This is a genomic window from Streptomyces sp. NPDC058864 (assembly GCF_042742985.1).
Taxonomy (GTDB): domain Bacteria; phylum Actinomycetota; class Actinomycetes; order Streptomycetales; family Streptomycetaceae; genus Actinacidiphila.
On record NZ_JBHYMQ010000057.1, the window covers coordinates 1 to 56,313 of the forward strand.

The following is a 56,313-nucleotide window of genomic DNA, read 5'->3' on the forward strand; positions in this document are numbered from 1 at the left end:
CCTCGGCGTCGACCAGTTCGCCCTGTACGACATGCAGGACGCCAGGGAGTCCGTGATCGACGTCTACGGCTCCACCGTCATCCCCGCGCTCCGCGGCTGAGGGCGAGCACCGCGCCCATGCCGGCCCCCACGCCGCCCGCCCAGATCACGCACCCCGACGGCCGCGTCGAGCTCCGCCTCGACGCGGCCGTGCCGCACGGCCCGTACGCCAACGGGGACCTGCTGCCGATCCCCATCGCCAAGCGGCACTGGACCACCTACAACTTCACCGCGCTGTGGATCGGGATGGCGCACAACATTCCCTCCTGGACCCTCGCCTCGGGTCTGGTCGCCCTCGGCATGGACTGGAAGCAGGCGGTGTTCACCATCGCCCTCGCCAACGTCATCGTGCTGGTCCCGATGCTGCTCACCGGCCACGCCGGTCCCAAGTACGGCATCCCCTTCCCGGTGCTGGCGCGTTCCTCGTTCGGGGTGCGCGGCGCCAACCTCCCGGCGATGCTGCGCGCCGCCGTGGCCTGCGCCTGGTTCGGCATCCAGACCTGGATCGGCGGTCAGGGCATCTTCGTCCTGCTCGGCAAGATCTGGGGCGGCTGGGCGGGCGCCGCGCACGTGGCGGGTTACCCGTGGACGCTGTGGGTCTGCTTCCTCGCCTTCTGGGCGCTGGAACTCGCCATCATCTACCGCGGCATGGAGACCCTGCGCCGCTTCGAGAACTGGGCCGCGCCCTTCGTCCTCGTCGGGGCCGTCGTCCTGCTGGTCTGGATGACGAACAAGGCGGGCGGCCTCGGCCACCTGCTGGACCAGCCCTCGGAACTGGGCTGGGGCGGGGACTTCTGGAAGGTCTTCTTCCCGGCCCTCATGGGCATGATCGGCTTCTGGTCGACGCTCTCGCTCAACATCCCCGACTTCACCCGCTTCGGGGCCGGGCAGCGCGCCCAGGTCTGGGGCCAGACGCTCGGCCTGCCGACCACGATGACCTTCTTCGCCGTCCTGTCGGTGCTCGTCACCTCCGGCTCCCAGGCGGTGTACGGCAAGGCCATCTGGGACCCGGTCGAACTGGCCGGGAAGACCGACAACGTCCTCGGCCTGCTGTACGCCCTGGTCACGGTGCTGGTGGCCACCCTCAGCGTCAACATCGCGGCCAACGTGGTCTCTCCGGCGTACGACCTGTCCAACCTCGCGCCCCGGCACGTCGACTTCCGTACCGGCGCGCTGATCACCGGCGTCGTCGGGGTGCTGATCTTCCCGTGGAAACTGACCTCCACCCCCGAGCTGTACATCTTCACCTGGCTGGGCGTGGTCGGCGGTGTCCTCGGCACCGTGGCCGGGGTCCTCATCGCCGACTACTGGGTCGTCCGGCGCACGCACTTGGCGCTGCCCGAGCTGTACGAGGCGGGCGCCGGACGCTACTGGTACCGCCGGGGCTGGAACTGGCGGGCGGTGCTCGCCCTCCTCGTGGGCGGCCTGCTGGCGGTCGGCGGCTCCTACTCCACCGTGGACGCCGAGGGCCGCGAGCAGGGCCCGTTCCCCGTCGACGGCCTGATCCCGTTGCTGAAGCCGCTCGCGGACTACGGCTGGGCGGTCGGCCTGGCGACCTCGTTCCTGCTGTACACCGCCCTGATGCGGAAGGCGGCACCCGGCGCGCGGGCGGCGTGAACCCGCCAAAGCCACGGCGGGTGCGCGGCGCCGCGGCCGATCTGGTCTGATGGAGGAGTGATCGATGACGCACTCTTCAAGGCGGTCGAGGACACGGTGCGTGCGGCCGCCGAGGCGGAGGTCGTGCCGCGCTGGCGACAGCTGGGCGCCGCCGACATCAGCCACAAGACCGGACCGGGGGACCTGGTCACCGTCGCCGACCGCGAGGCGGAACTGCGGCTCGCCGAGGAACTGCCGGCGCTGCTGCCGGGTTCCGTCGTGGTGGGGGAGGAGGCCGTGCACGCCGACCCGGGCATACTGCGCCGCATCGGCGGCGACGACCCCGTGTGGATCGTCGACCCCGTCGACGGAACCGCCAACTTCGTCGCCGGCAGGCCCGAGTTCGCCACCCTCGTCGCCCTCGCGCGCGGCGGCGAGGTCCACGCCTGCTGGACGTACGTCCCACGCCTCGCCCTGATGGCCACCGCCCGCCGCGGCGGGGGCGCCCGGCTCAACGGCGAGCCGATCCGCACCGCCCGCGACTCCGGCGGGGCCGCGCTCAAGGTCGCCACCTCGCAGTTCGCCTTCCTCGACGAACAGGAGCGGCGCCGGTTCGAGGGGCTCGGCACCGACGGCGTAGAGGCCCGGCAGTGCACCTGCGCCGGGCTGGACTACCTGGAGGTCGCCCGGGGCGCCATCGACGCCGTCGCCTTCACCTGGGAATCGCCCTGGGACCACGCGGCCGGCGTGCTGCTCGTCGCCGAGGCCGGCGGCGCCAGCGTCACCGCCGAGGGCGTGCCCTTCCGGATCGGCGGCGGCAACGCCTTCCCCTTCTCCGTGGCGCGTGACGAGGCGACCGCGCGACGGGTCGTCGGCCTCATGGCAGGTGACCGATGAGCAGGACACACGTCACGGACGTCATCGTCGTCGGCGCCGGGCCCAACGGCCTGACCGCCGCGGTCGAACTCGCCCGCGCCGGCCACTCGGTGGAGATCTTCGAGGCCGCCGACCACGTCGGCGGCGGCGCCCGCACCGAGGAACTGACCCTGCCGGGCTTCCGCCACGACCCCTGCTCCGCCGTCCACCCGTTTGGCGCCGGCTCGCCCGCGTTCAACGCGATGCCGCTCGGCGAGCACGGACTGCACTGGCTCCACCCCGAGCTGCCGCTCGCGCACCCCTTCGACGACGGCACCGCCGCGGTACTGGACCGCACCGTCGGTGCGACCGCCGCCTCGCTCGGACCGCGCGACGCGGGCACCTACCGCCGGCTACTGGCTCCGTACGTCGGCCGCTGGCCGACCCTCGCCCACGACTTCCTGCGCCCCCAGTGGCGGGGACTGCCGCGCGACCCGCTGCGCTTCGCCGGCTTCGGACTGACCGGGCTCCCGCCGGTGGCCGTGCTCGCCCGGCTGTTCCGCGAGGAGAAGGCACGCGGACTGCTGGCCGGTCTCGCCGCCCACGCCATCGCGCCGCTGACCAGCCCGCTCACCGGCGCGACGGCGCTGCTGTTCGCCGTCGCCGGCCACGAGGTCGGCTGGCCGGTCCCGCGCGGCGGCTCCCAGTCGATCGCCGACGCCCTCGCCTCCTACCTGCGGATGCTCGGCGGCACCGTCCACACCGGCGTCATGGTCCGCAAGCTCGACGAGCTGCCGCCGGCGCGCGCGTACGTCTTCGACACCTCGCCGACCGCGCTGGCGCGCATCGCCGGGCTCGGCGACGCGTACCGGCACTACCGCTACGGACCGGCGGTCTGGAAGATCGACTACGCCCTGGACGGCCCTGTGCCCTGGACCGCCACCGAGGCCCGGCGGGCCGGCACCGTGCACATCGGGCCCACCTTCGGTGAGATCGGCGACGCCCTGAACCGGGCGGTGCGCGGCCGGCCGCCGCAGACCCCGTTCCTCATCACCGCCCAGCCCTCCGTCGTCGACCCGGGGCGGGCACCCGAGGGCAAGCACGTCTTCTGGGCGTACGGGCACGTGCCCAACGGCTGGCGCGGCGACGCCACCGAGGCCGTCGACCGGCAGATCGAGCGCTTCGCCCCCGGCTTCCGGGACCTCGTCCTCGCCCGGGCGGTCAGCGGACCGGCCGAACTCGCCGCCCGCAACGCCAACTACGTCGGCGGCGACATCGGCAGCGGGGCCTTCGCCGGCCTGCAGATGGCCTTCCGCCCCAAGCCGAAGTGGAACCCCTACAGCACCTCGCGCCCCGGGGTCTTCATCTGCTCCTCCGCCAGCCCGCCCGGCCCCGGTGTCCACGGCATGTCCGGCCACCACGCGGCCCGTGCCGTGCGCCGCCACCTGGAGGGGGCCGCCCGCCGGTAGCGCCCGCCCCGTCGCCGCGGCCGGCGGGGCAGCGACTAGCATCGACGGCATGGAGCAGCGCGTATTGGGCAGGACGGGCCGCAAGGTGTCCGTCGTGGGTCTCGGCACCTGGCAGCTGGGCGCCGACTGGGGCGAGGTCCGCGAGGAGGACGCACTCGCGGTCCTGGACGCGGCCGTGGCGGAGGGCGTGACCCTCTTCGACACGGCGGACGTCTACGGCGACGGGCGCAGCGAGCAGCTGATCGGGCGCTACCTGCGGGAGCGCCCGGACGCCGGGATCTTCGTCGCCACGAAGATGGGCCGCCGGGTCGCCCAGGTCCCCGAGAACTACGTCCTGGACAACTTCCGCGCCTGGAACGACCGTTCCCGCGCCAACCTGGGCGTCGACACCCTCGACCTCGTGCAGCTGCACTGCCCGCCGACCGCCGTCTACTCCTCGGACGCCGTCTTCGACGCCCTCGACACCCTCGTCGAGGAGCAGCGCATCGCGGCCTACGCCGTCAGCGTCGAGACCTGCGAGGAGGCGCTGACCGCGATCGCCCGCCCCGGCGTCGCGAGCGTACAGATCATCCTCAACGCCTTCCGGCTCAAGCCCCTGGAGCAGGTGCTGCCGGCCGCTGTCGAGGCAGGGGTGGGCATCATCGCCCGCGTACCGCTCGCCTCCGGCCTGCTGTCCGGCCGCTACACCAAGGACACGGTCTTCCCGGCCGACGACCACCGCACCTACAACCGGCACGGCGAGTCCTTCGACCAGGGCGAGACCTTCTCCGGCGTCGACTACGCGACCGGCCTGGAGGCCGCCGCCGAGTTCACCGCCCTCTCCCCGGAGGGCGCGACCCCGGCCCAGACGGCCCTGCGCTGGATCATCCAGCAGCCCGGCGTCACCACCGTGATCCCCGGCGCCCGCAACGTCGAGCAGGCCCGCGCCAACGCCGACGCCGCCGCGCTGCCGGCGCTGCCGCAGAGCACGCTGGACGCCGTGCGGGACCTGTACGACCGGAGCATCCGCGCCCAGGTCCACCACCGCTGGTAGCCGCAGCGCCGTCGTGAGCCGTGCCCCCGGACGATCTCGTCCGGGGGCACGCGCGTCACCCCGCGGCGGCCTCCCGGGCGATCTTGTCCAGGAGCGCGGGCAGCGAACTCCCGATCGGCTCGCGCACCAGCTCGTCCGCGATCCCGTCGTACGGCGTCGGCTCGGCGTTGACGATCACCAGCCGCGCGCCGTGCTCCGCCGCCATCCCGGCGAGCGACGCGGCCGGCTGCACCTGCAGGCTGGTGCCGACCGCGACGAAGACCGTGCACCCCTTGGCGATGGCCATCGCGTTGCCCAGCACCACCGGGTCGAGCCGCTGCCCGAACATGACGGTCGCCGACTTCAGGATCCCGCCGCACTTCCCGCACGCCGGGTCCGGCTCGCCCGCCCGGACCCGCGCCAGCGCGTCGTCCATGGGCGCCCGGTCGTGGCACCGCGTGCACACCACGGTCCGGGCCGTTCCGTGCAGCTCCAGCACCTTGCGTTCGGGCAGCCCCGCCATCTGGTGCAGACCGTCGACGTTCTGCGTGATCACGCGCACCGGCACGCCCGACCGCTCCAGCCGGACGATCGCGTCGTGCGCCTCGTTGGGCCGCGCCTCCAGCGTCGGGCTCTCCATGCGCATCAGCCACGACCGGCGGCGCACGTCGGGATCGGCCATGTAGTGCTCGTACGTCACGAGCTTCTCGGCCTCCGGATCGCGCCGCCACAGCCCGTTCGGGCCGCGGTAGTCCGGGATGCCGGAATCGGTGGAGATCCCCGCGCCGCTGAGGATCGCGACAAGCGGCTTCTTCGCGCTCATGCCGCGAGGTTACGCAGACCGGGCCGCCCCCGGCCATCGGGTTTCCCGCGGGTCAGCCCAGTGCCGCGCGTACGTCCGCGACCAGGGCCGAGGCCTCCTCCACCGCCGCCACCGGGTCGCCGAGGACGGACAGCACCGCCTCGGCGCGGGCCCGGAAGCCGGGCGGGGTGTCCGGGAGGGCGTCCGCGGCGGCGAGGGCCCCCTTCTCGTTCAGGCACCACACGCGGTGGTGGGCGTGGAGCGACTGCGCCAGCACCCCGACCGCCCGCGACAGGCACAACGCGGCGTGCAGGACGTCCCCGGCACCCGCGGACTTGCGGGCGTTGACCACGAGGAAGTCCGCCTCCCAGGAGGCCCCGACGAGCGCCTCGCGCAGCGGTTCCGGGTAGACCAGCATGCTCTCGCGCAGCGCCGTCAGCTCGCCCGCCGGATCGGCCAGGACCCGGCCGAGGGCGACCTCGCCGGCGTACACCGGGGACCAGAAGCCGAGCGGATGGCCGGCCTGGACGCCCACCTCGTAGCGGCCGGCGCGGCAGCCGTCCCACACCAGCCGCACACGGTCCAGGTCCCGCAGGATCCAGTCGATCTGCAGGCCGTCCACGCGCAGCCACGCCCCGCCGTTCACCCACGGACCCCACCCGCCGGGGCCGGCGATCTCCACCGGGCCGCCCGTGGCCTCGGCGGCCAGTGCGGCGAGCGCCTCCAGGTCCGGTTCGCCGCGGTAGTACACGCCGAGGTCCCAGTCGGAGTCGGGGCGGTGCGTACCGCGTGCCCTGCTGCCGCCGAGCATCACCCCCACCACCCCGGGGACCCGGGCGAGCGAGTGCGCCATGGACGAGACAGGGGGTACGTGTTCGGGCTCGTAGGGCACCGTGCGAGTGTAGGAGCACCCCCGGCGCGAGGAGTACCGAATTGTTCACGACCCGGCCCACCCTCCAGGGCACCTTCGGCATGGCCTCCTCCACGCACTGGCTCGCCTCCCAGTCGGCGATGGCCGTGCTGGAGGCCGGCGGCAACGCCTACGACGCGGCGGTGGCCGCCGGGTTCGTCCTGCACGTGGTGGAACCGCACCTCAACGGACCCGCGGGCGAGGTGCCGATCATCGTCGCGCCCGCCGGCGGCCCCGTCCGCGTGCTCTGCGGCCAGGGGCCCGCCCCGGCCGGAGCGAGCGTCGACCACTACCGTGCGCTGGGCCTGGAGTTCGTCCCCGGCACCGGTCCGCTCGCCGCCGCCGTGCCCGGAGCCTTCGACGCGTGGATGGTGCTGCTGCGCGACCACGGCACCAAGACGCTCGCGGACGTGCTCTCCTACGCCATCGGCTATGCCGAGGACGGCCACCCCGCGGTGGAGGCGGTCGGCGCCACGGTCGGCTCCGTCCAGGCGCTGTTCGAGACGGAGTGGACGACCTCGGCCGAGCTGTACCTCGCCGGAGGGCGTCCGCCCCGTCCGGGCGCCCTGCTGCGCAACCACGCTCTCGCCGCCACCTGGCGGCGGTTGCTGCGGGAGGCCGAGGCCGCCGGCAGCGGCCGGGAGGCCCAGATCGAGGCGGCCCGCCGGGTGTGGCGCGAGGGCTTCATCGGCGAGGCGCTGGCCGCCTTCGCCGCCCGTCCCGCGATGGACACCACGGGCGAGCGCCACGCCTCCACCCTGACCGGGGACGACCTCGTCGCGTACGAGGCCCGCCACGAGGACCCGGTGACCTTCGACTGGAACGGCTGGACGGTCTGCAAGGCGGGCCCGTGGAGCCAGGGCCCGGCCTTCCTGCAGCAACTCGCCCTGCTGCCGCCGGATCCCGCCGACCTGGAGTACGGCACCGCAGACTACGTGCACACCCTGGTCGAGGGCACCAAGCTCGCGATGGCCGACCGTGAGGCCTGGTACGGCGACGCGGAGGACGACGTCCCCCTCGCCGAACTGCTGTCGCCCGCCTACAACGACGCGCGGCGCGCCCTGGTCGACCCGGCCAAGGCCTCCCACGAGCTGCGCCCCGGCAGCCCGGGTGGCCGCGCACCTCGGCTGCCGCGTTTCCCGCTCCACGACCCGGCCGCGGCACCGGACTTCGACGCCATGGGCGTCGGGGAGCCGACCGTCGCGCACAACGGCGCGACCCGGGGCGACACCTGCCACGTCGACGTCGTCGACCGCTGGGGCAACATGGTCGCCGCCACCCCCAGCGGCGGCTGGCTGCAGTCCAACCCGGTGGTCCCCGGGCTCGGCTTCCCGCTCGGCACCCGGCTGCAGATGACCTGGCTGGAGCCGGGGCTGCCGAACTCCCTCACCCCGGGCCGCCGTCCGCGCACCACGCTCACCCCCTCGCTCGCGCTGCGTGACGGCGTGCCGGTGATGGCCTTCGGCACCCCCGGCGGCGACCAGCAGGACCAGTGGTCGCTGCACTTCTTCCTGGGCGTCGCCCTGCGCGCCCCCGTCCGGGGCGGCCTCGACCTCCAGGGCGCCGTCGACGCGCCCAACTGGCACAACGACAGCTTCCCGAGCTCCTTCCACCCACGGGAGATGCGGCCCGGCAGCCTCACCGTGGAGAGCCGCCTCGAGGAGTCCGTCATCGCCGGGCTGCGCGGTCGCGGCCACGACGTCACCGTCGCCGCCCCCTGGTCCGAGGGCCGGCTGTGCGCCGTGGCCAGGGACCCGGAGACCGGCGTGCTGTCCTCCGCGGCCAACCCCCGCGGGATGCAGGGCTACGCGGTGGGGCGCTGACCGGATCCTCCCGGAGGTCACCCGTGGGGGCGGTGGGGCCGCGCGGGTCGGGTCGGCTGTGTCCGTGCCCCGACGCCGGGCGTGCACCCGCCGTTGCCCCTTGCGGGACGCGCGTCGCCCCGCCGGTACCAACGGTGCGTCCCGGCCGGGCCCGACCCCGGCCCTGGGAGCCGGCCCGTTCGTGCTATCCGTGGGACCGGCCCCTCTGTGATGTGCCGGGACGCCGGTCGCGCCCTGGGCGGTCGGCGGCGGGCGGGCCGTGGTTCGCGACCCGCCCGCCAGGGGCGGACCGCCGGACCTCGCGGGGTGCGGGGCTACGCGGTGGGCCGCTGCCCGACCGCCGGAGGAAGGCCGTTGACCAGTTCGACGGGGCAGGCGCCGTCCTCCAGCGCGGCCAATCCGGCACGGACGCGGCGGTAGAGGCCGGGGGAGAGGTACTCCTCGGCCTCGTCGGGCGTCGCCATCCGCCACGCGGACAGCTCCTCCTCCTGCAGCACGATCGCGCCGAGCGCGGCCTCGTCGAGCACCCCGCCGTCGTACATGTACGAGGTCAGCGGCGGCCGGCCCGACGGCCCCTGCACCCAGTCGACGGTGAGGAGGGCGCCGGGCTCGACGTCCAGCCCGACCTCCTCCAGCGTCTCCCGGCGGGCCGCCTCGCGGGGGGTCTCCCCGTCGGCCGACTCGATGGTGCCGCCGGGCAGCACCCACTTGCCGTCCTCGCGGTAGGTGGTCTCGGCGATCAGGATGCGGCCCTCGGCGTCGCGGAAGAGTGTGCTCGCCCCGGCGAGGACCTTCGGCAGGCCGGCGATGTACGCGGAGAATTCGGTGGTCGTCACGTGCCCCAACCTACGGGTTCCCGGCCCTCGACGGCGGCGGCCACCTGCGCCGGCTCCAGGCTTCCGGGGGCGCGGCGGTCGCGTGCCGCGCGGTTCGCGAGCCGCCGCAGCGTCTCGTTGACCGGTACGGGTATCCCGTGGAGCCGCCCCAGCAGCACGATCTCGCCGTTGAGCCAGTCCGCCTCGACGCTCCCCGTGCCCCGGGTCAGGCTCTGCCAGGACGAGCCGCCGCCCCGGGCGAAGCCGTCGACCGGCCGCAGGGTCACCCGGTCCCCGCGCACCGCCGCCTGCTCCTCCTCGCCCGCGTACGGGATGCCGGCCGCGTCGAGCACCGCCGCGCCCTCGGCCTTCGCCCGGCGGAGGAGGCCGGCGGCCGTGTCGTCCCAGCCGCCGCACAGCGCCTCCACGGCGTTGCCCAGGTTCGACAGCAGCTTGGCGTACTTCCAGCGCATCACGTCGGGCACGACCGGGGCCGCGAAGGAGGACTTCTCCAGGTCCGCGGAGACGGCCCGCGCGAGGTCGTCCGTACCGTGCGGGTAGCGGCCCAGGTGGAGGATCCCGGTCAGCGGCCCGCAAGGGGCGACCACCTCACCGGGCTCCAGGTGGGTCGACGGCAGCCACACGCACATCCCGTACACGTCGCGGAAACGGCGCAGCGCCATGCGTTCGTTGGCGACGCCGTTCTGGGCGCAGATCAGCGGCAGCCGGTCCGCCACCGGTGCCCAGGCGTCGAGCGCGGCCTGTGTGTCCTGCGTCTTCACGGCCAGTACCAGCACGTCGTCCTCGCGGAGCGCCAGCCCGTCCGGGCCGCCGGCCACGGGGACGGGCAGCCGCAGCGTCCCGTCCGGTGTCCGCAGGGTCAGCCCGCGGTCGCGCAGCGCCTCCAGGTGGGCTCCACGCGCGACCAGGACGACCTCGTGCCCGCTTTCGTACAGCCGGCCGCCGATCGTCGCGCCGACCGCGCCCGCTCCCACAACGATGTATCGCACACGCGTGACCCTACGGCACCAGGCGAACGGTGCGGTGGGCCAGTTCGCCGATCGACACCCCGTCGAAGCCGAACACCGCGCTGCGCACGCGGTCCTCCAGCGGCTCGGTCCACTGCGGCGGGATCGCCGACGCGCCGCAGAGCACCCCGGCCACCGAACCCGCCGTCGCGCCGCTGGAGTCGGTGTCCAGGCCGCCGCGTACGGTCAGCGTGATGGTGGCGGTGAAGTCGCCCGCGCCGTAGAGCAGTCCCGCGGTGACGAGCGCGGCGTTGGGGACGGTGTGGATCCAGTGCAGCCCGCGGGTCTCCTCGTCCAGCTCCGCCATGGTGCCGGCCCAGTCCAGCCCCGCCTCGTGCAGCGCCATGGTCCGCCGCACCGTGCGGGCCAGCCGGCAGCCCGGCGGCACGTGCTGCAGCGCCGACTCCAGCGCGGCCCGGGCGTCGGGCGCCGTGAACGCCGCCGCGATCAGCGCCGCCGCCCACATCGCGCCGTACACCCCGTTGCCCGTGTGCGACAGCACGGCGTCCCGGCGGGCGAGGGAGGCGGCCCGTCGCGGATCCCCGGGGGAGGTCCAGCCGTGGACGTCGGCGCGGATCAGCGCCCCGATCCACTCCTGGTAGGGGTTGTCGGCCGTGGCCGTCAGCGGCGGCTTCAGCCCGGCTGCGAGGTTGCGGTACGCCGCCCGCTCGGCGGTGAAGGTCTGCAGGTAGGGCAGGCGCAGCAGCCACAGCTCGCCGACCTGCTCGGTGGTGAAGTCCGGGCCGTACGTCTCCAGCAGGTCGAGCCCGAGGATCGCGTAGTCGACGTCGTCGTCCCGCGCGCTGCCGTGGATGTTGCCGCGGGTGCACTGCGGCCACTCCGGGCGCAGCGCGAACTCGGCCGGGTCCGGCGGCGGGTCCAGGGCCGGGATGTAGTCGGTCAGCGGCAGCGCGCCGGCCCGGCGCAGGTAACGGTCGATGCGCTCGCGGGTCCAGTGGTCGCCTTGCTCGACGGGCTTGCCGAGCATGTTGCCGGCGATCCGGCCGAGCCAGCCGCCGAGGACGCGGTCTTCGAGGGGGAGGACGGAGAGGGCCATGCCTACGGTGTACCGCCCGGGCGCCCCGGGATAGGGTCCAAGCGGCGCGACCTGCCGTAAGGGAGATGAAAGTGACGGACGCACGGCCAGTGCGGGTGCTCATAGCAGCGGACAAGTTCAAGGGTTCGCTCACCGCCGTCGAGGTGGCGGAGCGGCTCGGGGCGGGGCTGCGACGGGCCGCCCCCGGTCTCGTCGTCGAGTCCGTGCCGGTGGCCGACGGCGGGGACGGCACGGTGGACGCCGCCGTCGCCGCGGGGTTCGAACGGCGCCTGGTGGAGGTCACCGGACCGCTGGGGGAGCCGGTCACCGCCGCGTACGCGCTGCGCGACGGCACCGCCGTGGTGGAGATGGCCGAGGCATCGGGACTGCGGCACCTGCCGCCGGACGTCTTCGCGCCGCTGACGGCGACCACCCGCGGCACCGGTGAGCTGCTGCGGGCGGCGCTCGACGCCGGGGCGCGCTCCATCGTGCTCGGCGTCGGCGGCAGCGCGACCAACGACGGGGGCGCGGGCATGCTCGTCGCGCTCGGCGCCCGCCTGCTGGACGGCCGGGGTGAACCGGTCGGCCCGGGCGGTGCGGCGCTCGCCGGACTGGCCTCGGCGGACCTGTCCGGCCTCGACCCTAGGCTCGCCGCCACCGAGGTCGTCCTCGCCAGCGACGTCGACAACCCGCTGCTCGGCCCCAAGGGCGCCGCCGCCGTCTACGGCCCGCAGAAGGGCGCCACACCGGAGGACGTCGCGACGCTCGACGCCGCCCTCGCCCACTACGCGGAGGTGCTGGGGGCCGGTGCGGCCGCCGAGGCCCCGGGCGCGGGCGCGGCGGGCGGGGTCGGCTTCGGGGCACTGGTGGGCCTGCGCGCCTCCTTCCGGCCCGGCGTCCAGGTGCTCCTGGACATGCTCGGCTTCGCGGCCGCCCTGGAGCAGGCCGACCTGGTGATCACCGGAGAGGGCTCGCTGGACGAGCAGACCCTGCACGGCAAGGCCCCGGCCGGTGTCGCGGCCGCCGCCCGTGCCCGGGACGTGGACGTGGTCGCCGTCTGCGGTCGCCTCGCGCTGTCCGGGGCCGCCCTGGGCGCGGCCGGCATCCGGCGGGCGTACGCCCTGACCGACCTCGAGCCGGACCCGGCGCGCTGCATGGCGGAGGCCGGGCCGCTGCTGGAACGGCTCGCCGCGGACATCGCGCGCGACCTGCCGGCCTGACCCGGGAACGCCAGGGGCCCCGAGCCTTCCCGGCTCGGGGCCCCTGGCATGTGCCTCGTACGGCTACGGAAGCTGTGCCGTACGCGCCTCACGGCGGTTGTTGCGGATCGTGTTGACCCGGCGGGTCGTCGCGAAGAGCGGGATCACCGCCGCGGCGCAGATCTGCAGGGCTGCGCCCGTCTGCAGCAGCACGTCACCGCCGGGGACGGCGAACGCCCAGCAGACCAGGCAGCCCATGCTCAGCACGATCCAGGCGAGGGTGATCGTCGCCAGCCGGCCACGCGGCTTCGGGTACTCGACCCGGCTGACCATCAGCCACGCCACACCGACGATGGCCAGCACCGTCGGGATGAAGGGCAGCTCCAGCAGCACGACCGAGATGACCGTCATCGCCCCGAAGGGGCTCGGCATGCCCTGGAAGATCCCCTCCCGCACGGTCGTGCAGGAGAAGCGGGCCAGGCGCAGGACGACCGCGAGCAGCACCACGACGGCCGCCACCGCCGACACCTTGCCGTAGGCGTCGTCCGAGATCAGGCCCCAGACGACCACGAAGTAGGCGGGGGCCAGGCCGAAGCTGATCAGGTCGGACAGGTTGTCCAGCTCCGCGCCCATCGCCGAGCTGCGCAGCTTGCGCGCCACGAGCCCGTCGAAGAGGTCGAAGACCGAGGCCATGAGCATGAGCAGCACCGCGGTCGCGGCGCTGTGCCGCGTCATGCCGCCGTCGGTGTTGCCCATCAGGTGCGGGACGAGCACCCCGGTGGTGGTGAAGTACACCGCCATGAATCCGCAGATCGCGTTGCCGAGGGTGAGGCCGTCCGCTATCGACAGCCGTGTGGACAGCGGCATGTCATCGTCGTCGTCCTCGTCCACCGAGGCGACCCACGGTGCCTGGGTGTCGGGATCAATCACGGTCAAGGCGCGTCACCCCAGCCACGGTGGTCTGGCCGACCTCGACGGCGGGCTCGACGCCCTCCGGCAGGTAGATGTCCACGCGGGAACCGAAGCGGATCAGGCCGATGCGCTCGCCCTGCTCCACCTTGGTGCCCTGCGGCACGTAAGGGACGATGCGGCGCGCCACGGCTCCGGCGATCTGCACCATCTCGATGTCACCGAGCTCGGTGTCGAAGTGCCAGACGACGCGCTCGTTGTTCTCGCTCTCCTTGTTGAACGCGGGAACGAATCCACCGGGGACGTGCTCCACGGACGTGACGGTGCCGGCGAGCGGCGCGCGGTTCACGTGGACGTTCAGCGGGCTCATGAAGATCGCGACGCGGGTGCGCCCGTCCTTCCACGGCATGATGCTCTGCACCACACCGTCGGCCGGCGAGATGACGCGGCCCTGGGCGATCTCGCGCTCGGGGTCGCGGAAGAACCACAGCATGCCCGCCGCGAGGGCGGTGGTGGGGACGGCCACGGCCGCCCAGCGCCCGGAGCGGCGGGCGCGGACGAGGCTGACCGCCGCGGTGGCGACGGTCGGGAGGAGCCACGGCGACGCTCCGCGCGCGAGGCGTACGCCGGCCCGGCTGTCGCGTTGTGCAGAGGAATGGCTGTGGGGCATGGAAGACCTTCGTAGCGGAGGGTGCCGCAATGATGGTGCAGGGGACGGCGGCTTTCCGTGAATGGTATCGGGAGTCCCCGGCAACTGGGCAAGCCAGCAGTCGAGTCAGTGGCCGGTATTTGATGACTGGGTGTGACCTTTGGCTCGCACAAAGTGTCACAACCCAGACATTCACCCCTGGATCCGGTACTCCTCGAGCAGCCGGCGGCCGATGATCATTTTCTGGATCTCGGCGGTGCCCTCGCCGATGAGCAGCATCGGTGCCTCGCGGTACAGGCGCTCGATCTCGTACTCCTTGGAGAAGCCGTAGCCGCCGTGGATGCGGAAGGAGTCCTCCACGACCTCCTTGCAGTACTCCGAGGCCAGGTACTTCGCCATGCCGGCCTCGAGGTCGTTGCGCTGGCCGGAATCCTTCTTGCGGGCCGCGTTCACCATCAGCGCGTGGGCCGCCTCGACCTTGGTCGCCATCTCGGAGAGCTTGAACTGGATCGCCTGGTGCTGCGCGATCGGCTTGCCGAAGGTCTGCCGCTGCTGGGCGTACGCGATCCCCAGTTCGAAGGCCCGTTGTGCGACACCGCAGCCCCGGGCCGCCACGTTGACCCGGCCGACCTCGACACCGTCCATCATTTGGTAAAAACCGCGGCCGCTCTGACCGCCCAGGACGCGATTTGACGGAATCTTCACATCCTCGAGGATGAGTTCGGTCGTGTCGACGCCCTTGTACCCCATCTTCTCGATCTTGCCGGGCACGGTGAGACCCTTCACCTTCGGGTTGGGGCCGAATCCCGGCTCCTTCTCGATGAGGAAGGTCGTCATGGACTTGTGCGGCGCCGCGCCCTCCGGTTGGCCCTCGTCGGTCCGGCACAGCACCGCGACGAGGTTGGACGTGCCGCCGTTGGTCAGCCACATCTTCTGGCCGTTGATGACGTAGTCGTCGCCGTCCCGGACCGCCTTGGTGCGGATCGCCGAGACGTCGGAGCCGAGGCCCGGCTCGGACATCGAGAAGGCGCCGCGCACCTCACCGGTGGCCATGCGGGGCAGGAAGTGGTCCTTCTGCTCCTGGGTGCCGTGCTGCTTGAGCATGTAGGCGACGATGAAGTGCGTGTTGATGATGCCCGACACGCTCATCCAGCCGCGGGCGATCTCCTCGACCGTCAGTGCGTAGGTGAGCAGGGACTCGCCGAGGCCGCCGTACTCCTCGGGGATCATCAGCCCGAAGATGCCGAGCTCCTTGAGGCCCTCGACGATGTCGGTGGGGTACTCGTCCTTGTGCTCCAGCTCGTTGGCGACCGGGATGATCTCCTTGTCGACGAAGCTGCGGACGGTGGAGAGGATCTCCCGCTGGATGTCGGTCAGCCCGTCGGTCTGCGCGAGGCGGCTCATGTCTGCGGTCTCCTAGGCGTTCAGCTCGGGGCGGCCGGGCTGCTCGCCGCCGCGCTCCTTGATGTAGGTGGCGGTGGGGACCATCACCTTGCGGCGGAAGACGCACACCAGGGTGCCGTCCTGCTTGTAGCCCTTGGTCTCCACGTGGACGATCCCGCGGTCGTCCTTCGACTTCGACGGCCATTTGTCCAGCACGGTCGTCTCGCCGTAGATGGTGTCGCCGTGGAAGGTCGGCGCCACGTGCTTGAGCGACTCGACCTCGAGATTGGCGATCGCCTTGCCGGAGACGTCCGGCACGGACATGCCGAGCAGCAGGGAGTAGACGTAGTTCCCCACGACCACGTTCTTCCCGAAGTCGGTGGTCCTCTCGGCGTAGTTCGCGTCCATGTGGAGCGGGTGGTGGTTCATGGTCAGGAGGCAGAAGAGGTGGTCGTCGTACTCGGTGACCGTCTTCCCGGGCCAGTGCTTGTAGACGGCACCGACCTCGAACTCTTCATACGTACGGCCGAACTGCATCTCTCCTACGCCTCCGGGGTGTCGAACGTTTTCGTACGGGTGTTCGCTGCGGGGGTCACGCGGCGACCTCCAGCGGGTCCAGCTTGTTGGCCCTGCGGATCTCGTCCACGATCCTGCCGATGATCTCGGTGATCCCGAAGTCCTTCGGCGTGAACACGGCCGCGACGCCGGACTCGACCAGCTTGGCCGCGTCCGCCGGCGGGATGATGCCGCCCGCGATGACCGGCACGTCGTCCACCCCGGCCCTGCGGAGCCGGTCCAGCACGTCCGGCACCAGCTCGGCGTGCGAGCCGGAGAGGATCGACAGGCCCACGCAGTGGACGTCCTCGGCGACCGCCGCCGAGACGATCTGTTCCGGCGTCAGCCGGATGCCCTGGTAGACCACCTCGAAGCCGGCGTCGCGGGCCCGTACGGCTATCTGCTCGGCGCCGTTGGAGTGACCGTCCAGCCCCGGCTTGCCCACCAGCAGCCGCAGCTTGCCGGCGCCCAGCTCCCCGGCGGTCAGCGCCACCTTGCGGCGGACCTCGGCCAGCGGCGTGCCCGGCTCCGCGGCGACCGCCACGGGGGCGCTGCTCACGCCCGTCGGGGCGCGGAACTCGCCGAAGACGTCGCGCAGCGCCCAGGACCACTCGCCCGTGGTGACGCCCGCCCGGGCGCACTCCAAGGTGGCCTCCATGAGGTTGCCGGTACCGGCGGCCGCGGCCTTGAGGGCCTCCAGCGACCGCTGCGCCCGCACCTCGTCCCGGTTGTCGCGCCACTCGTGGAGGGCGGCGACGACCCGTGCCTCGTTCTCCGGGTCGACGGTCATGATGGCGCCGTCCAGGTCGGAGGTGAGGGGGCTGGGCTCGGTCCCCTCGTAGCAGTTGACGCCGATGATCTTCTCCTCGCCGGACTCGATCCGCGCCCGGCGCTCGGCGTGCGAGGAGACCAGCTGCGACTTCAGGTAGCCGGACTCCACGGCGGCCATGGCGCCGCCCATCTCCTGGATGTGCTCGATCCCGGCGAGGGACCGCTCGACGAGTTCGCCGACCTTCGCCTCGACGACGTGGCTGCCGTCGAAGAGGTCGCCGTACTCCAGGAGGTCGCTCTCGTGGGCCAGCACCTGCTGGATCCGCAGGGACCACTGCTGGTCCCATGGGCGGGGCAGGCCCAGTGCCTCGTTCCAGGCCGGCAGCTGCACGGCGCGGGCCCGGGCGTCCTTGGAGAGCGTCACGGCCAGCATCTCCAGCACGATCCGCTGGACGTTGTTCTCCGGCTGCGCCTCCGTCAGACCCAGCGAGTTGACCTGCACGCCGTACCGGAAACGGCGCTGCCTGGGGTCCTCGATGCCGTAGCGCTCCCGGGTGACCTTGTCCCAGATGCGGGTGAAGGCCCGCATCTTGCACATCTCCTCGACGAAGCGCACGCCCGCGTTGACGAAGAAGGAGATGCGCGCGACGACGTCACCCATCCGCTCCTGCGGCACCTGACCGGAGTCGCGGACCGCGTCGAGGACGGCGATCGCGGTGGACATCGCGTACGCGATCTCCTGCACCGGTGTGGCCCCGGCCTCCTGCAGGTGGTAGCTGCAGATGTTGATCGGGTTCCACTTGGGGAGGTGGTTGACCGTGTACGCGATCATGTCCGTCGTCAGCCGGAGCGACGGGCCGGGCGGGAAGACGTACGTGCCGCGCGACAGGTACTCCTTGACGATGTCGTTCTGCGTCGTCCCCTGGAGCCTGGTGACGTCGGCGCCCTGCTCCTCGGCGACCACCTGGTAGAGCGCGAGCAGCCACATGGCGCTGGCGTTGATGGTCATCGAGGTGTTCATCTCCTCCAGGGGGATGTCCTGGAAGAGCCGGCGCATGTCGCCGAGGTGGGCGACCGGGACCCCGACCCGGCCCACCTCGCCGCGGGCGAGGACGTGGTCGGGGTCGTACCCGGTCTGCGTCGGGAGGTCGAACGCGACCGACAGGCCGGTCTGGCCCTTGGCGAGGTTGCGCCGGTACAGGGCGTTGGACGCCTCGGCGGTGGAGTGCCCCGCGTACGTCCGCATCAGCCACGGACGATCCTTCTGACGCTCGGTCATGGTCCCTCCCGGTCTCAGACGTTCCGGAAGCGGTTGATGGCGTCGATGTGCCTGGCCCGCAGCTCCTCGTCGCGGACGCCGAGGCCCTCCTCGGGGGCGAGCGCCAGCACGCCGACCTTGCCCTGGTGCACGTTGCGGTGCACGTCGTGGGCGGCCTGGCCGGTCTCCTCCAGGCGGTACGTCTTCGACAGCGTGGGGTGGATCCTGCCCTTGGCGATCAGGCGGTTGGCCTCCCACGCCTCGCGGTAGTTCGCGAAGTGGGAGCCGACGATGCGCTTGAGCGACATCCACAGGTAGCGGTTGTCGTACTCGTGGTTGTAGCCCGAGGTCGACGCGCAGGTGACGATCGTGCCGCCCTTGCGGGTGACGTAGACCGAGGCGCCGAAGGTCTCGCGGCCCGGGTGCTCGAAGACGATGTCGACGTCCTCGCCGTCGGTCAGCTCGCGGATGCGCTTGCCGAGGCGCTTCCACTCCTTCGGGTCCTGGGTGTGCTCGTCCTTCCAGAACCGGTAGTCCTCGGCGGTGCGGTCGATGATCGCCTCGGCGCCCATGCGGCGGCAGATCTCCGCCTTCTGCGGCGAGGAGACCACGCAGATCGGGTTGGCACCGCCGGCCAGCGCGAACTGGGTGGCGTAGCTGCCCAGGCCGCCGCTGGCGCCCCAGATCAGGACGTTGTCGCCCTGCTTCATGCCGGCGCCGTTGCGGGAGACCAGCTGGCGGTAGGCGGTGGAGTTCACCAGGCCCGGGGCCGCGGCCTCCTCCCAGCTGAGGTGCCTGGGCTTGGGCATCAGCTGGTTGGACTTGACCAGCGCTATCTCGGCGAGGCCGCCGAAGTTGGTCTCGAAGCCCCAGATGCGCTGCTCGGGGTCGAGCATCGTGTCGTTGTGGCCGTCCGCGGACTCCAGTTCGACGGACAGGCAGTGCGCGACGACCTCGTCGCCCGGCTTCCAGAGGTTCACGCCGGGGCCGGTGCGCAGCACGACGCCCGCCAGGTCGGAGCCGATGACGTGGTAAGGCAGGTCGTGGCGCCTGGTCAGCGGGGAGAGCCTGCCGTACCGCTCGAGGAAGCCGAACGTCGACACCGGCTCGAAGATCGAGGTCCACACCGAGTTGTAGTTGACCGAACTGGCCATGACGGCCACCAGGGCCTCGCCCGGGCCGAGCTCGGGCACGGGCACCTCGTCCAGGTGCAGGGACTTGCGCGGGTCCTTCGCGCGGCTGTCCACGCCCTCGAACATGCCGGCCTCGTCCTTGTGGACGGTGATGGCGCGGTACGACTCGGGCAGCGGCAGCGCGGCGAAGTCCGCGGCCGTGCTTTCGGACGCCATGATTGCGTCGAGGATGTCCTTCACGGTGATGCCTCCGGCGAAGCGCGACGTAGGGACGCTTGAGGGAACGTCGGGGGTTTGCTGAGGGTGGTGCCGTCGGTTCGGCGGTGGTGCTGCTGTCCGTGGCGGTCGCACGGATGGAGCGGAGCGCGTGGTGGCGCGGTGAATGCCTGTGACGCAGGCGCCCGGGCCTTGGGGACAGACGGCGTACGACGGATCCCAGCACGCCGCCCGCCCGGACACTTCTCACGTTATGGCACCGCGTGCCACCCTGCAAGACACTGGGTGCCAACAATTTTTCTCAGATGGCACCACGGCTTCACGTTTGAGCAACACAGGAAGGCGCCCCCGGCACGAGGGCCTGGGGGCGCCGGTGGGATGCCGGAGGCGCGGGAGGGCGCCGGGGGCGCGATCGGGCGGCTACGCGCCCTTCAGGGCTTTTTCGATCGTCCGCATGACCTCGGCCGGTGAGGCGTCCGTGCGGGCCACGGCGACGACGACCTCGCCTCGCGCGGAGGCGAGCACCGGGGCGGGGGAGGGGCGCCGGCCGATGCCGGTGCCGAAGGTCTGCTTGATGACCTCGAAGGCGTGGTCGAGCTGCGACTCGACGTCGCCCTTGCCGCCGGCGCGGAGCCAGCGCCGCAGTACGTGGTTGTGGGCGGCGACGACGGCGGACGCGGCGACCTCCGCCAGCAGCGGGTCGTCGTCCCCGTAGTGGGCGCCCTCGTCGAAGTGGCCCAGCAGGTAGCGGGTGAACAGCCGCTCGTAACGGGCCACCGAGGAGATCTCGCGCTCCCGCAGGATCGGGATCTCGCGGGTCAGCCGGTAGCGCTCCACGGAGACCTCGGGAGCCTCGGCGTACATGCGCAGCACCTCGGTGATGCCGCGGCAGACCGTGTCGAGCGGGTGCTCGTGCGGTTCGGCGGAGTCCAGCACCTGCCCCACGCGCACCAAGGTGTCGTCGTGGTCGGGGAAGATCGCCTCTTCCTTGGAACGGAAGTGCCGGAAGAAGGTCCTCCGCGCCACCCCGGCGGCCGCGGCGATCTCGTCGACCGTGGTCGCCTCGTACCCCTGGGTCGCGAAGAGGTGCATCGCCGCAGCGGCCAGTTCCTGGCGGACACGATGGCGCTGGGCGGTGGTGGAGGACGCACGGGCGGGCTTCACGGGCTGGGGCATACCGCGAACGTACTGCATTCCCGCTGAACCGTGGGCCGGGCCCGGTTTCCGGAGGCGGTGGGGCGGCCCCAGGAGACCGCCCCAGCCGCCGGGACCGTCCCGGCCGTCCCAGGCGTCCGCGTGATCAGCGACGGGCATACTCGCGGAAGCCGCGGCCCGTCTTGCGACCGAGGCAGCCCGCGGACACCAGGTGCTCGAGCAGCGGCGCCGGCGCCAGGCCCGGGTCGCGGAACTCCTTGTGCAGCACCTGCTCGATCGCGAGCGAGACGTCCAGCCCGACGACGTCCAGCAGTTCGAAGGGCCCCATGGGGTAGCCGCCGCCGAGCTTCATCGCCGAGTCGATGTCCTCGACCGTCGCGTAGTGCTCCTGGACCATCTTCACGGCGTTGTTGAGGTACGGGAACAGCAGCGCGTTGACGATGAAGCCGGCCCGGTCGCCGCAGTCCACGGCGTGCTTCCGGATCCTGCCGCAGACCTCGTGGACGGTGGCGCGCACGTCCTCGGCGGTCAGCACCGTGCGGACCACCTCGACCAGCTTCATGGCGGGCGCCGGGTTGAAGAAGTGCATGCCGATCACGTCCCGCGGACGCGACGTGGCGGCGGCGATGGCCACCACGGGCAGCGAGGACGTCGTCGTGGCCAGCACCGCGTCCGGCCTGCAGACCTTGTCCAGGGTCGCGAAGAGCTGCTGCTTGACCGGCAGGTCCTCGGCGACCGCCTCGACGGCCAGGTCCACGTCGGCGAACGCGTCCAGGGAGCCCGCCGCCGTCACCCGCGCCAGGGCGGCGTCGCGCTGGTCCTGGCTGAGCCGGCCCTTGGCGACCGACCGGTCCAGCGACTTGGCCAGCGCCGCGACCGCCTTGTCGGCCTTCTCCCGGCCGCGGGCGGCCAGCACGACCTCGTACCCGGCCTTGGCGAAGACCTCCGCGATGCCGGTGGCCATCGTGCCCGAGCCCGCGACGCCCACGCTGCGCACGGGCCGCCCGCCGGTGGCACCGGCGGCGGCCGCTGGCGTCTCCGCGTCCGGGACGACCGTCGCGCTGCCCGGGGCCTCGTAGGTGTAGAAACCGCGGCCCGCCTTGCGGCCCTTCAGGCCCGCGGCGGTGAGCTGCTTCAGGATGGGCGCGGGAGCGTGCAGCCGGTCGTGCGAGGCGTCGTACATCGCCTCCAGGACTGTCTGTGCGGTGTCGATGCCGATCAGGTCCAGCAGGGCGAGCGGCCCCATGGGCAGGCCGCAGCCCAGCCGCATGGCCGCGTCGATGTCCTCGCGGGTGGCGTAGCGCGCCTCGTACATGGCCGCGGCCTGGTTGAGGTAGCCGAAGAGCAGCCCGTCGGCGATGAAGCCCGGGCGGTCGCCGACCGCCACCGGCTCCTTGCCGAGCGAGCGGACCAGCCCGGTCACGGCGTTCGTGGTCTCGGGGGAGGTCAGCACGGTGGAGACCACCTCGACCAGCTTCATGGCCGGGGCCGGGGCGAAGAAGTGCAGGCCGAGCACGCGGTCCGGGCGCGTGGTGTGCGAGGCGAGCTGGGTCACCGACAGCGCGTTGGTGCCGGTCGCGAGGACGGCGCCGGGCTTCACGATGGCGTCGAGCGCCGTCAGGACCTCGCGCTTGATCTCGAAGTGCTCGGTGACGACCTCGATCACCAGGTCGGCGTCGGCCGCCGCCTGCAGGTCCGAGAAGGTACGGAAACGCGTCAGGACGTCATTGCGCTCGGACTCGGTGATCCGCTCGCGCTGCACGGCGCGGGCGGTGGAGGCCTCCAGGGCGGCGACGGCACGGTGCGCGGCCGCGTCGTCGATCTCGATGCCGATCACTTCGTGGCCGGCCCGGGCGACGACCTCGGCGATGCCGGTGCCCATGGTGCCGAGACCGATGATGGCGACGGTGGGGAAGGGTCGTGGACGGTCCATCGCGGAACTCCGAATGCTGAGGATCCGCGCCGTGCGTCTCTGCTGCGCAGGCGCGGGGCGGGAGAGTCGAGGAGCCGCGGGGGTGCGTACGCGCGTGTGGGCGTACCCGCGTGAGAACCGGCGAGCCCTGTCCCGGGGCTGCGCCGCGATGGTGCCGAACCGACTACGGCTGCACGGAGACGGCTGCGTCACCAGGCCGCTGCGTGCGTTGGTTAGAGGGTAACCGGTGAGTAACCTCGGCGCCAGCCCTCCCGCCCATGTGATTTGCATCGCCTACAGATGAGCGCGCCGTTAGGGTGAGCGCACGGGGGAGAGGGGGAACCGTGGAACGGGTGCACGGGGGCGCCGGTCACGCGGCGCGGCGAGCGGCCGGCCTGTACGGGGCCGTACGGGCGGGGGAGACGGATGTCGCGCGGCTGCGCGAGCGCGGGGAACCGCGCCGTGTCCTGGGTCTGCTGGAGTTCGCCGCCCAGGGACGGTGCGAGGAACGCGACGCCTATCTGCGGCGGCTGGCCGCCTCCCCGGACGCCGCCGCCATGGTGCGGCCCTGGCTCGGGCCGACGGAAGGGGCCGTGCTCGATTCCGCCGCCGGACGGGCCCCCGAGGTGCCCGCGTTGCTGACCGACGTGGTCCACGACGACAGGGCGCGCCGCGCCTACGCCAGGGAGGCGCTCGTGGCACGGCGTTGCCTGGAGGCCGCCGGGCCGCTCTTCGAGATCCTGGCCGGGCCGGCGCCCGACGGCGATCACTGGGATCCCGAGTTCGGGCACGACGACGGCGTGCGGAACCACATCAGCCGCCTTGTCACCGGGAGCGGACTGCACCACTGGCGGTGGTTCCCCGGCCACCGGGGCACACCGCCGGCGCCCGAGTGCGTACCCCTGCTGCTGCGGTACTGCGGCCACCAAGAGCCCGGCGTCAGGTCTCTCGCGCTGACCTTGCTCGGCCGTGCCGAGGATCCGGCGCACCTCGGCGTGTTCACGGACGCCACCCGCGACCCCGACGGGGAGACACGAGAAGCGGCCCTCGTGACGCTCGGCAGGCTGGACCACCCGGCGGCACGGGACACGCTGGCCGACGTCCTGACCGAGCCGTCGCGCTCCCTGGGGGAGCGGGAGATCGCCGCCGTGATGCTCGGCCGGGCCCGCGACCGCAGGGCGTTCGAGACCCTGGTCCTGCTCCTGAACCATCGCGACGGCCTGCGCAACGTCTCGGCGGCCGAAGCCCTCGCCCGGCTCGGCGACCCGCGGACCGCCCGTGCCGCCGCCACGCTCGCCACGAACCGGTTGCGGATCGGCTACGCCCTGGCCGCCGTGCGCCTGCTGGGGCGCCTGCGGGCGCCGGAGTCGCTGCCCGCGCTGACGTCCACCCTGACCTGGCTGCTGGACGAGGGGCGGACGGTGCACCAGGCCGCCGCCGGCTGCGTCGAGGAACTGGGACGGCTCGGGGACGCGCGGGCGGTGCCCCTCCTGATCCGGGCCGTCACGGATCCCCGTCTGCGCGTCGCGGCGGTGGACTCCCTCGGCCGGATCGGCGGCCCGCATGTCCTGGAGACGCTGCTCGGCGTCGCCTCCGACGAGGACGCGGAGGTGCGTGCCGCCGCGGCGCGCGGACTGGCGCGGTACGAGGGCGAACCCCGCGCGACGGCCGCGCTCGCCGGATCGTGCGCGCCGCCGTACCCGAGGCGGATCGTGCGTGCCCTGGTGCGCTCGGGCGACCCGGTGGCCGCGCCCGTGCTGTCCGCGGCCCGGGACGGGGCGCCGAGCGCCGTGACGCGTCGCCTTGCAGGGCGCTTCAGGCCAGATCCGTCGCGTACCGCAGTTCCTTGAGCGGAAGGCCGTCGTACATCTCGATCTGGTCGGTACCGTCCGGCACGAGCCCGGAGCGCTCGTAGAAGCGCAGCGCCCGTGCGTTGTCCGCGAGGACCCACAGGCGCAGGCTCCGGAAGCCGCGTTCGGTGGCGCGGGCGCGGACGGCGTCCATGAGCGCGCGGCCGGCGCCCCGGCCGGTCCGGTCGGGACGTACGTAGATCGCGTACAGCTCGCCGACCTCGGCGTCGTCCGGCTCGCCACGGTAGGGGCCGAGCGCGGCCCAGCCGGTCACCTCGCCGTCGTCCGCGGCGACCAGGTTGTCCACCCGGCTGCCGCCCGCGTCGAACCACTCCTTGCGGCGCTCCGCGTCCGCCCCGACATCCATCGCGTCGAGGTACGCCTGCGGGACGATCCCCGCGTAGGCCTTCTGCCAGCCCCGTACGCGGATCGCCGCCACGGCGTCGATGTCGTCGCGGGTCATCACTCTCACGTGCGTCATGGCTGCGACGTTAAGCGGGGTGGAGCCCGGCGGGCACCCGCTTTTCGCGAGCTCAGATCAGGGACAGCTGCGTCGGCTGGGCCGGATCGGGTGCGGCGGGCGTCCCGGGGGTGTCCTCCTCGGGTGCGGAGATCCGGCGCGCGGTGCCGGAGCGGCTGGGCCCGATCCCGAACTCGGCGGCGAACTCGTGCACTTGGCGGGTGATGCGGCGCTGGTACCAGGTGGGCGCGTAGGCGCCTTCCGCGTACAGCGCCTTGTAACGGGAGATCAGCCGCGGGTGGTGCACGGAGAGCCAGGCCATGAACCACTCCCTCGCCCCGGAGCGCAGGTGCAGCACCAGCGGGGTGACGGACGTGGCGCCCGTCCCGGCTATCGCGCGGACCGTCTCGCGCAACTGCTCGGGTGAGTCGCTGAGGTACGGCAGCACCGGTGCCATCAGCACGCCCGAGGGGATGCCGTGCTCATTGAGGGTGCGGCAGACCTCGAGCCGCTTCGCCGGCGACGGCGTGCCCGGCTCCACGGTGCGCCACAGGTCCCGGTCGACGAAGCCGACGGAGACCGCGGTCGACACGTCGGTGACCCGTGAGGCCTGCACCAGGAGGTCCAGGTCGCGCAGGATCAGCGAGCCCTTGGTGAGGATCGAGAAGGGGTTGGCATGGTCGCGCAGCGCCGCCAGGATGCCCGGCATGAGCCGGTAGCGGCCCTCCGCGCGCTGGTAGCAGTCGACGTTGGTGCCCATGGCGATGTGCTCGCCGTGCCAGCGGGGCGAGGCGAGCTCGCGCCGCAGCAGTTCGGGCGCGTTGACCTTCACGACGATCTGCGAGTCGAAGTCCAGGCCGCTGTCGAGGTCCAGGTAGGTGTGCGTCTTGCGCGCGAAGCAGTACACGCACGCGTGGCTGCAGCCGCGGTAGGGGTTGATCGTCCACTCGAACGGCATCCGGGACGCGCCGGGCACGCGGTTGACGATCGTGCGGGCGCGCACCTCGTGGAAGGTGATCCCGCGGAACTCGGGGGTGTCGAACGTGCGGGTCACGGCGTCGATGCCGAAGAGCCCCGGTGTGGCCGCCGTCGTGTCGCGGCTCAGGTTGTCCCACCTCATGCCGCCTCCTTCGTTGCTCTCCTCCAGAGAATAGAACATCTGAGCGAATAGCGTCGAGGGGGATCCGGGGGAATCCTGTGGTCACCGCGCGTGACCGTGCGGGAGGGGAGGCCCCGGGCGATGCCGACGGCACCGCCCGGGGCCCCGCGGGCCGTCCGCCGTCACTGCGGCCGCAGGCTCAGGACGAGGTCGCGCGGCAGGCCGTGGGTGTCGTGGAGGTAGTGGAGGTCCTCCTCGTCCAGCGGGCCCCGGAAGCGGGGGCGGGCCAGCACCTGACGGCCGCGCTCCAGGAGCCGCCGGAACCGGCGTTCCTCCTCCAGCAGCACCCGGCGCGGCTCGTCCGGGTCCACGTCCTGGCGGAAGCGGTCCAGGGTGTGCCGGACCAGCTCCTGCGGCAGGTCGCCGAGGCCGCGGGACGGGTCGTCCCGCCACAGGGTGGTGAGGACACGCCGCACCAGCCGGCGCAGCACGTATCCGCGACCGGTGTTGGACGGGCGTACCCCGTCCCCGATCACCACCACGGCCGAGCGCAGGTGGTCGCAGACCAGGCGCAGCGACGGTTCGTCCAGGGGCCACAGGAGCGGTACGAGACGGCGCCAGGGGGTGAAGACGTCGCACTCGAACACCGATGTGCGGCCCTGCAGCAGCGAGGCCAGCCGCTCCAGACCGAGTCCGGTGTCGACGTTGCGCTGGGGGAGCGGCACCAGCGAGCCGTCCTCGAGCCGGCGGTGGCGCATCATCACGTGGTTCCAGACCTCCACCCAGCGGTCGTCACCCGTGGGAGTGGACCGCGGTGGCGTGTCGCCTGTCCACAGGAAGATCTCCGAGTCGGGGCCGCACGGGCCGGTCGGCCCGTTGGACCACCAGTTGTCCTCGACCGTGAGCTCCACCGGGACCCCGTGCTTCTCCCACAGCTCCAGGGAGGCCGTGTCCGGGCCGGTGCGGTCGTCGCCGCCGAACACCGTGACGTGCAGCCGTCCCGGGTCGATGCCGAATCCCTCGGTCAGCAGTCCGTGGCCCCAGTCGAGGCTCTGCGGGCCCTCGTAGTCCCCGAGCGACCAGGTGCCGAGCATCTCGAAGACCGTCAGGTGGGTGGGGTCGCCGACCTCCTCCAGGTCGGTCGTGCGCAGACAGCGCTGCACGTTGACCAGCCGGCGGCCGAGCGGGTGCGGGCGCCCCTCCAGGTAGGGGGTGAGCGGATGCATTCCCGAGGTCGTGAACAGCACGGGGTCGCCGGGCGGCGGGAGCAGGGTCGATCCGGTGATCCGGCGGTGGCCGCGTTCCTCGTAGTACTCGACGAACGTGCGGACGATCTCTTCGGTGTTCATGGAGGGTGGCTCCTTCGCGTGGAGGCGGGGAGGCACCGGGCAACGGGTCCGCACGAGCACCGGGATCGGGGCGGGAGCCACGAAACCACCGGCGGGCCGTTCCCGGTCGCCGGTGGTGAGGAAGGGGGTACGTCAGGCGGCGGCAACCGGCGAGCTGGTCGCTCGCGCGGTCGCGGTGGTGCTGTGGCCGGTGACGTTCATGCGGCCGACGATAACGCGCCGCGCCCCGCGGGGCACGTGATTTCCGGCCCGTGCGCGGTACGGCCACCCGCGCCGTCGTACCGAGCTCCGGCACCGGGAGGGCGGCCCGATTTCGCGGGCACGCGGCCGTGGTGATTGGCTTGTCGGCGACGGCACACGGATCGACGGAGGACGGCGATGGCACAGGTCGAGGCCACCACGCAGCGCGAGATCGCGGCGAGCCCGGAGAGCGTCTTCGCGGCGCTCGCCGACTACACGGGCACCCGGCAGCGGCTGCTTCCCGAGCAGTACAGCGAGTACGAGGTGCGCGAGGGCGGCAGCGGCGCGGGCACCCTCGTGCACTGGAGGCTGCAGGCGACCGAGAAGCGCGTCCGCGACTGCCTCCTCGCGGTGACCGAGCCGACCCCGGGGCAGCTGGTCGAGAGTGACCGCAACTCCACCATGGTCACCACCTGGACGGTCACGCCGGCCGGCGAGGGCCGTGCCAAGGCGGTCGTCACCAGCACCTGGACCGGCGCCGGCGGCATCGGCGGCTTCTTCGAGCGCACCTTCGCGCCCAAGGGCCTGAACCGCATCCACGACGCGGTGCTCGCGCGGCTCGCCGCGGAGACGGAGAAGTAGCAGACGGCACAAAGGAGGCGGCCGGAGCCGGGGGACGCCCGGCCGCCTCCTTTGACGTGCCGTGACTGTCGTACGTGCCGTGAGCGCCAGGCTGCCGCCCGGTGGGCGCACGCCGGTGGGCACGTCACTTGAAAGGGTGGATCTGCCGCGCTCCGGCGCATCCCCGGCGCCCCAGATCGTTGTCGCAGGGCAGGCGCGACGAGGGGAGCGGTACGCAGATGGGCGGCACCACCGGGACGACCCTGTCCGAGGAGACCGGCACCCTCGCGGACGCGACCGGCGCCGGCACGGGCCCCGAGGACCGACCCGCAGCCGCGCCGCAGGAACCGGGCCTGCCCGTCGCCGGACTGAGCCCCCGCAGGGTGCGACTGGTCTTCCTCGGGCTGATGCTGACCCTGCTGCTGGCCGCCCTCGACCAGATGATCGTGGCCACCGCCCTCCCCAAGATCGTCGGCGAGCTGCACGGGCTGGACAAGATGTCCTGGGCCGTGACCGCCTACCTGCTGGCCTCCACCATCGGGCTGCCGATCTACGGCAAGCTCGGCGACCTCTTCGGGCGCAAGAGCGTCTTCCAGTTCGCCATCGTCGTGTTCGTCGTCGGATCCGCCCTCGCCGGCTGGTCGCGTTCCATGGACGAGCTGATCGCCTTCCGCGCCATCCAAGGCATCGGTGGCGGCGGGCTGATGATCGGCGTCCAGGCGATCATCGCCGACATCGTCCCGCCCCGGGAACGCGGCCGCTACATGGGCCTGATCGGCGCCTCCTTCGGCCTGGCCTCCGTGGCCGGCCCGCTGCTCGGCGGCTTCTTCACCGACCACGCCTCATGGCGCTGGTGCTTCTACATCAACGTGCCCTTCGGCCTGCTGACCCTCGCCGTCATCGCCGTCGTACTGAAGCTGCCGCGGCCGGCCGTACGCCCCCGGCTCGACGTGCTGGGCGCGCTGCTGCTCGCCGCCGGCTCCACCTGTGTGGTGCTGCTGACCAGTTGGGGCGGCACGACTTACGCCTGGCGCTCGGACGTGATCATCGGGCTGGGCGCCGCGACGATCATCTGTGCCGTGCTGTTCGTCGTGGTGGAACGGTTCGCCGTCGAACCGGTCATCCCGCTGCGGCTCTTCCGCGACGGCGTCTTCACGATCTCAGCCCTGATCGGGGCCGTCGTCGGCGTCGGCCTCTTCGGCGCCGCCAGTTACCTCCCGACCTTCCTCCAGATGGTGAACGGCGTCAGCGCGACCGAGTCCGGGCTGCTGATGCTGCCCATGATGCTCGGAGTCGTCCTGGCCTCCGTGGTCTCCGGCCAGATGATCAGCCGTACCGGGCGCTACCGGGTGTTCCCGCTGCTCGGCGGGGCGCTCTCGGTGGCCGGCATGTGGCTGCTTTCGCTGCTGGAGCGGGACACCCCGCGCGTCGAGTACAGCGTCTACATGGGCGTGCTGGGGCTCGGCATCGGCCTCGTCCTGCCGGTGCTGATCCTCGCCGTGCAGAACTCCGTGCGGCCCGCCGACCTCGGCACGGCCACCAGCGCGAACAACTACTTCCGGCAGATCGGCGGCTCGGTCGGGGCGGCCGTCTTCGGCACCCTGTTCGCCAACCGGCTCGCGGACGGACTGGCCGACCGGCTGCCGCGCGGCGTCGACTTGCCGGACCCCCAGTCGATCACCCCCCACATGGTGCACGCGATGCCGCCGCCGCTGCGCGACGCCTATGTGCGGGCGTACGCGGAGGCCATGCCGCGCATCTTCCTCTACCTGGTGCCGGTGCTCGCCCTCGGCTTCCTGCTCGCCTTCCTGCTCAAGGAGAAACCCCTGGTGACCCAGCACGTCCCCACCGCCCGCAAGGCCGAGACCGTCGGCGTCCCGGTGTGCGGCACCGTCCAGCACGCCGACGGCAGCACCGTGGGCCGGGCGGCGCTCACCCTCATCGATGTGACCGGCCGCCAGATCGGGCGCGGCGCCACGGGGGAGGACGGGCGCTATGCGCTGAGCACCCCGGGCAGCGGCAGCTACGTCCTGATCGCCGCCGCCGGGGGGCACCAGCCGCAGGCCGTCAGCGTGACCGTCGGGGAACGCCCGGTCGAGCTCGACGTGGTGCTCGGCGGCGCCGGGCGGCTCGCGGGCACCGTGCGCACCGCCGACGGCACGCCCGTACGGGAGGCCACGGTCACCCTCACCGACTCCCGTGGCGACGTGGTGGCCACCACCCGCACGGCGAGGGACGGTGACTACGTTCTGAGCGACCTCGTCGCGGGGGAGTACACGCTCGCCGCCAACGCCCCCGCCTACCGGCCCGCGGCACTCCCCGTGTCGGTGCACGCTGCCCGGGAGACCCGGCAGGACGTCGAACTCGCGGGCGGCGCGCTGCTGCGCGGCACCGTACGCGGCCCGGGCGGCAGCCCGGTGGAGGACGCCCGGGTCACCCTGCTGGACGCGGCGGGCAACGTCCAGGACACCGTGACGACCGGCCCGGACGGCGTCTTCCGCTTCGTCGACTTGGCCGCGGGCGAGTACACCGTCGTGGCCTCCGGCTACCCGCCGGTGGCCACCGTGCTGCGGCTCAGCGGCGGTGAGCGCACCGAACGCGACGTGCACCTGGGCCACGAGGACTGAGCGTCCTCTGACGGCCCCTCAGCGCTGGGTGTGCGCCCGCGCATGCCCCGGGGCATCCACGGCCCCGCGCGGGCGCACACCGGATTCGTCCAATGCCCTACGCGGCACCCGGTGCCGGTCGTACCGTGGTGGCGGAGCCGCAGATCTTGCGCCGGAGGCCGACCACCTCCGGGCCTCGGTCGGGATCCGGGCGCCGCAGGGGAAGGAGCCGGACGCGTCATGCAACGTCGCACTCCACCGGGGGAGGGGAGCCGCGCCGCGCTGCCGGAACAGCGGACCGGACTCTCCGGGCGCATCCCGCTCGCCGTGGTCGTGGTCGACGGCGACGGGCTCGTCTCGCACTGGAGCACGGGCGCCCGCAAGCTGTTCGGGCGCTCCCGGGAGGAGGCCCTCGGCCGCCCGGCCGTCGACCTGCTGCCGGTCTCCGGCGCGCTCGGCGAGGAGTCCGGTCAGGGCGGCGCCGGGACACCGGCCGGAGCCGACCTCGACGCCACGCTCAGCGGCACGACCTCCTACCCGACCGCCGGACGCGCCCGCCTCAACCAGGGGCCCGACCCCGATCCCGGCGGCCTCCCGGCCGACGTCCTTTGGTGGGCGTACCCGCTGGTCGGACCGGGCCCCGAGCGCCTGCTCGTACTGGCCGCGGACGCCGCCCTGGTGCTCGGCGAGGACGACGCCCCGCCCGGGGAGTCCGAGCGGATCGCGCCCGGCTTCGCCCTGCACACCGAGTTCCCCGGCGCCGACGGGCTCGCCAAGCGGCTTCCCGAGATCCTGCCCAGCATGAGCGTCGCCGAGAGCGGGCGCATCGTCTCCCAGGTGCTGGAACTCGGCTATCCCGTCCTGGAGATCAGCCGGCACGACCGGGTGCCCGTCACCCCCGACTGGGGCGTGCCCCGCCGCGAGGAGCGCAGGGCCCGCAGTCAGCGCGCAGCCCGTGAGGCCGCCGCCGAGCCGCACACCACGGTGCCGGAGGAGCTCGAACCCGACCTGGAGTACGCCGCCGTCCGCGAGCGCCTGGAGTTCCTCAACGAGGTCAGCGGGTGCATCGGCAGCTCCCTGGATCTGACCCGCACGATCCGGGAGGTGAGCGCCGCGGTCGTCCCCCGCTTCACCGACGTCGCGGGCACCTACCTGCGCGAACAGGTGCTCGGGGGCGAGGGCTTCCCCGACGGCCCGCCCGACGTCACCACCATGTGGTACCGGGTCGCCCTGGAGCACACCGACGAGCCCGGTCGCTGGGACGACGTCGTACCGGTCGGCGAGTCCATGCCGTTCCCCGAGCACACTCCGTTCTTCCAGTGCATGACGAGCGGTCGTCCGGTGCTGGTGCCCAGGATCACCGAACCCATGGGCGAGGCCATCGCCTCGCAGTTCGAGAAGCGCGACATCCGCCCGCTGATCACCGGCCGGTCGATGCTGGTCGTGCCGCTGAAGGCGCGCAACGTCGTCCTCGGCTTCATGATCCTGCTGCGGCACGGGGAGCGTCCGCCGTTCAACGACATGGACCGTGTGACGGGCGCCGAACTCGCCGCCCGCGCCGGGCTCGTCCTGGACAACGCCCGCATGTACACGTACCAGGAGAACGTCGCCGACACCCTGCAGGACAGCATGCTGCCGCAGATCACCCCGCGCATGCCGGGGTGCGACGTGGCGACCCGCTACCTGCCCGGCACCAGGCTGGGCCGGGTCGGCGGCGACTGGTTCGACACCATCAAGCTGCCCGGCTCCCGGCTCGCCCTCGTCGTGGGCGACGTCATGGGGCACGGTCTCAACGCGGCCGCCATGATGGGCCAGTTACGCACCGCCGTGCAGACCATGGCGGCGCTGGACATGCCGCCGGCGCAACTGCTGCGCAACCTCGACGACCTGGCGCAGCGGCTCGGCGAGCACTATCTCGCCACCTGCCTGTACGCCGTGTACGACCCGATCCGGTCCGAGCTGCACATCGCCAACGCGGGCCACATCCCGCCCGTGCTGGTGCGCGCCGAGGACGGCCGCAGCGAGCTGCTCGACGTGCCGACGGGCGCGCCGATCGGCATCGGCGGGGTGCCCTTCGAGACGGTCAAGGTGGCCGTCGGCCCCGGCGACCGGCTGGTGCTGTGCACGGACGGGCTGGTCGAGGTGCGCGGCCAGGACATCGGAGCCGGTCTCGCGGCGCTGTGCGAGAGCGCCGCGCATCCCGCCGCCTCCATGGACGACGCCTGCGACACGATCATCCGCGCGCTCAACCCGCCGGGCGGCCGCAAGGACGACGTCGCCCTGCTGATGGCCCGGCTCAACGGCATCCCGCGCGAGGACGTCGTCAGCTGGCAGCTCGCACTCGACCCCCGCGAGGTGGGCAGGGCCCGCATGCTGACCCGGGGCGCCCTGGAGCGCTGGGGGCTGGACGAGGCCGCGGAGGCGGCCGAGCTGATGGTCGGCGAGGTGGTCACCAACGCCGTCCGGCACGCGCACTCCCGGCACGTCGAGCTGCGCCTGGTCCGCACCGACGCGCTGCTGTGCGAGGTCTCGGACGACGACCACGCGGTGCCGGTCCTGGTGGGGGCCGGGCCCGACGACGAGTCGGGGCGGGGCCTTCGGATCGTGAGCCGGCTGGCCCGGGAGTGGGGCGCGAGCCGTACGACGCAGGGCAAGACGGTCTGGTTCGAGCAGGCACTGCCGTGGCGGCGCACCGGAGGACGCGTCGGGGCCCCGGCGGTTCCTCGAACGTAGCGAACACGAGGTCACGACTTCCCCCCGGACGCTTGCCCGCGCCGGTCGCCGCCTGTAGCACGGACCCTGACGGGGTTTCGGCCGCGCGGCCGGCCCGGTCCGCGGCGACGGACACGTGGACCTGGGGAGATCGCATGGACGTCACCGGCACGAACCTTCAGGCGTGGGAGGACTTCTGGCGCGACGCCCCCGGAGAGCCCGGGGCGGTGCTCTGGGACGCGGGGGCGGAGGTCACCGCGGCGGCCCACCTTCCGTTCTTCGAAGCCCACTTCGACCCGTCGCTGCCGGTCGTCGACCTCGGCTGCGGCAACGGCACCCAGACCCGCTTCCTCGCCGGGCGGTACGGCCGGGCCGTCGGGGTGGACCTCGCGGCGGCCGCGATCGGCCACGCGCGGCACCAGGACCCGGGCGGCGTCGCCGAGTACCGGCAGCTCGACGCGTCCGACCCCGAGGCCGTCCGGCGGCTGGGCGAGGAGCTCGGCGAGGTGAACGTGTACATGCGCGGAGTGCTCCACCAGTGCCGGCCCGAGGAACGCGCACCGCTGGTCGAGGGCATCGCCGTGCTGACCGGCGGGCGCGGGCGGGTGTTCGCGGACGAACTCGCGGCGTCCGCGAAGGGCGCGCTGATGGGGCTCGCGCAACGGCCGGGCGGGCCGCCCGCCAAGCTCGCGGCGATCTTCTCGCACGGGATCGCGCCGGCCGAGATGCCCGACGGGACCGTCCCGGAGCTCTTCCGCGCGGCGGGGATGGAGGTGCTCGCACGCGGTGAGGTCGCGCTCGTGACGACCGAGCGGCGGGCGGACGGTTCGTGGTTCGAGGTGCCGACGAACTGGCTGGTGGCAGGGGGTGCCGGCTGACCGTCACCGGTCTGGGCCACTGAAGTTTTCCACAGGCGGGGCGGGGGCCTGGTGCGGGGCGGTGACTTTGCGTAACGTTCCATGCCATGAAGATCCTGATCAGCGCGGACATGGAGGGCGCCACCGGGGTGACCTGGCCCGGTGACGTCCTGCCCGGCACGGAGGGCTGGCAGCGGTTCCGGCATCTGTTCACCTCCGACGTGAACGCCGCGATCGCCGGTTTCTTCGACGGCGGCGCCGACGAGGTCCTGGTCAACGAGGCCCACTGGTCGATGCGGAACCTGCTGCTGGAGCAGTTGGACGAGCGGGCGGAGATGGTCACCGGACGGCACAAGGACCTCTCGATGGTGGAGGGCGTGCAGCACGGCGACGTGGACGGCATCGCCTTCGTCGGCTTCCACACGGGCGCGGGGACGGAAGGGGTGCTCGCCCACACCTACCTCCCCAACTCGATCACCGGCGTGTGGGTCAACGGCAGTCCGCCGGCGAGCGAGGGCCGGCTGAACGCGCTGGTGGCCGCCGAGTACGGGGTCCCCGTCGTGCTGGTCACGGGGGACGACCGGACCGGCCTGGACGCCCGCGAGTACGCGCCGGCGGCGCGTACGGTCGCCGTCAAGGACTACGTGTCGCGCTACGCGGCCGTGTGCCGGCCGCCGGCCCGCACGGCGGCGGACATCCGCGCCGCCGCGAAGGACGCGACGTCGCTCGCGGTGCGCCATGAACCCGTGCGGGGCGGGCCGTTCACGATCGAGGTCGAGTTCGACGCGGCGCACCTGGCGGGGGCCGCCGCGATCGTCCCCGGTGTGGAGCGCACGGGCGAGCGCCGCGTCGCCTACACCTCACCGACCATGTACGAGGGGATCCGCTGCTACAAAGCCGTGACCACCCTCGTCTCGGCAGCTGTGGAGGAGCAGTATGGCTGACACCCGGGCACTGGACGAGGCGGTCCGCTTCACCTCGGAGCTGATCCGGATCGACACCACCAACCGCGGCGGCGGGGACGGCAACGAGCGTCCCGCGGCGGAGTACGCCGCGCGACTGCTCGACGAGGCCGGGATCGAGGCGCGCGTCCTGGAGTCCGCGCCGGGCCGGGCCAACGTCGTGGCGCGGATCGAGGGCGCGTCACGCGCGGGGAACGGACAGGGCGCGCTGCTGGTCCACGGTCACCTGGACGTCGTGCCCGCCCAGGCCGAGGACTGGAGCGTGCACCCGTTCTCCGGCGAGGTCCGGGACGGGGTGGTCTGGGGCCGCGGCGCGGTCGACATGAAGGGCACCGTGGCGATGGTGCTCGCCACCGTGCGCTCCTGGGCCCGCAGGGGCCTGTGCCCCGAGCGGGACATCGTGCTCGCGCTGACCGCGGACGAGGAGGACAGCGCCACCTACGGGGCGACCTACCTCGTCGAGCAGCACGCGGAGCTGTTCCGCGACTGCACCGAGGGCATCAGCGAGTCCGGTGGCTTCACCTTCCACGCCGGGCCCGGGCTGCGGATGTACCCGGTGGCGGCCGGGGAGCGGGGCACCGCCTGGCTGAAGCTCACGGCGCACGGCAGGGCGGGGCACGGCTCCAAGGTCAACCGCACCAACGCCGTCACCCGGCTCGCCGCGGCCGTCTCCCGCATCGGCGAGCACCGCTGGCCGGTGCGGATCGTCCCCACGGTGCGGGCGGCGCTGACCGAACTGGCCGCACTGCACGAGGTCGAGCCCGACTTCGACGACGTCGACACCCTGCTCACCAAGCTTGGCAGCGCGGCCGCCCTGGTGGAGCCGGTGATCCGCAACAGCGCCAACCCGACCGTGCTCGAGGCCGGCTACAAGGTCAACGTCATCCCGGGCACCGCGGTCGCCTACGTCGACGGCCGGGTCCTGCCCGGCGGCGACGAGGAGTTCGCGGCCACCATGGACGAACTCACCGGCCCGGACGTGGAGTGGGAGTTCCATCACCGCGAGATCCCGCTGGAGGCCCCCCTCGACGCGCCGGTCTACGCCGCGATGCGGGAAGCCTTGATCCACTTCGACCCGGACGCACACGTCGTGCCCTATGTGATGGGCGGCGGCACCGATGCCAAGCAGTTCTCGCGGCTCGGCATCAAGGGGTACGGCTTCTCTCCGCTGATGCTGCCCGAGGGCTACGACTACGCGGGGATGTACCACGGCGTCGACGAGCGGGTCCCGGTGGAGGGACTGCACTTCGGCGTCCGCGTACTCGACCGGTTCATGCTGGGCCGACAGGACACGACCGACGGAGTTGCCCGATGACGCGCGCCCCGATCATCGCCCCCTACGGTGCCTGGGAGTCGCCGGTCGACGCCCGCACCGCCGCCTCCCACGACGGACGCCCCGAGTTCCCCGCGTTCGTCGGCGACGAGGTGTGGTGGACCGAACCCCGGCCTGCGGAGGGTGGCCGCCGTGCCCTCGTCCGCCGCCGCGCGGACGGTACGGTCGGCAGCGCGCTGCCCGCGCCGTGGAACGCCCGCACCCGCGTCATCGAGTACGGCGGCCGGGCCTGGACGGGCACGGCCCGCCCAGGGGAGGGACCGTTGATCGTCTTCTCCCACTTCCCGGACCAGCGGCTCTACGCGTACGAACCCGACGCGCCCGGCGCCGTGCCGCGGCCGCTGACCCCGCTCTCCCCGGTCGGCGACGGGCTGCGCTGGGCCGATCCGCAGATCCATCCGGACCGCGGTGAGGTGTGGTGCGTGCTGGAGGAGTTCACCGGGGAGGGCCCGAGTGACGTACGGCGGGTCCTCGCCGCCGTCCCGCTCGACGGCTCGGCCGCGGGGGACCGCGCCGCCGTACGTGAACTCTCCGACGACTCGCACGACTTCGTGACCTCGCCGCGGCTCTCCCCGGACGGCCGGCAGGCCGTGTGGATCGCCTGGGACCACCCCCGGATGCCGTGGGACGGCACGGAGCTCCAGCACGCCGCCGTCGGCCCGGACGGTACGTTCGGCACCGCCCGGACGATCCTCGGCGGCCCCGCCGAGTCCGTCGCGCAGGCGGAGTGGACACCCGACGGCACCCTGATCGCCGCCACCGACCGTGACGGCTGGTGGAACCTGCACCGTGTCGACCCGGCCACCGGAGAGGCGGTCAACCTGCGGTCGGCGGCGGAGGAGTTCGCCGGGCCCGGCTGGCAGATGGGGGCGCGCTGGTTCGCCCCGCTCGACTCCGGGACGCTGGCGGTGCTGCACGGCAAGGGCGCCCAGCGGCTGGGGATACTCGACCCGGCTACAGGCGAGCTGGCCGACGTGCCGGGGTCGTGGAGCGAGTGGACCGCCGCGCTGTCCACGCAGGGCACCAGAGTGGTCGCCGTGGCCGCCTCGGCCCGCAGTTCGTTCGAGGTCCTGGAGCTGGACACCTGCACCGGCCGCACCCGGGTCATCGGTGCCGCCCACCAGGACACCGTGCCCCCCGAGTTCCTGCCCGATCCCGTGGAGCGCACCTTCACCGGGCCCGGCGGACGGGAGATCCACGCCCAGCTCTACCCGCCGGCGAACCCCTACTTCGCCGCGCCCGAGGGAGAGCTGCCGCCCTACGTCGTCTGGGTGCACGGCGGACCCACCAGCCGGGCACCGCTCGTGCTCGACCTGGAGATCGCCTACTTCACCTCACGGGGGATCGGCGTCGCCGAGGTCAACCACGGCGGCTCCACCGGTTATGGGCGCGCCTACCGTGAGCGGCTGCGCGAGCAGTGGGGCGTCGTCGACGTCGAGGACTGCGCCGCCGTCGCGAAGGCGCTGGCGGAGGAGGGCACCGCCGACGGACAGCGGCTCGCGATCCGCGGCGGCAGCGCCGGCGGCTGGACGAGCGCGGCCTCCCTCACCGGCACCGACGTCTACGCCTGCGGCGTGATCAAGTACCCGCTCCTCGACCTCACCGGCTGGGCCGCGGGCGGAGAGACCCATGACTTCGAGTCCCGCTACCTCGACTCGCTCATCGGGCCCTACTCCGAGGTCCCCGAGCGCTACCGGGACCGCTCGCCGGTCACCCGGGCCGACCGGCTCACCGTGCCCTTCCTGCTGCTGCAGGGGCTGGAGGACGTGATCTGCCGGCCCGTGCAGTGCGAGCGGTTCCTGGCGCAGATCAAGGGCCGCGGCGTCCCCCACGCCTATCTCACCTTCGAGGGCGAGGGTCACGGCTTCCGCCGCGAGGACACGATGATCACCTGCCTGGAGGCCGAACTCGCCCTCTACGGACAGGTCTTCGGCTTCACACCGCCCGCCGTACCACCTCTGGAGCTCACCAAGTGACACCCCTCGTCCCGCTCATCCGCCCCCGCCCCCTCCTTCCCGGGGACCGGGTCGCCGTCGTCGCACCCAGCGGTCCCGTGCCCCGGGAACGGCTGGACGCCGGGCTCGACATCCTCCGCGGCTGGGACCTCGACCCGGTGGTGGCGCCGCACGTCCTGGACCGGCACCCGACCTTCGACTACCTGGCCGGGCAGGACGAGGCGCGCGCAAGCGACTTTCAGGAGGCGTGGTGCGACCCGTCGGTGGCCGCCGTGCTCTGCGCGCGCGGCGGCTACGGAGCCCAGCGCATGACCGACCTCCTGGACTGGGAGGCGCTGCGGGCGGCCGGGCCCAAGACCCTCCTCGGCTTCAGTGACATCACCGCGCTGCACGAGGCCTTCGCGGTCCGGCTGGGCCTGGCGACCCTGCACGGCACCATGATCGCGGCGCACGGCTTCCTCAAGGACGAGCCCACGCGCGCACAACTGCGGGACACCCTCTTCGAGCCCGGGCGCACGCGCGTCCTCGGCGCGCCGACCGCGCGGGCCCTCGTCCCCGGCGCGGCCCGCGGTGTCACCGTCGGCGGCTGCCTGGCCCTGCTCGCCTCCGGCCTCGGCACACCGGACGGGCGGCCCGGGGTGCCCGGCGGGATCCTCCTGCTGGAGGACATCGGCGAGGAGCCGTACCGGATCGACCGGATGCTGACCCAGTTGCTGCGGGCCGGCTGGCTGGACGGCGTGGCGGGCATCGCCCTCGGCTCCTGGCGGGAGTGCGGCCCCTACGAGGAGGTGCGGGCGGTGCTCCTCGACCGGCTGGGCGGACTCGGTGTCCCGGTCGTCGAGGAACTGGGCTTCGGCCACTGCGAGACCAGCCTGACCGTGCCGCTCGGTGCCCCGGCCGTGCTGGACGCGGACGCGGGCACCCTCACGGTGGAGGCGGCCGTGATGGCCGGCTGATCTCGGAGCACGGTCTGCCCCGCCGCGCGGCGGGGCAGGGTAGCGCGGATCGCCGCAGGCCGGCCCGGGGCGCTGTACCCGGGCGCAGGCCCGTCCCACGTCCTCAGGACGGTTCGGCCGCCGAGAGCGCGGTGACGGCGACGACGCCGTCGCACTCGGCGAACACCCCGTCGTCCAGGGCGACCTGGTGCCGGCCGGCCCCGCCGGGCAGGCCCAGCACCATCGTCGGGTACTGCACAGGCGCCTCCTTGGAGACGCAGTAGCCGTCACCCTCGCCCTGGACCTGATGGAACGTCAGTTTTACCCAGGCGCGGCCGCCCGGCGCCAACGTGACCGGCGCGGCAGCGCCGGTGTGCTGCACCGTCAGCGGCACGTTCATCTCCGGCGAGCCGTTGGCCGCCCCGGCCACCGTCGGGAAGCCCTCGACGACGCAGGGCGCGCCCGAGGTGTTGGTGAACCCGACCACAGCGGCCCCCGTGCCCGTGCCCTGGGGACGCACGGCGGCCTGGTGCGCCGCGGTCGCCTCCAGGTCCGCCGCGCCGCAGTGGCCCGCTGTGCCCGCGGACGACCCCGAACCCGCGGACGACCCCGAACCCCCGGGCACCGGCGTCGTGCTGGAGGCCGGGACCGCGTCCCCCGCGGTCCGCGACGGTGCGGCCGTCGACGGAGCGCTCGGCGAGGGCGCGCTCGGCGAGGGCGCGCCGCCGGCGACGCCGGCGTCCCCCCGGCACCCCGTCAGCAGTACCGCCGCCGTCGCCGCCAGTGCCACCGCGATCGCGGCCCGCCCCGTGTTCCTGCGTTCCATGACGTCCCTCCGGGTCCTCCGGCTGCTGTGCTGCCGCGGAACACGAGGCCGGGCCGCTCCCGGGTTCCGTGCGTACACGCCTGGTACGGAACGGTGACGCCACGGAGTCGTCCAGCGCGCAGAGTTGACGTTGCCGGTATGTGGTGGACCCCGCGGGTCCGGGCAGGAGCAGAAGTACGACTCGACAGGGGAGGAGAGCCGTCACATGACCAACGACCGGACCAGGAAGCGCAGGACGACCCCGCGCGCCCGTGCAGCGACGCTCGCCCTGGCCGTCGCCGCGACGCTGTCCGCGTGCAGCGGCTCCGGTGGCGGCGGGCCGCACGCGGCGGAGCCACGGCCCGCGATCGCCGTCGCCCCCGCCTCAGGCGGGCGCGCCGTGCCCGTCGACCGCAAGGTGACCGTTCGGACCACCGCCGCGCGGATCGACTCCGTACGCGTCACGGCCCCCGGCCCCGGGCCGTTGCGCGGCACGCTCGCGTCCTCCAAGGAGAGCTGGACCTCGGCGGGCCGGCTGGCGCCCGGGGTGACCTACGACGTCCTCGTCCGCGCCACCGCCTCCGACGGCAAGCGGCTGACGGAGCACACCACCTTCACCACCGCCGAGCCGAAGCGCACCTTCGTGGGGGAGTACCACCCGGACAAGGGCACCACGGTCGGCGTGGGCATGCCCGTGTCGATCGTCTTCAACAAGCCGATACGCGACCGGGCGGCCGTCGAGCGCAAGCTGGGCGTCACCGCGAGTCCGGCCGTGGACGGCGCCTGGAGCTGGATGAAGGACTGGAGCGGCCGTGACCGCATCGACTTCCGTCCGCGTTCCTACTGGAAGCCCGGCACCCGGGTCACGCTCCGCATGGACCTGGACGGCGTCGACGCGGGCGGCGGTCTCTACGGCACGCAGAACCGGGTCGTGCGTTTCCGGATAGGGGAGTCGGTCGTGACCACGGTCGACACCGCCCGCAAGACCCTCACCCTGCGCCGGGGCGGCGAGGTCCTGCGCACCCTCCCCGTCTCCACCGGCAAGCCCGGCTTCGAGACGTGGAACGGCACCATGGTCGTCCTGGAGAAGACGCCCAGCATCGACATGAACTCCCGCACCGTGCGCATCTTCGGCCCCGAGGCGTACAACCTGAAGGACGTGAAGTGGGACGTCCGGCTCACCACGTCGGGCACCTTCGCACACGCCGCGCCCTGGAACGAGGGCAAGTTCGGTCGCGTCAACGGCAGTCACGGCTGCATAGGGCTGAGCACGGCGGACGCCAAGTGGTTCTACGACCACGTGTCGCCGGGCGACCCGGTGACCGTCGTCCACTCCACCGACACCGTCCAGATCAACAACGGCTACGGCGCCTGGAACGCGAGCTGGGCGGACTGGCGGGCGGGGAGCGCCCTGTGACCGCCGCCAGGTGAGGTCAGGGCGTCACCCACCCCGCCACCAGGACCGCGGGGAAGAGCCGGTGGACGGCGAGGAAGCCGAACGGGCGCAGGAACTCCACGCGCACGTGCCTGGTCTGCCGGGGCTGCCCGGGAGCGCTGCCGGCGATCAGCGAGACGGCCGTGACGGCGGCGGCCCGGAAGCCCTTCGCGCTGAAGGTCGCCGTGGCCGCCTGCTTCGCCGCGCCGACGGCCAGGGGCTGCGTGCTGATGCCGGGGAAGTGACCGGCGCCGCTGTCCCGAGCCGTGGCGAGCCCGAAGAGCTCGGCGCGGTCGAGGAGGTCGTGCTCGGCGCCGACGGTGAACGGCACCGTGGTCAGGTCGAGCGCGGGCGCCGGGTCGAAGCCGGTGACGTCCTCGACCACGACCCCCGGTCCCGGCCGCCCGTACGGCAGCAGGTTGCCGGGCAGCACCTGGTACGTCCCGCCGAGGGCGGCCACAGCGGCGGCTACCACCTCACCAGGGGCGACGTGGTCGGGGCCGCGCAGCAGGTGGACCTCGATCCCGTTGGTGCCGTTCACCTTCGCCATGGTCAGCGGGCCGAAGGGGGTGGCGGCGACCCCGGCCATGTCCAGGTGGGGCGAACTGCGGAAGAGCGTCCCGGTGTGGTGGTCCCGGAAGGGCTCGGCCCAGTCGGTGCGCAGGGCCAGCGCGTTCGCGAGGACCAGGAGCGTGGTCCGGTCGACGGCCACCGGCATCCTCGGGATCATGCCGTGCGTGCGGTCCGAGGCCCAGGTGTCCAGGGTCTTGCGGTCGGTCTCGGGGTCGCCGCCGAAGTGCCCGTGGGCGCCGGCCGGGAGCAGCGAGAGCCAGCCGGGTGAGAGCGGCAGGGACGTGCGGGTCCACAGGCCCACGGCGGTGTCGACGCCGTCCATGCCGTCCAGCCCCGCGAGCAGCCGCCCCGCGGCGCCGGCAGCGGTCGTGGCGTCCGTGCCGACGGCCTGCTCGAGCTCGGTCCGGGCGGGGCCGACGGCGCCCGCGGCGAGCAGGGCCAGCAGCGGCCAGACTCCCGCGGCGGAGAAGACCGTCGCCCCGGCGCCGCCGCCCAGCGTCTCGCGCGCCCAACGGGCGGTCAGTGCGTTGACCGCGCCCACCAGCATCCGGTCGTCCATGTCCCCCACCTCGTCGGCCTCGTCCGCGTGAGGCGATCGTCCCAGTGACCGGACGGGGCGGCCAAGTGACCGGCGGGAGCGCGCGCGACACGATTCGGCGCGCACAAGCGAGCCCGCGCTCACTGGCGCGGGCTCATCGGGTGCAGTTCGACGACCTACGAGGTGGGACTCCCTTCGCCGGCATGGTCCGGATCAGGTGCTAGGGGTCGCTCTCCGGTCTCAAAACCTCTTCCCGGACCTTCGAGCCTCTCAGCCCGGCCGTTGGACCCGGTTCCGGTGGAAGCCGCTGCTTCCCGCTCCGCAACCGGTGCTACCGGACTCCCTCGCTCGCCCCGTAGGCCACAATCCAATGTACTCACGGCGGAAGCCGACCACCAGGGGCAAATACCCTCAATTCATGATTTTCTCCGCATGATTCCACCTCTCGCGCCCCCTGTGTCCCTGCTCTCCCGTCCGCGACACAACTGACATCGATGCGCCGTTGTGCGATCCGTTGACGCGGCCGCGCGGCGCCCCTACCGTCACTTGGCGCGCCACCCAATGAACGACAGTTCACTGTGCGAACGGAACTGATCAGATCAGGGAGTGCCCATGCGTCGCACCTTTCCCCTGCTCCTGTCAGCGGCAGCGCTCCTCGCCGCCGGACTCACCGCTTGCGGCGACTCCGACGACCCCGCCGGCAAGGGCGGCTCCACCGGTTCCGGCGGAGGTACGCGGAGCGTCACGGTCGGCGCCATCGCCATCGTCGACACCGCTCCGGTGTACCTCGCCCAGAGCCAGGGCTTCTTCAAGAAGCACGGCATCGACGCGAAGATCACCTCGGTGCAAGGCGGCGCCGCCAGCATCACCGGCGTGATGGGCGGCCAGTTCGCCTTCGGCTTCGCCAACACCACCTCCCTGCTCACGGCCCGGCAGCAGGGCCTGCCGCTGAAGGTCGTCGCCAACGGCGTCGCCTCCACCGGCGAGCGGGACACCGACTACAGCGCCGTCCTCGTCCCGGCCGGCAGTCCGGTCAAGTCCGCCAAGGACCTCGCGGGCAGGACCGTCGCGGTCAACCAGCTGAAGAACATCGGCGACACGACCGTCCGCGCCGCGGTGCGCAAGGACGGCGGCGACGCCTCCAAGGTGGAGTTCGTCGAGATGCCCTTCCCCGACATGCCGGCCGCCCTGTCCAAGGGGCGGGTCGACGCGGTCTGGGAGGTCGAACCCTTCGTCACCCAGGCCACCGGCCAGGGGGCCCGCGCCGTCGCCTGGCCCTACGCCGACGCCGCGCCGGACCTCACCGTGGCCATGTACTTCACCACGCAGCAGACGGTCCAGAAGGACCCGGAACTGGTGAAGGACTTCACCGCCGCCATGAACGAGGCCCTCGCCTACGCCGACGCCCACCCCGACGCCGTGCGCGAGATCCTCAAGTCGTACACCTCGATCCCCGCCGAGGCGATCGCGAAGATCAAGCTCCCCAAGTGGCCGACGGAGATCAACCGGGAGTCCGTGCAGACCGTCGCCGACGACGCCCGCCGGGACGGCACGCTCACCAAGGACGCCGATCTGGCGGCCCTCCTCCCATGAGGGGACGCGACGCCGCGTACGGAGCGGCCGGCCTCGCGGTGCTGTTCGGCATCGCCGAGGCCGTACCGCGGCTCGGCTGGGTCTCCCCGGACTACCTGCCCCCGGCGAGCGAGATCCTGCGCACCCTCGGCCACGAGCTGATCACCCGTCAACTCTGGTCGGCGCTCGGCGACACCATGAGCGCCTGGGCCCTGGGCCTGGCCATCGCGTTCGTCCTCGCGGTCGCGCTCGGCACCCTCATCGACGCCGTGCCGGGCGCCCGTGCCGCCACCGCGTCCACCGTCGAGTTCCTCCGCCCCATCCCCTCCGTGGCGCTCATCCCGCTCGCCACCCTCCTCTTCGGCGCCGACATCGGCTCCACCCTCCTGCTGGTCGTCTACGCCGCCTTCTGGCAGGTGCTCATCCAAGTGCTGTACGGCGTCGCCGACGTCGACCCCGTCGCCCGCGAGACCGCCCGTTCCTACCGCCTCGGCCACTGGACGACGCTGCGCCGGCTCGTCTGGCCCACCGCGCTCCCGTACGTCATGACGGGCCTGCGGCTCGCCGCCTCCGTCGCCTTCATCCTCGCCGTCACGGCCGAACTGGTCATCGGCAGCCCCGGACTCGGGCTGCGGATCCAGCTCGCCCAGTCCGGCGGCGCCGTGGCCACCGTGTACGCCCTGATCACCCTGGCCGGGATCATCGGGGTCGTCGTCAACCTCGCCGTACGCCGCCTGGAGCGCAGGCTGCTGGCCTGGCACCCCTCCGTCCGCGGGGAGGCCGCCGCATGAGCCGCCCCGCGCGCCTCCTGCTCGGCACCCTGCGGGTGCTGGGGCTGCCCGCCCTCCTCGTCCTCGGCTGGTGGGCGTGGAGCGTGTGGCGGCCGAGCTTCTACGTGCCCTCGCCGCAGCGGATCGCCGCCGTCTTCGGCGACGTCTGGCTCACCGCCCGCCTCGGCGACGACGTCCTGCCCAGCCTCGCCCGGCTCCTCGCCGGGTACGCGCTCGCCGCGCTGCTTGGCGTCGCCCTCGGCACCGCCGTCGGCCTCTCGGGCCGGCTGCGCGCCGCAACCGAACCCGCCCTGGAGTTCTTCCGTGCGATCCCGCCGCCCGTGCTCGTGCCGCTGATCATGCTCGTCGCCGGGCTCGACACCGTCATGAAGGTCCTGGTCATCGTCTCGGGCGCGATCTGGCCCGTGCTGCTCAACACCATCGAGGGCGTCCGCGCCGTGGACGAGGTGCTCTCCGACACCGCGCGGGTCTACGGCCTGCGCGGCCCCGCACGGCTGCGGCGCCTCGTCCTGCCCGCCGCGAGCCCGCAGATCATGGCGGGACTGCGGCAGTCGCTGTCCATCGCCATCATCCTCATGGTCATCGCGGAGATGTTCGGCAACTCGGGCATCGGCCACGCCGTCGTGCTGTTCCAGCGGCAGTTCCAGATCCCGGAGATGTGGAGCGGCATCGTGCTGCTCGGCCTGGTCGGCTTCCTGCTCTCGCTCGCCTTCCGCGCCCTCGAGCGCCGGGTCCTGCACTGGCACCAACGGGAGACACATGCTTGAGATCACCGGACTGCGCAAGGTGTACGAGGGCCGCGGCCGCGTCGTCGAGGCGCTGCGCGGCATCGACCTCACCGTGGAGCGCGGCGAACTCGTCTGCGTCGTGGGCCCGTCGGGCTGCGGCAAGACCACCCTGCTCAAGTGCGTCGCCGGACTCCTCGCGCCCACCGCGGGACAGGTCCGGCTCGCCGGACGCGCCGTCGACGGCCCGCCGCCCGGCATGGCGGTGGTCTTCCAGGAGTACGGCCGCAGCCTCTTCCCGTGGCTGACGGTCAGTCAGAACGTCGAACTCCCGCTCCGCGAGAAGCGGGTGCCGGGCCCGCGCCGCACCGCTCTCGTCCAGCAGGCACTCGCCGCCGTCGGCCTGGCCGACGCGGGCTCCGCCCACCCCTGGCAGCTCTCCGGCGGCATGCAGCAGCGCGTCGCCATCGCCCGGGCCGTCGCCTACGAGCCCCAGGTGCTGCTCATGGACGAGCCGTTCGCCGCCGTGGACGCCCAGACCCGCGCCGACCTCGAGGACCTCCTGCTCGGCCTCTGGCACCGTCTGGGCATCACCACGATGCTCGTCACCCACGACATCGACGAGGCCGTCTACCTCGCCCGCCGGGTCGTCGTCCTCTCCGGCGCGCCCACCGTCGTCCAGGAGGACCTGCACGTCGACCTCCCCCACGACCGCGACCAGATCATCACCCGCTCCGACCCCCGTTTCGCGGAACTGCGCGCCCACGTCTACGGGCACATCCGCGCCGCCAAGACGGATCCGGGACGGCCGCCGGCGGGCACCATGAAGGCATGAGACGGTCCACGGCCGCGCTCGGCAGCGCGGTCTTCCTCCTCGCCGTGCCCGGCGTCGTGGCGGGGCTCGTCCCCTGGTGGCTCACCCGGTACGCGTCCGGCGACGGCCCCTGGGCGGTACGGGCGGCCGGCGGCCTCCTCGCCCTCGCCGGGGCGGCGGTGCTCCTGCACGGCTTCGCCCGCTTCGTGCGCGAGGGGCGCGGCACGCCCGCACCCGTCGCCCCCACCGAACGCCTCGTCACCGGCGGGGCGTACGCCCGGGTCCGCAACCCCATGTACCTCGCCGTCGTGGCGCTCGTCGCGGGCCAGGGGCTGCTGCTCCTGCGGCCCGTCCTGCTCCTCTACGCCGCCGCCGTGTGGCTGACGGTCGCCGCGTTCGTCCGCTGGTACGAGGAGCCGACGCTTCGCGCGGCCCACGGCGAGGAGTACGAGGCGTACCGCCGGGCCGTGCCCGCGTGGCTGCCGCGGTGCGCTCAGACCCGGTCGAAGGGCTCCGCGTAGCGGAACGCCCCGCTCACCGACGGGCTGTAGGCGGACAGCGGACGCACCTGGAAGTACGGTCCCCAGGCGGGGTCGGGCGGGGTGATCCGGTAGTCCGTACTGGCCCGGAAGCCGTACCGGCCGTAGTAGTCCGGGCTGCCCAGCAGCGCCACCAGCGGCTCCCCGAGGGCGTCCGCGGCGCCCAGCACGGTGTGGACCAGTGCCAGTCCGACGCCCTTGCGCTGCTGCTCCGGCGCGACGCTCAGCGGGCCCAGGCCGAGCACGGGCGTGCCCCCGGCGTGCGCCCGCGTGCAGACGACGTGGCCGAGGACGCGCTTGCCGTCGGCGTCGACGGCGACCAGGGACAGCTCCGGCAGCCACGCGTCGCTCTTCCGCAGTTCGGCCAGCAGCGTGACCTCGACGGGAACGGAACGCTCCGCCGAGGCGAACGCCTCCCCGGTCAGCGCTTGTACGGCCGGGACGTCGTCCGGGGTCTCACGTCGAATCAGCACCCGGGCAGTCTGGACGCCCCGCCCCCGCCGGGCAAGCCCATTTCGCCCCAGGACACCCCCTTGGCCGTCCTCCCGGAGGCGTCCTCGCGATCGCGTCGTCGTCGCGCCGCCTGCGCCGCGTCAGACCGGTCCCGCGTCAGACCGGTCCGCGTCAGACCGGTCCGCGTCAGACCGGTTCCGTGTCCGCCGGGGCCGACACGCGGGGGCCGGGGAGGGTGCCGGGGAAGGGGCCGCGGAGCAACGAGGCGAGGCCGTGGGCGAGCTCCTCACGCCAGCAGAGGTAGTCGTGGCCGCCGTTGTACTCGTGGTGGGCCACCTCGTAGCCCTGGGCCAGCAGGGCGTCCCGGAGCCGGCGGACCGCGGCCGTCAGGCCCCACTCCTGCAGGCCCGCCGACAGGTGGAAGCGGACCGGCCTTCGGGCCAGCGACGCCACGCGCCCGGTGAGCCACTCCTCGGGCAGCGCCTCCGCGCGGTGCCCGGACGGCCACCAGAAGGCGCCGGACTGCGCGAGCACGTTCCCGAAGCGTTCGGGCCGCCGCAACGCCGCGTACGCCGCGGCCAGTCCGCCGAGGCCCTGGCCGGCGACGACCGTACGTGCGGGGTCGCCGCTGACCGGCCACCGGCGGGCCGCCCAGGGCAGGAGTTCACGGGTCAGGAAGGCCACGAAGCGGTCGTCACAGGTGAGTTCGCGGCGCCGGGTGTCGCTGTCCAGCGCGTCCGGCATCAGCGCGACCAGCGGCGGCAGCGCGCCGGCGGCCACGAGTCCGTCGAGCAGCGCCGAGACGTCGAGGTGCTGCTGCCACACGTCCCCGTCGAGCAGCACCACCACCGGCAGCCCGGCGAGGTCCTCGTAGCCGGACGGCGCGTAGGCCCACACGCGGCGCCAGTTGCGCAGGTGCGCGCTGCGCATGGTGTGGACGGAGACCTCGCCCACCGGCTGCCCCGGCCCGTCCCGCCGCGCGCCGAGCGGCGCCGGGGCCGCGGGGAGGGCGACCACCGAGAGCGGTTCGGTGCCCCAACGGGTGGGGAAGACCGTCCGGTTGAGCGGATCGCGCCGCGGGTGGCGGCGCAGCCCGCGCAGGTACGCCTGCCCCTTGGGTCCCGAGGGCGCCGCGGCGCCGCCTTCGCCCTCGTCCACGCACAGCACGTACGTGGCACGCCAGTCGGCGCGCATCCTTATCGTCCAGTGCCACACGTCCGTGCCCGGCACGCGCGACATCAGGTTGCCGGCCAGGTCGTCAGGGTCGAGCACCTGGTTGGGCAGGGCCAGTACGGCGCGCGTCCCGGTGGTGCCGCGCCACAGGAAGGTGACCGCGGCGTGCCCGGGGTCGCCGTCCAGGCGCTCCACCAGGGGTGTCCCCTCGGCCTCCACGGCCCGCCAGAACTCCGCCTCGCGCTCGGGGCGGGCGGCCAGCGCCGCCAGCCGCGTACTGTGCGCGCGTTCGACGGGCGCGGGGCGCGGGATGCGGGGCGCGCGCGACGGCGTGCCGTTCGGCGGGCTCCACAGCGTGGACAGCATGATCGGCAAACCCTCCCGGACCCGTCCGACGGCAAAAGAAGGCCAAAATGACGTTCACCATATATTGAAGTCCGCACGCGGCCCGCTCCGTGAGCTCCAAACCCCTGACGGCGCGGGCCGATACGGGGTTCCATGTCCTCACCCGACCACCGGTGACAGAGAGAGGGACCTCTTGGCCACCACCGTGCGACGCACCACCCTCACCCTCCCGGCCAGCCCGCTCGGCCCGGAGAACCCCCTGCCGGCGCTCCGCCCGCCGGGGGACCCGCATGTCCTCGACCCGGCCGAGAGCGCCGCGCTGCCGCCCGGCATGGCCCGGCGCGTCGCCTACGGGCAACTGCGCACCCTGCTCCCGGTAGCGCGCCTCGACGGCTACACCCGTGAGCGCGTTCCCACCGCTCTGGACGCGGTCGTCCTGGAGAACGACCGGCTGCGCGCCACCGTCCTGCCCGGTCTCGGCGGCCGCCTGTACGCGCTGCACCACAAGCCCACGGGCCGCGAACTGCTGCACACCGACCCCGTACTGCAGTACGCCGACTTCGGTCTCGCCGGCGCCTGGTTCTCCGGCGGCGTCGAGTGGAATCCGGGCGCCACCGGGCACACCACGCTCAGCTGCGCCCCGCTCCACGCCGCGCGCGTCCCCGCCCCCGACGGCGGCGAGATGCTCCGCCTCTGGGAGTGGGAGCGGCTGCGCGACCTGCCCTTCCAGATCGACCTGTGGCTCCCCGAGGGCTCCGACTTCCTCTACGCGGGGGTACGCGTCCGCAATCCTCACCACCGGACCGTTCCCCTCTACTGGTGGTCCAACACCGCCGTACCCCAGACACCTGGCACCCGTGTCGTCGCACCCGCCACCCACGCCTGGCACTTCGGCGCCTCCGGCAGCCTCCAGCGGGTGCCCGTCCCCGAGGCGCCCACCGCCTCCGAGCACCCCGCCGACTGGTTCTACGACCTGCCCGACGGCACCCGCCCCTGGATCGCCGCCCTCGACGCGGACGGCCGCGGCCTCGTGCAGACCTCCACCGACGCCCTCCGCGGCCGCAAGCTCTTCGTCTGGGGGCAGGGCCCGGGCGGCCGCCGCTGGCAGCGCTGGCTCGCCGGGGACGAGGGCGACGGCCCCGGCTACCTGGAGATCCAGGCCGGACTCGCCCCCACCCAGCTCGAACACCTCCCCCTGACCGCCGGCGCCGCCGTGAGCTGGCTGGAGGCGTACGGCCCGCTGGAGGCCGCCCCGGGCGCGGATCCGAGCGCCGTGGCGGAACGCCTTGAGGCGGTCCTGCCGCGCGAGCACCTGCGCGCCGCCCACGAGGCGTGGCTGCCCGCCGCCGACACCGAGCCCAAGGACGTCCTCGCCACCGGCTCCGGATGGGGCGCGCTGGAGGTCGCCCGCGGCCGGTTCGACCTGCCCGGTACGCCGTTCGCGCCCGACACCCTGGGCGAGCGGCAGAAGCCGTGGCTGGAACTCCTGCTCGCCGGGGTCTTCCCGAGACTCGGCGAGGACACCGTCCCCGGCCCCGTGCTCGTCTCCCCGGAGTGGCGGGAGCTCCTGGAGACCGCGGGCACGTACGACGGCAACGCGTGGGCCCTGGACTACCACCTGGGCCTTGCCCAGTGGCACGCCGGCGACCGCGCGCAGGCCGTCCGCAGCTGGGAGCGGGCCGCCGCGGGGTCGGATTCGTGCCTCCCGCTGCGCTGCCTCGCCGTCGCCGACGAGAGCGGCGGCAACCCCGAACGCGCCGCGCAGCTCTACCTCGACGCCTTCCGCGCTGTGCCCGTGGGCGAGGCCTGGGCCACCGCCGCGGCGGCCCTGGCCCGCGAGGCCGTGCCGGCGCTTCTTGCCGCCCGCCGTCCCGGCGACGCCGCCGCCGTCCTCGACGTCCTGCCCGCAACGACCCGCGCCCGCGGGCGCTTCAGGCTGCTGCACGCCCAGGTCCTGCTGGCCGCAGGGGACACCGCGGGCGCGCGGGCCGTCTTCGAGGAGGGCTTCACCGTCGACGACCTGCGGGAGGGCGAGGAGTCGCTGCACACCACATGGCGCGCCCTGACCGACGAACCCCTGCCCGCAGGGTACGACTTCCGCATGGCCCCGGCGCCCTGAGGAACCGCCGGCCCGCGGTGCGCGGCACCGCGCGCAGTGGGCCGGTCCACGCACCGCCACGAGGGGGAACCCGATGCCGGCGCCGGCCGGCGCGTGGAGCGCGGTGACGCGCGGCGCTGCACGTCCCTCCGCCGACTCGGCATCTGCCCTGCCGGGTCGGCGCTGGACGGCAGGTTGCCGCGGTACGCCGTCAGCCCAGGGCGAGGAACTCGAGTTGGAGGTTGTCGGGGTCGCGGAACACCACGGTCGAGTAGGCGAAGGGTTCCGTCTCGTCCCGGATGGGTGTGTGGGCGATGCCCAGCTCGTCGAGCCAGGACATCCAGGACTCGAGGTCGGCTCGGGAGCCGACCTGGAATGAGATGTGGTCCAGCCCGGTCCGGGATTCGAGGAAGCCCTCGTGCTGGTTGCCGGTGTTCTTGTGCAACCCGATCACCAGGCCGGAATCGGGGGTGACCAGCAGGACCCCGTACCCGGTCGACTCGCGGTGGAGGTGGTTGAACCTGTGGTCGACGCGTTCGGCGCTGAACAGCCGCTGGTACCAGTCAAGGCTGTCCTCCAGGTTGGACACGGTGAAGGAGAGGTGGTGGACTCCGGTGATCCTGGGGCCGGCGATGACCTGGGCCATGACGTACCTCCGGTGGTGGGGGGTTGGCGCCCGCCGGCGTGCCTCCGGTCAGGTGGGGGCCTTGAGGGGTGCTTTGATGAGGGGCCCCGGCCCGGGCCTCTCACCCGGCGAGCACGGGAGGCGGCCGGGGCCGGACGTCCGGCCTGCTCATCGCTCGAAGGTGCCGTACATGGCCGCCCGGGCGATCGCGTGCGTGAACAGCTGGAACTCCATGAGGGCGGGGGCCGTCGTCCCGGACACCTCCAGTTTCTCCACGTCGACGGCGTGCACCACGAGGAAGTAGCGGTCCGGGCCGTTGCCCGGGGGCGTTGCCGGACCGAGGTACCTGCGGTAGCCGGCGTCATTGGGCAGCGTCACCGCTCCGCCCGGCAGCTCGCTGCCGTCTCCGGCCCCGGCCGGCAGGTCGGTCACGGAGGCGGGGAGGTTGGCCACGGCCCAGTGCCAGAAGCCCGAGGCGGTGGGCACGTCGGGGTCGAACATCGCGACCGTGAAGCTGCGGGTCTCCTCGGGGAAGCCGGACCAGCTCAGCTGCGGTGAGACGTCCGATCCGCCCGCGCCCAGGATGCCGCTCACGTGCTCGCGCGCCAGCCGCCCGCCGTCTGCCAGGGACTGCGAGGTCAGCGAGAAGCCCGGGATCGGCGGCATGAAGTCGTACGGGCCATAGGGCTTGATCATGGCGGTACCTCGCTCCGGGCTACGACGTGGCGTCCGCGCTCTCGCCGATCCAGACGGTCTTGGCGTTCATGAACTCGCGCATGCCCAGGTCCGACAGCTCGCGTCCGTACCCGCTGCGCTTCACGCCGCCGAAGGGGATCTCCGGGTAGCTGGTCGTGTTGCCGTTGATGAAGGCCATACCCGACTGCACGTCCCGTACGAACAGCGCCCGCTCCGTCTCGTCCTCGCTCCACAGGTTGGAACCCAGCCCGTACGGGTGGCCGTTGGCGATCCGGAGCGCCTCCTCCAGCGAGGACACCGTCCACACCTGCGCGACCGGGCCGAAGACCTCCTCGTGGAACATGTTCATGTCGGGAGAGACGTCCGTCAGCACCGTGGGAGGGTAGAACCAGCCGGGCCGGTCCGGCCGTTCCCCGCCCACCAGCACCGTCGCCCCCTTGCTCACGGCATCGGCCACGTAGTCCTCCACGTCACGGCGGCCGGACTCGGTGGCCAGCGGGCCCACGTCGGTCCCGTCGTCCATCGGGTCGCCCACGACCAGCGCGCCCATCTTCGCGACGAACATCCCGATGAAGTCCTCGGCGATGTCCTCGTGGACGAAGAACCGCTTGCCGTTGATGCACGACTGCCCGTTGTTGAGGCATCGCGCCCTGACCGCGGCGTCGGTGGCCCGCTCCAGGTCCGTGGACGGCATCACGATGAAGGGGTCGGAACCGCCGAGTTCGAGGACCACCTTCTTGATCTCGTCCCCGGCGATGGCGGCCACCGACCGTCCCGCGGGTTCGCTGCCGGTGAGCGTCGCGGCCGCCAGGCGCTCGTCCCGCAGCACCTGCTCGACCCGTCCGGAGGAGATCAGCAGGGTCTGGAACACGTCGTCGGGGAAGCCCGCGTCACGGAACAACTGCTCCATGTAGAGCGCGGTCTGCGGCACGTTGGAGGCGTGCTTGAGCAGGCCCACGTTGCCCGCCATCAGCGCGGGGGCGGCGAACCGCATGGCCTGCCACAGCGGGAAGTTCCACGGCATCACCGCGAGGACGACACCGAGCGGCTGGTAGGTGACGTACGTCCGCCGCGCGCCGACGCCGGGGCCGTCACCGGGCCGGTCCCGCAGGAACGCGGGTGCCTCGGCGGCGTAGAAGCGCAACCCGCGCACGCACTTGACCACTTCCTCCCTGGCCGCGCGGAGCGTCTTTCCCATCTCCGTGGTGAGCAGCCGGGCGACGGCGTCGGTCTCCTTCTCCAGGTGGGCGGCGGCCTGTTCGACCCATCCCGCCCGCTGCTCCGGGGTCGTCAGGCGGTACGACGCGGCCGCGGCGGCCGCCCGGGCCATTTTGTCCTCGAGTTCCTCGGGAGTGAGTTCGTCGAACCGCTCGAGGACCTCGCCGGTCACGGGGCTGATCGTTGCGATGGCCATGCTTCCACGCTATGACCGGCCATTCCGACCGGCAATTCAGGCCGCGCCCCGGGGCAGCCGCCGTTGAAGGGCGTCAACGCCCGCTGCCGTGGAGGGGCCCGCGGCCGCTCCGTCCGGCGCCGCACTCGCACCGGTCAGCCGTGGGTCCCGGCCGGAGGGCGCGAAGTGGCACGCGCATTCAGCCGACTTACGGAAGGTGACCGGACGGCGGCGGATCGCGCAGTCCCGTCCGCGGCTCCGGATGCGCGGCACCGGCAAGCGCAGGACCCTGGAAATATCCGACGAAGCGACGGCCACGCCGCCGGTGCAGCATCCGAACCCCTCGCTCTGCACCGGCGCACAGTGCTGTCCGCCGACTGAAGCGAGGCACCCCCATGCAGATGCAAGCAGCTCGCATGCACGGATACAAAGAGCCCCTGCGAATCGAAGAGGTTCCCGTTCCCGATCCGGCGCCGGACGAGATCCTGCTGAAGGTCGCCGCGACGGGCATGTGCCGCAGCGACTACCAGCTCCTCAACGGCTACTTCGAGGTTCCGTTCCCCGTGGACCTCCCCTACATCCCCGGCCACGAGGTCACCGGCCGGGTGGCCGGCCTCGGCAGCGCCGTACCGAATACGGTCGGCTACTCCGAGGGTGACATGGTCGTGGTGAACCCCAGCTGGGGCGACGGCACCTGCCGTCAGTGCCGGGAGGGCAACGAACAGTTGTGCAGCGGCGACGGCAGGTGGGTGGGCTTCGGTCCTCCCGGAGGCTTCGCCGAGTACATGACCGTGGAATGCCGCCATGCGATCCCCGTATCGGAGGACGCGGCGAGGGCGCCCGAGCTCCTCGCCCCGATGACGGACGCGGGCATGACCCCGTACCGCGGGATGCGGAAGCTCCGGGACACCGGCAAGCTCGGCCCCGGCCGTACCGTCGCCGTCACCGGCATCGGAGGCCTCGGCAGCTACGCGGTCCAGTACGCGAAGCTCCTCGGAGGCGGGGCGACCGTGGTGGCGCTCGCCCGTAAGGACAGCAAGCTGGACGTGGCGAAGGAGAACGGCGCCGACTGCGGGATCAACGTGCGCGACAAGTCCACCGAGGCCATCCAGGACGAACTGGAACAGCTCACCGGCCGCAGGACGATCGACGCCATCCTGGACTGCGTGGGCAGCAACGCGTCCATCTCGATGGGGTTCGACCTGCTGGGACCCGAGGGTGTGCTGGTGGCCGTCGGCCTCATGAGTCACCACGTGGAGCACAAGCAGTTCCCCTTCGTGGGGACGGAGCTGACCTACATGGGTTCCTTCTGGGGCAACCACCTGGACCTGGTCGACGTGCTCTCCCTCGCCGAAGCCGGCCTCGTCAAGCACAACGTCACCAAGGTCGGGCTCGAGGACATCAACGACAACCTCGAGGCCCTCGGCCGCGGCGACGTTGTCGGGCGCCAGGTCGTCGTCTTCGAATGACGAACGCGAGGCAGGGCTTTCCCGCACGGCAACCGGCGGGCCGCCCCGGATCCGGCGCCCCTACGACACGCCACTCGCCCACGTACGCCCCGCAAGAGCGGCACCGAGTGCGAGTGACTCCCGTCGAACGCGCATGACCGTTCCCTCGCTGGGTACGCGCAGCCCCCGAGCCACCCCGTACGCAAGCAACGGAAAGGGAACGGCCATGACCGACTTCACCACTCCGAACGGTGCGCAGCCCCCGGCGCAGCGAGCCCTGCACGAGATCGCCACCGGTGGTGACAACGCGGCCGCGCTCAGCACCCTGGCGGCCAGCGACATCCTGCTGCCGGTGCCGGCGCCGCCGGAGGAGCCCGCCGAGGACGGGGCGGAGCAGGAGACGATCAGCCTGCCGGTCTTCGAGCAGGAGGACGGGACGAAGCTGGTCCCGGTCTTCACCTCCGAGGTGCGCCTGGCCCACGCCCTGCCGAACGCGCGGGGCTACCGCATCCTGCCCCTCGCGGCGCTGAGCAGCGGCTGGCCGTCGGACGACCTCACGCTCGCGATAGACGCCGGGTCGCCGGACACCCTCACCATCAAGGGCGAGGGCGTCCGGGCGCTGGCGGGCCTGTCCGGCTGACGGCGGCCCACCCGTCCGCACGTGCGGAGCGGGCCGCACCTCTGGGGAGCGCGGCCCGCTTCGTGTGTCCGGGTCAGAGCGGCCGGTAGACGGTCAGGGCCTCGTTGGCCTTGTCGATCACCAGGTCGCGCGGCGCGGGCGCCACCTCGCCGTCGAAGGCCAGGCGGGTGCCGGGCTCGATGCCGCCGATCCGCATCCGCCGCAGC

General features: G+C 73.0%; 48 protein-coding genes and 1 pseudogene (1 of these 49 only partly in view). 25 read left to right on the forward strand and 24 right to left on the reverse strand.

Translation table 11 applies throughout. The annotated features are described in order from the left end of the window. The first annotated feature begins 117 nt into the window (after positions 1 to 117). The 4 genes from ACFW3D_RS31490 to ACFW3D_RS31505 are packed head-to-tail and all read left to right on the forward strand — an operon-like array spanning position 118 to position 4,992. Complete coding sequence (locus ACFW3D_RS31490) at positions 118 to 1,656, forward strand: NCS1 family nucleobase:cation symporter-1 (protein ID WP_500509932.1); 1,539 nt, start codon at positions 118 to 120, stop codon at positions 1,654 to 1,656. Positions 1,657 to 1,713: 57 nt separating this feature from the next. Then, positions 1,714 to 2,532, forward strand: a complete 819-nt coding sequence (locus ACFW3D_RS31495; RefSeq protein WP_500509934.1) for an inositol monophosphatase family protein — start codon at positions 1,714 to 1,716, stop codon at positions 2,530 to 2,532. Next, on the forward strand, positions 2,529 to 3,959 hold the full coding sequence (locus ACFW3D_RS31500; protein WP_500509936.1) for a phytoene desaturase family protein: 1,431 nt from the start codon (positions 2,529 to 2,531) through the stop codon (positions 3,957 to 3,959). The genes ACFW3D_RS31495 and ACFW3D_RS31500 overlap by 4 nt, the downstream gene beginning before the upstream one ends. A 49-nt stretch (positions 3,960 to 4,008) precedes the next feature. Beyond that, on the forward strand, positions 4,009 to 4,992 hold the full coding sequence (locus ACFW3D_RS31505; protein WP_500509938.1) for an aldo/keto reductase: 984 nt from the start codon (positions 4,009 to 4,011) through the stop codon (positions 4,990 to 4,992). Between the two features lie 55 nt (positions 4,993 to 5,047). Here the strand turns inward: ACFW3D_RS31505 and ACFW3D_RS31510 are convergent, their stop codons facing one another. Both ACFW3D_RS31510 and ACFW3D_RS31515 read right to left on the reverse strand, forming a co-directional pair. Continuing rightward, positions 5,048 to 5,794, reverse strand: a complete 747-nt coding sequence (locus ACFW3D_RS31510; RefSeq protein WP_500509941.1) for an SIR2 family NAD-dependent protein deacylase — start codon at positions 5,792 to 5,794, stop codon at positions 5,048 to 5,050. Positions 5,795 to 5,846: 52 nt separating this feature from the next. Beyond that, positions 5,847 to 6,626 carry a nucleotidyltransferase domain-containing protein gene (locus ACFW3D_RS31515; RefSeq protein WP_500510032.1) on the reverse strand — a complete coding sequence of 260 codons (780 nt, stop codon included), beginning with the start codon at positions 6,624 to 6,626 and terminating at the stop codon, positions 5,847 to 5,849. An 80-nt stretch (positions 6,627 to 6,706) separates the two neighbouring features. On the opposite strand from ACFW3D_RS31515, the gene ACFW3D_RS31520 reads away from it, so the two are divergent. Continuing rightward, positions 6,707 to 8,506, forward strand: a complete 1,800-nt coding sequence (locus ACFW3D_RS31520) for a gamma-glutamyltransferase family protein (RefSeq protein ID WP_500509943.1) — start codon at positions 6,707 to 6,709, stop codon at positions 8,504 to 8,506. A gap of 314 nt (positions 8,507 to 8,820) precedes the next feature. Here the strand turns inward: ACFW3D_RS31520 and ACFW3D_RS31525 are convergent, their stop codons facing one another. From ACFW3D_RS31525 to ACFW3D_RS31535, 3 genes are read right to left on the reverse strand one after another with little or no spacing between them, the layout of a single operon-like run. Then, a complete protein-coding gene (locus ACFW3D_RS31525; RefSeq protein WP_500509946.1) occupies positions 8,821 to 9,342 on the reverse strand; it encodes an NUDIX domain-containing protein in 522 nt (173 codons plus the stop codon). Continuing rightward, positions 9,339 to 10,331, reverse strand: coding sequence for a ketopantoate reductase family protein (locus ACFW3D_RS31530; RefSeq protein ID WP_500509949.1), 993 nt, complete (start codon positions 10,329 to 10,331; stop codon positions 9,339 to 9,341). Before ACFW3D_RS31530 ends, ACFW3D_RS31525 begins: the two co-directional genes overlap by 4 nt. A gap of 10 nt (positions 10,332 to 10,341) precedes the next feature. Then, positions 10,342 to 11,406 (reverse strand): ADP-ribosylglycohydrolase family protein, encoded by a 1,065-nt coding sequence (locus ACFW3D_RS31535; protein WP_500509951.1) that lies wholly within the window; start codon positions 11,404 to 11,406, stop codon positions 10,342 to 10,344. A 65-nt stretch (positions 11,407 to 11,471) separates the two neighbouring features. Here ACFW3D_RS31535 and ACFW3D_RS31540 point away from each other — a divergent pair, with 65 nt between their 5' ends. Next, on the forward strand, positions 11,472 to 12,605 hold the full coding sequence (locus tag ACFW3D_RS31540; RefSeq protein ID WP_500509953.1) for a glycerate kinase: 1,134 nt from the start codon (positions 11,472 to 11,474) through the stop codon (positions 12,603 to 12,605). 63 nt (positions 12,606 to 12,668) lie between these two features. Here the strand turns inward: ACFW3D_RS31540 and pssA are convergent, their stop codons facing one another. The 8 genes from pssA to ACFW3D_RS31580 all read right to left on the reverse strand — a co-directional run bounded on the left by pssA (position 12,669) and on the right by ACFW3D_RS31580 (position 22,546). Continuing rightward, the gene (pssA, locus tag ACFW3D_RS31545) at positions 12,669 to 13,520 is read right to left on the reverse strand and encodes a CDP-diacylglycerol--serine O-phosphatidyltransferase (protein ID WP_089222787.1); all 852 of its coding nucleotides are present in this window, start codon (positions 13,518 to 13,520) and stop codon (positions 12,669 to 12,671) included. After that, a complete protein-coding gene (locus ACFW3D_RS31550; RefSeq protein WP_499601401.1) occupies positions 13,507 to 14,163 on the reverse strand; it encodes a phosphatidylserine decarboxylase in 657 nt (218 codons plus the stop codon). The genes pssA and ACFW3D_RS31550 overlap by 14 nt, the downstream gene beginning before the upstream one ends. Positions 14,164 to 14,334: 171 nt before the next feature. Next, positions 14,335 to 15,546, reverse strand: coding sequence for an acyl-CoA dehydrogenase family protein (locus tag ACFW3D_RS31555; RefSeq protein WP_500509955.1), 1,212 nt, complete (start codon positions 15,544 to 15,546; stop codon positions 14,335 to 14,337). Positions 15,547 to 15,558: 12 nt separating this feature from the next. Continuing rightward, complete coding sequence (locus ACFW3D_RS31560) at positions 15,559 to 16,062, reverse strand: MaoC family dehydratase (RefSeq protein WP_396569326.1); 504 nt, start codon at positions 16,060 to 16,062, stop codon at positions 15,559 to 15,561. A gap of 55 nt (positions 16,063 to 16,117) precedes the next feature. Beyond that, positions 16,118 to 18,130 carry a protein meaA gene (locus ACFW3D_RS31565; protein WP_500509957.1) on the reverse strand — a complete coding sequence of 671 codons (2,013 nt, stop codon included), beginning with the start codon at positions 18,128 to 18,130 and terminating at the stop codon, positions 16,118 to 16,120. A gap of 14 nt (positions 18,131 to 18,144) precedes the next feature. Further along, positions 18,145 to 19,482 (reverse strand): crotonyl-CoA carboxylase/reductase, encoded by a 1,338-nt coding sequence (gene ccrA, locus ACFW3D_RS31570; protein WP_500509959.1) that lies wholly within the window; start codon positions 19,480 to 19,482, stop codon positions 18,145 to 18,147. A 396-nt stretch (positions 19,483 to 19,878) separates the two neighbouring features. Continuing rightward, positions 19,879 to 20,652, reverse strand: a complete 774-nt coding sequence (locus ACFW3D_RS31575) for a TetR/AcrR family transcriptional regulator (protein WP_500509963.1) — start codon at positions 20,650 to 20,652, stop codon at positions 19,879 to 19,881. Positions 20,653 to 20,758: 106 nt separating this feature from the next. Beyond that, the gene (locus tag ACFW3D_RS31580) at positions 20,759 to 22,546 is read right to left on the reverse strand and encodes a 3-hydroxyacyl-CoA dehydrogenase family protein (protein WP_500509966.1); all 1,788 of its coding nucleotides are present in this window, start codon (positions 22,544 to 22,546) and stop codon (positions 20,759 to 20,761) included. A 536-nt stretch (positions 22,547 to 23,082) separates the two neighbouring features. On the opposite strand from ACFW3D_RS31580, the gene ACFW3D_RS31585 reads away from it, so the two are divergent. After that, positions 23,083 to 24,375, forward strand: a complete 1,293-nt coding sequence (locus ACFW3D_RS31585) for a HEAT repeat domain-containing protein (protein WP_500510035.1) — start codon at positions 23,083 to 23,085, stop codon at positions 24,373 to 24,375. On the opposite strand, the gene ACFW3D_RS31590 is transcribed toward ACFW3D_RS31585, so the two are convergent. From ACFW3D_RS31590 to ACFW3D_RS31600, 3 genes are all read right to left on the reverse strand, one after another. Next, positions 24,341 to 24,856, reverse strand: a complete 516-nt coding sequence (locus ACFW3D_RS31590; RefSeq protein ID WP_500509969.1) for a GNAT family N-acetyltransferase — start codon at positions 24,854 to 24,856, stop codon at positions 24,341 to 24,343. The genes ACFW3D_RS31585 and ACFW3D_RS31590 overlap by 35 nt on opposite strands. Positions 24,857 to 24,908: 52 nt before the next feature. Further along, complete coding sequence (locus tag ACFW3D_RS31595) at positions 24,909 to 25,955, reverse strand: Rv2578c family radical SAM protein (protein WP_500509971.1); 1,047 nt, start codon at positions 25,953 to 25,955, stop codon at positions 24,909 to 24,911. Positions 25,956 to 26,116: 161 nt separating this feature from the next. Next, positions 26,117 to 27,283: an alanine--tRNA ligase-related protein gene (locus tag ACFW3D_RS31600; RefSeq protein WP_500509973.1), complete on the reverse strand. Its 1,167-nt coding sequence runs from the start codon at positions 27,281 to 27,283 to the stop codon at positions 26,117 to 26,119. Positions 27,284 to 27,661: 378 nt separating this feature from the next. Here ACFW3D_RS31600 and ACFW3D_RS31605 point away from each other — a divergent pair, with 378 nt between their 5' ends. From ACFW3D_RS31605 to ACFW3D_RS31640, 8 genes are all read left to right on the forward strand, one after another. Next, entirely contained in the window at positions 27,662 to 28,105 is a 444-nt protein-coding gene (locus ACFW3D_RS31605) for an SRPBCC family protein (protein ID WP_326571731.1), read from the forward strand. A gap of 218 nt (positions 28,106 to 28,323) precedes the next feature. Further along, positions 28,324 to 30,711 carry an MFS transporter gene (locus tag ACFW3D_RS31610; protein WP_500509976.1) on the forward strand — a complete coding sequence of 796 codons (2,388 nt, stop codon included), beginning with the start codon at positions 28,324 to 28,326 and terminating at the stop codon, positions 30,709 to 30,711. 219 nt (positions 30,712 to 30,930) lie between these two features. Then, positions 30,931 to 33,423 carry an ATP-binding SpoIIE family protein phosphatase gene (locus ACFW3D_RS31615; RefSeq protein WP_500509978.1) on the forward strand — a complete coding sequence of 831 codons (2,493 nt, stop codon included), beginning with the start codon at positions 30,931 to 30,933 and terminating at the stop codon, positions 33,421 to 33,423. Positions 33,424 to 33,557: 134 nt separating this feature from the next. After that, the gene (locus tag ACFW3D_RS31620) at positions 33,558 to 34,280 is read left to right on the forward strand and encodes a class I SAM-dependent methyltransferase (RefSeq protein WP_500509980.1); all 723 of its coding nucleotides are present in this window, start codon (positions 33,558 to 33,560) and stop codon (positions 34,278 to 34,280) included. An 86-nt stretch (positions 34,281 to 34,366) separates the two neighbouring features. Then, on the forward strand, positions 34,367 to 35,203 hold the full coding sequence (locus ACFW3D_RS31625; RefSeq protein ID WP_500509983.1) for a M55 family metallopeptidase: 837 nt from the start codon (positions 34,367 to 34,369) through the stop codon (positions 35,201 to 35,203). Continuing rightward, positions 35,196 to 36,536, forward strand: a complete 1,341-nt coding sequence (locus ACFW3D_RS31630; protein ID WP_500509986.1) for a M20/M25/M40 family metallo-hydrolase — start codon at positions 35,196 to 35,198, stop codon at positions 36,534 to 36,536. Before ACFW3D_RS31625 ends, ACFW3D_RS31630 begins: the two co-directional genes overlap by 8 nt. Beyond that, positions 36,533 to 38,530: a S9 family peptidase gene (locus ACFW3D_RS31635; RefSeq protein ID WP_500509989.1), complete on the forward strand. Its 1,998-nt coding sequence runs from the start codon at positions 36,533 to 36,535 to the stop codon at positions 38,528 to 38,530. The genes ACFW3D_RS31630 and ACFW3D_RS31635 overlap by 4 nt, the downstream gene beginning before the upstream one ends. Beyond that, positions 38,527 to 39,465, forward strand: coding sequence for a S66 peptidase family protein (locus tag ACFW3D_RS31640; RefSeq protein WP_500509991.1), 939 nt, complete (start codon positions 38,527 to 38,529; stop codon positions 39,463 to 39,465). The genes ACFW3D_RS31635 and ACFW3D_RS31640 overlap by 4 nt, the downstream gene beginning before the upstream one ends. Positions 39,466 to 39,568: 103 nt before the next feature. Here the strand turns inward: ACFW3D_RS31640 and ACFW3D_RS31645 are convergent, their stop codons facing one another. Then, entirely contained in the window at positions 39,569 to 40,270 is a 702-nt protein-coding gene (locus ACFW3D_RS31645) for a DUF4232 domain-containing protein (RefSeq protein WP_500509994.1), read from the reverse strand. A 205-nt stretch (positions 40,271 to 40,475) separates the two neighbouring features. Here ACFW3D_RS31645 and ACFW3D_RS31650 point away from each other — a divergent pair, with 205 nt between their 5' ends. Both ACFW3D_RS31650 and ACFW3D_RS31655 read left to right on the forward strand, forming a co-directional pair. Then, a complete protein-coding gene (locus tag ACFW3D_RS31650) occupies positions 40,476 to 41,666 on the forward strand; it encodes a L,D-transpeptidase (protein ID WP_500509996.1) in 1,191 nt (396 codons plus the stop codon). Between the two features lie 110 nt (positions 41,667 to 41,776). Further along, positions 41,777 to 41,929 (forward strand): hypothetical protein, encoded by a 153-nt coding sequence (locus tag ACFW3D_RS31655; RefSeq protein ID WP_500510037.1) that lies wholly within the window; start codon positions 41,777 to 41,779, stop codon positions 41,927 to 41,929. 386 nt (positions 41,930 to 42,315) lie between these two features. Here the strand turns inward: ACFW3D_RS31655 and ACFW3D_RS31660 are convergent. Continuing rightward, positions 42,316 to 42,816: pseudogene (locus tag ACFW3D_RS31660) on the reverse strand (serpin family protein); the annotation flags it as partial. A gap of 591 nt (positions 42,817 to 43,407) precedes the next feature. Here ACFW3D_RS31660 and ACFW3D_RS31665 point away from each other — a divergent pair. From ACFW3D_RS31665 to ACFW3D_RS31685, 5 genes are read left to right on the forward strand one after another with little or no spacing between them, the layout of a single operon-like run. Beyond that, entirely contained in the window at positions 43,408 to 44,388 is a 981-nt protein-coding gene (locus ACFW3D_RS31665) for an ABC transporter substrate-binding protein (protein ID WP_500509998.1), read from the forward strand. Then, entirely contained in the window at positions 44,385 to 45,158 is a 774-nt protein-coding gene (locus ACFW3D_RS31670; protein ID WP_500510001.1) for an ABC transporter permease, read from the forward strand. Before ACFW3D_RS31665 ends, ACFW3D_RS31670 begins: the two co-directional genes overlap by 4 nt. After that, complete coding sequence (locus tag ACFW3D_RS31675; protein ID WP_500510003.1) at positions 45,155 to 45,925, forward strand: ABC transporter permease; 771 nt, start codon at positions 45,155 to 45,157, stop codon at positions 45,923 to 45,925. Before ACFW3D_RS31670 ends, ACFW3D_RS31675 begins: the two co-directional genes overlap by 4 nt. Then, a complete protein-coding gene (locus ACFW3D_RS31680) occupies positions 45,918 to 46,718 on the forward strand; it encodes an ABC transporter ATP-binding protein (protein WP_500510005.1) in 801 nt (266 codons plus the stop codon). Before ACFW3D_RS31675 ends, ACFW3D_RS31680 begins: the two co-directional genes overlap by 8 nt. Further along, on the forward strand, positions 46,715 to 47,218 hold the full coding sequence (locus ACFW3D_RS31685) for a methyltransferase family protein (RefSeq protein ID WP_500510007.1): 504 nt from the start codon (positions 46,715 to 46,717) through the stop codon (positions 47,216 to 47,218). The genes ACFW3D_RS31680 and ACFW3D_RS31685 overlap by 4 nt, the downstream gene beginning before the upstream one ends. Here ACFW3D_RS31685 and ACFW3D_RS31690 read toward each other — a convergent pair. Next, positions 47,191 to 47,709 (reverse strand): GNAT family N-acetyltransferase, encoded by a 519-nt coding sequence (locus ACFW3D_RS31690; protein ID WP_500510009.1) that lies wholly within the window; start codon positions 47,707 to 47,709, stop codon positions 47,191 to 47,193. The genes ACFW3D_RS31685 and ACFW3D_RS31690 overlap by 28 nt on opposite strands. A 166-nt stretch (positions 47,710 to 47,875) precedes the next feature. Continuing rightward, positions 47,876 to 49,228 (reverse strand): enterochelin esterase, encoded by a 1,353-nt coding sequence (fes, locus tag ACFW3D_RS31695; RefSeq protein ID WP_500510011.1) that lies wholly within the window; start codon positions 49,226 to 49,228, stop codon positions 47,876 to 47,878. Between the two features lie 172 nt (positions 49,229 to 49,400). Here fes and ACFW3D_RS31700 point away from each other — a divergent pair, with 172 nt between their 5' ends. Continuing rightward, the gene (locus ACFW3D_RS31700; RefSeq protein ID WP_500510013.1) at positions 49,401 to 51,326 is read left to right on the forward strand and encodes a DUF5107 domain-containing protein; all 1,926 of its coding nucleotides are present in this window, start codon (positions 49,401 to 49,403) and stop codon (positions 51,324 to 51,326) included. Positions 51,327 to 51,516: 190 nt separating this feature from the next. Here ACFW3D_RS31700 and ACFW3D_RS31705 read toward each other — a convergent pair whose 3' ends face one another. The 3 genes from ACFW3D_RS31705 to ACFW3D_RS31715 form a co-directional block, all read right to left on the reverse strand. Further along, positions 51,517 to 51,951, reverse strand: coding sequence for a VOC family protein (locus ACFW3D_RS31705; protein WP_500510015.1), 435 nt, complete (start codon positions 51,949 to 51,951; stop codon positions 51,517 to 51,519). A 147-nt stretch (positions 51,952 to 52,098) separates the two neighbouring features. Then, complete coding sequence (locus tag ACFW3D_RS31710; RefSeq protein WP_500510017.1) at positions 52,099 to 52,626, reverse strand: YbhB/YbcL family Raf kinase inhibitor-like protein; 528 nt, start codon at positions 52,624 to 52,626, stop codon at positions 52,099 to 52,101. 19 nt (positions 52,627 to 52,645) lie between these two features. Then, on the reverse strand, positions 52,646 to 54,040 hold the full coding sequence (locus ACFW3D_RS31715; RefSeq protein WP_500510020.1) for an NADP-dependent succinic semialdehyde dehydrogenase: 1,395 nt from the start codon (positions 54,038 to 54,040) through the stop codon (positions 52,646 to 52,648). A 395-nt stretch (positions 54,041 to 54,435) separates the two neighbouring features. Here ACFW3D_RS31715 and ACFW3D_RS31720 point away from each other — a divergent pair, with 395 nt between their 5' ends. Both ACFW3D_RS31720 and ACFW3D_RS31725 read left to right on the forward strand, forming a co-directional pair. Further along, positions 54,436 to 55,488, forward strand: coding sequence for an NAD(P)-dependent alcohol dehydrogenase (locus tag ACFW3D_RS31720; RefSeq protein ID WP_500510023.1), 1,053 nt, complete (start codon positions 54,436 to 54,438; stop codon positions 55,486 to 55,488). Between the two features lie 205 nt (positions 55,489 to 55,693). After that, positions 55,694 to 56,107, forward strand: a complete 414-nt coding sequence (locus ACFW3D_RS31725) for an SseB family protein (RefSeq protein WP_500510025.1) — start codon at positions 55,694 to 55,696, stop codon at positions 56,105 to 56,107. Between the two features lie 73 nt (positions 56,108 to 56,180). Here the strand turns inward: ACFW3D_RS31725 and ACFW3D_RS31730 are convergent, their stop codons facing one another. Then, positions 56,181 to 56,313, reverse strand: partial view of a bifunctional phosphatase PAP2/diacylglycerol kinase family protein gene (locus tag ACFW3D_RS31730; RefSeq protein ID WP_500510027.1) — the 3' portion only. 1,352 nt of this gene lie beyond the right edge of the window; the window shows 133 of its 1,485 coding nt (coding positions 1,353-1,485); its start codon lies beyond the right edge, outside the window — the gene reads right to left on this strand; the stop codon is at positions 56,181 to 56,183.

Bases quoted from the DNA above. Each gene is read 5' to 3' on its own strand.
- ACFW3D_RS31555 (WP_500509955.1), bottom strand. From the start codon at position 15,546: ATGAGCCGCCTCGCGCAGACCGACGGGCTGACCGACATCCAGCGGGAG.
- ACFW3D_RS31615 (WP_500509978.1), top strand. From the start codon at position 30,931: ATGCAACGTCGCACTCCACCGGGGGAGGGGAGCCGCGCCGCGCTGCCG.
- ACFW3D_RS31505 (WP_500509938.1), top strand. From the start codon at position 4,009: ATGGAGCAGCGCGTATTGGGCAGGACGGGCCGCAAGGTGTCCGTCGTG.
- ACFW3D_RS31720 (WP_500510023.1), top strand. From the start codon at position 54,436: ATGCACGGATACAAAGAGCCCCTGCGAATCGAAGAGGTTCCCGTTCCC.
- ACFW3D_RS31705 (WP_500510015.1), bottom strand. From the start codon at position 51,951: ATGGCCCAGGTCATCGCCGGCCCCAGGATCACCGGAGTCCACCACCTC.
- ACFW3D_RS31535 (WP_500509951.1), bottom strand. From the start codon at position 11,406: ATGGCCCTCTCCGTCCTCCCCCTCGAAGACCGCGTCCTCGGCGGCTGG.
- ACFW3D_RS31500 (WP_500509936.1), top strand. From the start codon at position 2,529: ATGAGCAGGACACACGTCACGGACGTCATCGTCGTCGGCGCCGGGCCC.
- ACFW3D_RS31710 (WP_500510017.1), bottom strand. From the start codon at position 52,626: ATGATCAAGCCCTATGGCCCGTACGACTTCATGCCGCCGATCCCGGGC.
- ACFW3D_RS31590 (WP_500509969.1), bottom strand. From the start codon at position 24,856: ATGACGCACGTGAGAGTGATGACCCGCGACGACATCGACGCCGTGGCG.
- ACFW3D_RS31510 (WP_500509941.1), bottom strand. From the start codon at position 5,794: ATGAGCGCGAAGAAGCCGCTTGTCGCGATCCTCAGCGGCGCGGGGATC.
- ACFW3D_RS31675 (WP_500510003.1), top strand. From the start codon at position 45,155: ATGAGCCGCCCCGCGCGCCTCCTGCTCGGCACCCTGCGGGTGCTGGGG.
- ACFW3D_RS31620 (WP_500509980.1), top strand. From the start codon at position 33,558: ATGGACGTCACCGGCACGAACCTTCAGGCGTGGGAGGACTTCTGGCGC.
- ACFW3D_RS31540 (WP_500509953.1), top strand. From the start codon at position 11,472: ATGAAAGTGACGGACGCACGGCCAGTGCGGGTGCTCATAGCAGCGGAC.
- ACFW3D_RS31490 (WP_500509932.1), top strand. From the start codon at position 118: ATGCCGGCCCCCACGCCGCCCGCCCAGATCACGCACCCCGACGGCCGC.
- ACFW3D_RS31715 (WP_500510020.1), bottom strand. From the start codon at position 54,040: ATGGCCATCGCAACGATCAGCCCCGTGACCGGCGAGGTCCTCGAGCGG.
- ACFW3D_RS31560 (WP_396569326.1), bottom strand. From the start codon at position 16,062: ATGCAGTTCGGCCGTACGTATGAAGAGTTCGAGGTCGGTGCCGTCTAC.
- ACFW3D_RS31665 (WP_500509998.1), top strand. From the start codon at position 43,408: ATGCGTCGCACCTTTCCCCTGCTCCTGTCAGCGGCAGCGCTCCTCGCC.
- ACFW3D_RS31595 (WP_500509971.1), bottom strand. From the start codon at position 25,955: ATGAGGTGGGACAACCTGAGCCGCGACACGACGGCGGCCACACCGGGG.
- ACFW3D_RS31645 (WP_500509994.1), bottom strand. From the start codon at position 40,270: ATGGAACGCAGGAACACGGGGCGGGCCGCGATCGCGGTGGCACTGGCG.
- ACFW3D_RS31605 (WP_326571731.1), top strand. From the start codon at position 27,662: ATGGCACAGGTCGAGGCCACCACGCAGCGCGAGATCGCGGCGAGCCCG.
- ACFW3D_RS31670 (WP_500510001.1), top strand. From the start codon at position 44,385: ATGAGGGGACGCGACGCCGCGTACGGAGCGGCCGGCCTCGCGGTGCTG.
- ACFW3D_RS31515 (WP_500510032.1), bottom strand. From the start codon at position 6,626: ATGGCGCACTCGCTCGCCCGGGTCCCCGGGGTGGTGGGGGTGATGCTC.
- ACFW3D_RS31635 (WP_500509989.1), top strand. From the start codon at position 36,533: ATGACGCGCGCCCCGATCATCGCCCCCTACGGTGCCTGGGAGTCGCCG.
- fes (WP_500510011.1), bottom strand. From the start codon at position 49,228: ATGCTGTCCACGCTGTGGAGCCCGCCGAACGGCACGCCGTCGCGCGCG.
- ACFW3D_RS31585 (WP_500510035.1), top strand. From the start codon at position 23,083: ATGGTGCGGCCCTGGCTCGGGCCGACGGAAGGGGCCGTGCTCGATTCC.
- ACFW3D_RS31600 (WP_500509973.1), bottom strand. From the start codon at position 27,283: ATGAACACCGAAGAGATCGTCCGCACGTTCGTCGAGTACTACGAGGAA.
- ACFW3D_RS31565 (WP_500509957.1), bottom strand. From the start codon at position 18,130: ATGACCGAGCGTCAGAAGGATCGTCCGTGGCTGATGCGGACGTACGCG.
- ACFW3D_RS31580 (WP_500509966.1), bottom strand. From the start codon at position 22,546: ATGGACCGTCCACGACCCTTCCCCACCGTCGCCATCATCGGTCTCGGC.
- ACFW3D_RS31625 (WP_500509983.1), top strand. From the start codon at position 34,367: ATGAAGATCCTGATCAGCGCGGACATGGAGGGCGCCACCGGGGTGACC.
- ACFW3D_RS31630 (WP_500509986.1), top strand. From the start codon at position 35,196: ATGGCTGACACCCGGGCACTGGACGAGGCGGTCCGCTTCACCTCGGAG.
- ACFW3D_RS31550 (WP_499601401.1), bottom strand. From the start codon at position 14,163: ATGCCCCACAGCCATTCCTCTGCACAACGCGACAGCCGGGCCGGCGTA.
- ACFW3D_RS31610 (WP_500509976.1), top strand. From the start codon at position 28,324: ATGGGCGGCACCACCGGGACGACCCTGTCCGAGGAGACCGGCACCCTC.
- ACFW3D_RS31685 (WP_500510007.1), top strand. From the start codon at position 46,715: ATGAGACGGTCCACGGCCGCGCTCGGCAGCGCGGTCTTCCTCCTCGCC.
- ACFW3D_RS31725 (WP_500510025.1), top strand. From the start codon at position 55,694: ATGACCGACTTCACCACTCCGAACGGTGCGCAGCCCCCGGCGCAGCGA.
- ACFW3D_RS31680 (WP_500510005.1), top strand. From the start codon at position 45,918: ATGCTTGAGATCACCGGACTGCGCAAGGTGTACGAGGGCCGCGGCCGC.
- ACFW3D_RS31575 (WP_500509963.1), bottom strand. From the start codon at position 20,652: ATGCAGTACGTTCGCGGTATGCCCCAGCCCGTGAAGCCCGCCCGTGCG.
- ACFW3D_RS31650 (WP_500509996.1), top strand. From the start codon at position 40,476: ATGACCAACGACCGGACCAGGAAGCGCAGGACGACCCCGCGCGCCCGT.